Annotated in this window: 56 protein-coding genes (2 of these 56 cut by a window edge); 32 read left to right on the plus strand and 24 right to left on the minus strand. The window is 69.7% G+C overall.

Annotation, left to right across the window (positions count from 1 at the left end):
• The 5 genes from VFX14_09460 to VFX14_09480 all read right to left on the minus strand — a co-directional run.
• Positions 1-327 carry the beginning of a DUF169 domain-containing protein gene (locus tag VFX14_09460; GenBank protein HEU5189902.1) on the minus strand. 462 nt of this gene lie to the left of the window's left edge, so the window shows 327 of its 789 coding nt (coding positions 1-327); its start codon is at positions 325-327; its stop codon lies beyond the left edge, outside the window.
• 21 nt (positions 328-348) lie between these two features.
• The gene (locus VFX14_09465; protein ID HEU5189903.1) at positions 349-1,107 is read right to left on the minus strand and encodes an ABC transporter ATP-binding protein; all 759 of its coding nucleotides are present in this window, start codon (positions 1,105-1,107) and stop codon (positions 349-351) included.
• Positions 1,104-3,011 (minus strand): ABC transporter permease, encoded by a 1,908-nt coding sequence (locus tag VFX14_09470; GenBank protein ID HEU5189904.1) that lies wholly within the window; start codon positions 3,009-3,011, stop codon positions 1,104-1,106. Before VFX14_09470 ends, VFX14_09465 begins: the two co-directional genes overlap by 4 nt.
• A 62-nt stretch (positions 3,012-3,073) precedes the next feature.
• Positions 3,074-4,291, minus strand: a complete 1,218-nt coding sequence (locus VFX14_09475; protein HEU5189905.1) for an ABC transporter substrate-binding protein — start codon at positions 4,289-4,291, stop codon at positions 3,074-3,076.
• Between the two features lie 108 nt (positions 4,292-4,399).
• Positions 4,400-6,760 (minus strand): GAF domain-containing protein, encoded by a 2,361-nt coding sequence (locus VFX14_09480; protein HEU5189906.1) that lies wholly within the window; start codon positions 6,758-6,760, stop codon positions 4,400-4,402.
• Between the two features lie 148 nt (positions 6,761-6,908).
• On the opposite strand from VFX14_09480, the gene kdsB reads away from it, so the two are divergent.
• The 5 genes from kdsB to VFX14_09505 all read left to right on the plus strand — a co-directional run bounded on the left by kdsB (position 6,909) and on the right by VFX14_09505 (position 12,310).
• Positions 6,909-7,652, plus strand: coding sequence for a 3-deoxy-manno-octulosonate cytidylyltransferase (gene kdsB / locus VFX14_09485; protein HEU5189907.1), 744 nt, complete (start codon positions 6,909-6,911; stop codon positions 7,650-7,652).
• Between the two features lie 19 nt (positions 7,653-7,671).
• Positions 7,672-8,886, plus strand: a complete 1,215-nt coding sequence (locus tag VFX14_09490; protein HEU5189908.1) for an MFS transporter — start codon at positions 7,672-7,674, stop codon at positions 8,884-8,886.
• Between the two features lie 117 nt (positions 8,887-9,003).
• Entirely contained in the window at positions 9,004-10,353 is a 1,350-nt protein-coding gene (locus VFX14_09495; GenBank protein ID HEU5189909.1) for an extracellular solute-binding protein, read from the plus strand.
• A 20-nt stretch (positions 10,354-10,373) separates the two neighbouring features.
• Positions 10,374-11,342 carry a sugar ABC transporter permease gene (locus tag VFX14_09500; GenBank protein ID HEU5189910.1) on the plus strand — a complete coding sequence of 323 codons (969 nt, stop codon included), beginning with the start codon at positions 10,374-10,376 and terminating at the stop codon, positions 11,340-11,342.
• 116 nt (positions 11,343-11,458) lie between these two features.
• Positions 11,459-12,310, plus strand: coding sequence for a carbohydrate ABC transporter permease (locus VFX14_09505; protein HEU5189911.1), 852 nt, complete (start codon positions 11,459-11,461; stop codon positions 12,308-12,310).
• Between the two features lie 93 nt (positions 12,311-12,403).
• Here VFX14_09505 and VFX14_09510 read toward each other — a convergent pair whose 3' ends face one another.
• The 3 genes from VFX14_09510 to VFX14_09520 are packed head-to-tail and all read right to left on the minus strand — an operon-like array spanning position 12,404 to position 15,525.
• Complete coding sequence (locus VFX14_09510; protein HEU5189912.1) at positions 12,404-13,699, minus strand: extracellular solute-binding protein; 1,296 nt, start codon at positions 13,697-13,699, stop codon at positions 12,404-12,406.
• Between the two features lie 28 nt (positions 13,700-13,727).
• Entirely contained in the window at positions 13,728-14,579 is an 852-nt protein-coding gene (locus VFX14_09515; protein ID HEU5189913.1) for a carbohydrate ABC transporter permease, read from the minus strand.
• Positions 14,580-14,583: 4 nt separating this feature from the next.
• Positions 14,584-15,525, minus strand: coding sequence for a sugar ABC transporter permease (locus VFX14_09520; GenBank protein HEU5189914.1), 942 nt, complete (start codon positions 15,523-15,525; stop codon positions 14,584-14,586).
• A gap of 263 nt (positions 15,526-15,788) precedes the next feature.
• On the opposite strand from VFX14_09520, the gene ugpC reads away from it, so the two are divergent.
• The 4 genes from ugpC to VFX14_09540 all read left to right on the plus strand — a co-directional run bounded on the left by ugpC (position 15,789) and on the right by VFX14_09540 (position 20,114).
• Positions 15,789-16,883 (plus strand): sn-glycerol-3-phosphate ABC transporter ATP-binding protein UgpC, encoded by a 1,095-nt coding sequence (ugpC, locus tag VFX14_09525; protein ID HEU5189915.1) that lies wholly within the window; start codon positions 15,789-15,791, stop codon positions 16,881-16,883.
• 115 nt (positions 16,884-16,998) lie between these two features.
• A complete protein-coding gene (locus VFX14_09530; GenBank protein ID HEU5189916.1) occupies positions 16,999-18,315 on the plus strand; it encodes an extracellular solute-binding protein in 1,317 nt (438 codons plus the stop codon).
• Positions 18,316-19,254 (plus strand): sugar ABC transporter permease, encoded by a 939-nt coding sequence (locus VFX14_09535; GenBank protein ID HEU5189917.1) that lies wholly within the window; start codon positions 18,316-18,318, stop codon positions 19,252-19,254.
• Positions 19,255-19,256: 2 nt separating this feature from the next.
• Positions 19,257-20,114 carry a carbohydrate ABC transporter permease gene (locus VFX14_09540; protein ID HEU5189918.1) on the plus strand — a complete coding sequence of 286 codons (858 nt, stop codon included), beginning with the start codon at positions 19,257-19,259 and terminating at the stop codon, positions 20,112-20,114.
• Here the strand turns inward: VFX14_09540 and sixA are convergent.
• A complete protein-coding gene (gene sixA, locus VFX14_09545; GenBank protein ID HEU5189919.1) occupies positions 20,111-20,620 on the minus strand; it encodes a phosphohistidine phosphatase SixA in 510 nt (169 codons plus the stop codon). The genes VFX14_09540 and sixA overlap by 4 nt on opposite strands.
• A gap of 83 nt (positions 20,621-20,703) precedes the next feature.
• On the opposite strand from sixA, the gene VFX14_09550 reads away from it, so the two are divergent.
• Positions 20,704-21,081 carry a cytochrome c gene (locus VFX14_09550; protein ID HEU5189920.1) on the plus strand — a complete coding sequence of 126 codons (378 nt, stop codon included), beginning with the start codon at positions 20,704-20,706 and terminating at the stop codon, positions 21,079-21,081.
• Positions 21,082-21,085: 4 nt separating this feature from the next.
• On the opposite strand, the gene VFX14_09555 is transcribed toward VFX14_09550, so the two are convergent.
• Positions 21,086-21,421 (minus strand): hypothetical protein, encoded by a 336-nt coding sequence (locus tag VFX14_09555; protein ID HEU5189921.1) that lies wholly within the window; start codon positions 21,419-21,421, stop codon positions 21,086-21,088.
• A gap of 126 nt (positions 21,422-21,547) precedes the next feature.
• A complete protein-coding gene (locus VFX14_09560; protein ID HEU5189922.1) occupies positions 21,548-21,946 on the minus strand; it encodes a hypothetical protein in 399 nt (132 codons plus the stop codon).
• Between the two features lie 204 nt (positions 21,947-22,150).
• On the opposite strand from VFX14_09560, the gene VFX14_09565 reads away from it, so the two are divergent.
• The 5 genes from VFX14_09565 to VFX14_09585 all read left to right on the plus strand — a co-directional run bounded on the left by VFX14_09565 (position 22,151) and on the right by VFX14_09585 (position 28,071).
• On the plus strand, positions 22,151-23,080 hold the full coding sequence (locus VFX14_09565) for a fumarylacetoacetate hydrolase family protein (protein ID HEU5189923.1): 930 nt from the start codon (positions 22,151-22,153) through the stop codon (positions 23,078-23,080).
• A gap of 10 nt (positions 23,081-23,090) precedes the next feature.
• Positions 23,091-24,005 carry a VOC family protein gene (locus VFX14_09570; protein ID HEU5189924.1) on the plus strand — a complete coding sequence of 305 codons (915 nt, stop codon included), beginning with the start codon at positions 23,091-23,093 and terminating at the stop codon, positions 24,003-24,005.
• Entirely contained in the window at positions 24,002-25,210 is a 1,209-nt protein-coding gene (locus tag VFX14_09575; protein HEU5189925.1) for a 2,3-bisphosphoglycerate-independent phosphoglycerate mutase, read from the plus strand. Before VFX14_09570 ends, VFX14_09575 begins: the two co-directional genes overlap by 4 nt.
• Before the next feature lie 69 nt (positions 25,211-25,279).
• Positions 25,280-26,746 carry an ATP-binding protein gene (locus VFX14_09580; protein HEU5189926.1) on the plus strand — a complete coding sequence of 489 codons (1,467 nt, stop codon included), beginning with the start codon at positions 25,280-25,282 and terminating at the stop codon, positions 26,744-26,746.
• Entirely contained in the window at positions 26,743-28,071 is a 1,329-nt protein-coding gene (locus VFX14_09585; protein ID HEU5189927.1) for a sigma-54 dependent transcriptional regulator, read from the plus strand. The genes VFX14_09580 and VFX14_09585 overlap by 4 nt, the downstream gene beginning before the upstream one ends.
• A gap of 11 nt (positions 28,072-28,082) precedes the next feature.
• Here VFX14_09585 and VFX14_09590 read toward each other — a convergent pair whose 3' ends face one another.
• Together VFX14_09590 and VFX14_09595 are read right to left on the minus strand one after the other, a co-directional pair.
• Positions 28,083-29,291, minus strand: coding sequence for an acetylornithine transaminase (locus tag VFX14_09590; protein ID HEU5189928.1), 1,209 nt, complete (start codon positions 29,289-29,291; stop codon positions 28,083-28,085).
• Entirely contained in the window at positions 29,288-29,785 is a 498-nt protein-coding gene (locus VFX14_09595) for an arginine repressor (GenBank protein ID HEU5189929.1), read from the minus strand. The genes VFX14_09590 and VFX14_09595 overlap by 4 nt, the downstream gene beginning before the upstream one ends.
• 111 nt (positions 29,786-29,896) lie before the next feature.
• Here VFX14_09595 and VFX14_09600 point away from each other — a divergent pair, with 111 nt between their 5' ends.
• The 11 genes from VFX14_09600 to VFX14_09650 all read left to right on the plus strand — a co-directional run bounded on the left by VFX14_09600 (position 29,897) and on the right by VFX14_09650 (position 40,912).
• Entirely contained in the window at positions 29,897-31,129 is a 1,233-nt protein-coding gene (locus tag VFX14_09600) for a M23 family metallopeptidase (GenBank protein ID HEU5189930.1), read from the plus strand.
• 174 nt (positions 31,130-31,303) lie between these two features.
• Positions 31,304-31,993 carry a DUF5752 family protein gene (locus tag VFX14_09605; GenBank protein HEU5189931.1) on the plus strand — a complete coding sequence of 230 codons (690 nt, stop codon included), beginning with the start codon at positions 31,304-31,306 and terminating at the stop codon, positions 31,991-31,993.
• Positions 31,990-33,198 (plus strand): glycosyltransferase, encoded by a 1,209-nt coding sequence (locus VFX14_09610; GenBank protein ID HEU5189932.1) that lies wholly within the window; start codon positions 31,990-31,992, stop codon positions 33,196-33,198. The genes VFX14_09605 and VFX14_09610 overlap by 4 nt, the downstream gene beginning before the upstream one ends.
• An 11-nt stretch (positions 33,199-33,209) precedes the next feature.
• Positions 33,210-33,629: a response regulator gene (locus VFX14_09615; GenBank protein ID HEU5189933.1), complete on the plus strand. Its 420-nt coding sequence runs from the start codon at positions 33,210-33,212 to the stop codon at positions 33,627-33,629.
• The gene (locus tag VFX14_09620; GenBank protein ID HEU5189934.1) at positions 33,622-35,169 is read left to right on the plus strand and encodes a trehalose-6-phosphate synthase; all 1,548 of its coding nucleotides are present in this window, start codon (positions 33,622-33,624) and stop codon (positions 35,167-35,169) included. The genes VFX14_09615 and VFX14_09620 overlap by 8 nt, the downstream gene beginning before the upstream one ends.
• Complete coding sequence (otsB, locus tag VFX14_09625; protein HEU5189935.1) at positions 35,166-36,026, plus strand: trehalose-phosphatase; 861 nt, start codon at positions 35,166-35,168, stop codon at positions 36,024-36,026. The genes VFX14_09620 and otsB overlap by 4 nt, the downstream gene beginning before the upstream one ends.
• Positions 36,019-37,230 (plus strand): glycosyl transferase, encoded by a 1,212-nt coding sequence (locus VFX14_09630; protein HEU5189936.1) that lies wholly within the window; start codon positions 36,019-36,021, stop codon positions 37,228-37,230. The genes otsB and VFX14_09630 overlap by 8 nt, the downstream gene beginning before the upstream one ends.
• Positions 37,227-38,057: an HAD-IIB family hydrolase gene (locus VFX14_09635; GenBank protein HEU5189937.1), complete on the plus strand. Its 831-nt coding sequence runs from the start codon at positions 37,227-37,229 to the stop codon at positions 38,055-38,057. The genes VFX14_09630 and VFX14_09635 overlap by 4 nt, the downstream gene beginning before the upstream one ends.
• Positions 38,057-39,340, plus strand: coding sequence for a glycosyl transferase family 2 (locus VFX14_09640; GenBank protein ID HEU5189938.1), 1,284 nt, complete (start codon positions 38,057-38,059; stop codon positions 39,338-39,340). Before VFX14_09635 ends, VFX14_09640 begins: the two co-directional genes overlap by 1 nt.
• Positions 39,337-40,047, plus strand: coding sequence for a hypothetical protein (locus VFX14_09645; GenBank protein ID HEU5189939.1), 711 nt, complete (start codon positions 39,337-39,339; stop codon positions 40,045-40,047). Before VFX14_09640 ends, VFX14_09645 begins: the two co-directional genes overlap by 4 nt.
• 31 nt (positions 40,048-40,078) lie before the next feature.
• Positions 40,079-40,912 carry a rhomboid family intramembrane serine protease gene (locus tag VFX14_09650; GenBank protein HEU5189940.1) on the plus strand — a complete coding sequence of 278 codons (834 nt, stop codon included), beginning with the start codon at positions 40,079-40,081 and terminating at the stop codon, positions 40,910-40,912.
• 7 nt (positions 40,913-40,919) lie between these two features.
• On the opposite strand, the gene VFX14_09655 is transcribed toward VFX14_09650, so the two are convergent.
• On the minus strand, positions 40,920-42,875 hold the full coding sequence (locus VFX14_09655; GenBank protein HEU5189941.1) for a cation:proton antiporter: 1,956 nt from the start codon (positions 42,873-42,875) through the stop codon (positions 40,920-40,922).
• Between the two features lie 122 nt (positions 42,876-42,997).
• Between VFX14_09655 and VFX14_09660 the strand changes: the two genes are divergently transcribed.
• The 6 genes from VFX14_09660 to VFX14_09685 all read left to right on the plus strand — a co-directional run bounded on the left by VFX14_09660 (position 42,998) and on the right by VFX14_09685 (position 48,182).
• Complete coding sequence (locus tag VFX14_09660; GenBank protein HEU5189942.1) at positions 42,998-43,345, plus strand: hypothetical protein; 348 nt, start codon at positions 42,998-43,000, stop codon at positions 43,343-43,345.
• Between the two features lie 39 nt (positions 43,346-43,384).
• On the plus strand, positions 43,385-44,758 hold the full coding sequence (locus VFX14_09665) for a DHH family phosphoesterase (protein HEU5189943.1): 1,374 nt from the start codon (positions 43,385-43,387) through the stop codon (positions 44,756-44,758).
• 9 nt (positions 44,759-44,767) lie between these two features.
• On the plus strand, positions 44,768-45,070 hold the full coding sequence (locus tag VFX14_09670; GenBank protein HEU5189944.1) for a LapA family protein: 303 nt from the start codon (positions 44,768-44,770) through the stop codon (positions 45,068-45,070).
• A complete protein-coding gene (mgtE, locus tag VFX14_09675) occupies positions 45,067-46,413 on the plus strand; it encodes a magnesium transporter (protein ID HEU5189945.1) in 1,347 nt (448 codons plus the stop codon). Before VFX14_09670 ends, mgtE begins: the two co-directional genes overlap by 4 nt.
• A 106-nt stretch (positions 46,414-46,519) precedes the next feature.
• Complete coding sequence (locus tag VFX14_09680) at positions 46,520-47,149, plus strand: class I SAM-dependent methyltransferase (GenBank protein HEU5189946.1); 630 nt, start codon at positions 46,520-46,522, stop codon at positions 47,147-47,149.
• Positions 47,150-47,231: 82 nt separating this feature from the next.
• Positions 47,232-48,182: a prolyl oligopeptidase family serine peptidase gene (locus tag VFX14_09685; protein HEU5189947.1), complete on the plus strand. Its 951-nt coding sequence runs from the start codon at positions 47,232-47,234 to the stop codon at positions 48,180-48,182.
• Here the strand turns inward: VFX14_09685 and VFX14_09690 are convergent.
• From VFX14_09690 to VFX14_09735, 10 genes are all read right to left on the minus strand, one after another.
• Entirely contained in the window at positions 48,151-49,029 is an 879-nt protein-coding gene (locus VFX14_09690) for a phosphate/phosphite/phosphonate ABC transporter substrate-binding protein (protein ID HEU5189948.1), read from the minus strand. The two genes, VFX14_09685 and VFX14_09690, sit on opposite strands and share 32 nt — an antisense overlap.
• On the minus strand, positions 49,026-50,462 hold the full coding sequence (locus VFX14_09695; GenBank protein HEU5189949.1) for a sigma-54 dependent transcriptional regulator: 1,437 nt from the start codon (positions 50,460-50,462) through the stop codon (positions 49,026-49,028). Before VFX14_09695 ends, VFX14_09690 begins: the two co-directional genes overlap by 4 nt.
• A gap of 5 nt (positions 50,463-50,467) precedes the next feature.
• Positions 50,468-51,943, minus strand: coding sequence for a DegQ family serine endoprotease (locus VFX14_09700; protein ID HEU5189950.1), 1,476 nt, complete (start codon positions 51,941-51,943; stop codon positions 50,468-50,470).
• Positions 51,944-51,965: 22 nt separating this feature from the next.
• Complete coding sequence (gene tilS / locus VFX14_09705) at positions 51,966-53,372, minus strand: tRNA lysidine(34) synthetase TilS (protein ID HEU5189951.1); 1,407 nt, start codon at positions 53,370-53,372, stop codon at positions 51,966-51,968.
• Complete coding sequence (locus VFX14_09710) at positions 53,356-54,051, minus strand: molybdenum cofactor biosynthesis protein MoaE (protein ID HEU5189952.1); 696 nt, start codon at positions 54,049-54,051, stop codon at positions 53,356-53,358. The genes tilS and VFX14_09710 overlap by 17 nt, the downstream gene beginning before the upstream one ends.
• A 19-nt stretch (positions 54,052-54,070) precedes the next feature.
• On the minus strand, positions 54,071-54,397 hold the full coding sequence (locus tag VFX14_09715; protein ID HEU5189953.1) for an iron-sulfur cluster assembly accessory protein: 327 nt from the start codon (positions 54,395-54,397) through the stop codon (positions 54,071-54,073).
• 132 nt (positions 54,398-54,529) lie between these two features.
• Positions 54,530-55,255 (minus strand): SDR family oxidoreductase, encoded by a 726-nt coding sequence (locus VFX14_09720; GenBank protein HEU5189954.1) that lies wholly within the window; start codon positions 55,253-55,255, stop codon positions 54,530-54,532.
• Positions 55,252-55,827, minus strand: coding sequence for a GTP cyclohydrolase I FolE (gene folE / locus VFX14_09725; protein ID HEU5189955.1), 576 nt, complete (start codon positions 55,825-55,827; stop codon positions 55,252-55,254). Before folE ends, VFX14_09720 begins: the two co-directional genes overlap by 4 nt.
• A gap of 23 nt (positions 55,828-55,850) precedes the next feature.
• Entirely contained in the window at positions 55,851-56,255 is a 405-nt protein-coding gene (locus VFX14_09730) for a 6-carboxytetrahydropterin synthase (GenBank protein HEU5189956.1), read from the minus strand.
• A protein-coding gene (locus VFX14_09735; GenBank protein HEU5189957.1) for a 6-carboxytetrahydropterin synthase crosses the window boundary here: on the minus strand, positions 56,252-56,426 show its end. The gene runs 236 nt beyond the window's last position; 175 of the gene's 411 nt are visible here — the last part of the coding sequence; its start codon lies beyond the right edge, outside the window — the gene reads right to left on this strand; its stop codon occupies positions 56,252-56,254. The genes VFX14_09730 and VFX14_09735 overlap by 4 nt, the downstream gene beginning before the upstream one ends.

Raw genomic sequence — 56,426 nt, forward strand, 5'->3', positions numbered from 1 at the left:
GTCGTCTTGCGTTTTGAACCACACGCCCGCCATGCGCCTGCCCGACAGCCACTCGTCGTCCTGGGGCGAGAGCCCGATCACCGCGCCGCACTGCGCGCCGACCAGGTCGGCCATCGTGATCCCCACCGTGAAGCCGAGCTGCCGCGCCTGGGCCACGATCTGATCGGTGGTGTGCTTCACGCGCGGCCGGCGGATCTTCGGGATCGCCTCCATCTCGTCGACGGTCTCGAAGAGCTTCATCCCGATGGGGATGGAGCGGAGGCGTAGGTGCTGGTTCAGCCCGCCCACGATGGCGTCCCAGTCGTAGCTCGTCGTCGTCTCGCTCATGTCGATCTCCTTTCTATCCGCTCAGCTTTCGCCGAGATACACGCGCTGCACGTCCCGGTCGGCGCGGACTTCCGCGGGCTTGCCCTCCGCGATCAACCGCCCCTGGTGCAGGACCATGATGCGGTCGGCCACCGCGAACACGACGTCCATGTCGTGCTCCGTGAAGAGTACGGTGAGACCGCGCTTTCGCGCCAGCCGCTCGACGAGGGCCATGAGGGCGCCCCGCTCGGCGGGCGCCATGCCCGCGGTGGGCTCGTCGAGGAGCAGCAGCTCGGGGTCGTTCGCCAGGGCCACCGCCAGCTCGAGCCGCTTGAGATCACCGTAGGCCAGCACGGCGGCCGGCCGCGCGGCCTGCTCCTCGAGCCCCACCTGGGCGAGCCGCGCGCGCGCCTGGTCCACCTCGAGGCGCGCGGCCGAGGCCAAGAGCGCGTAGGTGCGCCGGCGATGGGAGAGCCGCGCGACCTGGACGTTTTCGAGCGCGGTCAGGGAGCTGAAGGCGGCGGTGATCTGGAACGTGCGGCTGACGCCCCGGCGCCAGACCTCGTAGGGCGCCAGCCCCGAGAGGCGCTGCCCCTTGAACCGCACCTCGCCGCCATCGGGGACGAGCTGACCAGCCAGCATGTTGAAGCACGTCGTCTTCCCTGCCCCGTTCGGCCCGATGAGCGCGCGTATCTCGCCCCGGGGCAGCGCCAGGTTGACGCCGTCCACCGCGATGACGCCCCCGAAGCGCTTGGTGAGGCCGAGGGTCTCCAACACGGGTTGAGTGGATTGGAGGGTCATGTGGTCGACACGTGGCGGGAATCCGCGTTCGAAGCGGTGGGGGGGTCTGGGGGAGGAGCGACGCTCGCTCCCCCCCAGCCCAAAAACCTGAAATCGAGGATACCCACCAATCCGCGAGGAAATATCAGGACGAGGGCGATCAGGATCAGGCCGAGCACGGCTTGCCAGTACTCGGTGTAGCGCGTGATGACGGTGTCGAGCAGCTTGTAGACCACGGCGCCGAGCGGCGGTCCCACCGGGGAGCCGACGCCGCCGAGCAGCACCATGACCAGCGGCTGCACCGACATGGGCGCGTCCACGTAGTTCGGGAACACGCTGCCCTTGAGGTACACGAAGATCGCGCCGCCCAGCCCGGCCACCAGCGCGGCCACCACGAACGCCACGTGCTGGTGCGCGCGAATGTTGAGCCCCACCGCCTCCGCGCGCCGCGGATGGTCGCGCGCCGCGCGCAGGGCGAGCCCGAACGGCGACCCGGCCAGGCGCAGGAGCAGGGCCAGCGCGAGGGCGGTGGCGACGAGCGCCACGAAGTAGTAGCGCAGCGGCGAGGCGAGCCAGGGCGACGGCCACACACTGAGGAGCCCGTTGTCGCCGCCGGTGACCTCGTCCCACTGATGCACGATCGCGTAGACGATCTGAGCGAAGGCCAGCGTGAGCATGGCGAAGTAGATGCTCGTCAGCCGCACGCAGAAGTAGCCGAACACCACGCCACCTAGCGCAGCGAGCAGCGGCGCGCCGAGGAACGCCAGGGGCATGGGGAGCCCCGCCTGTTTCATGAGGATGGCGGCGCCGTAGGCGCCGAGGCCGAAGTAGGCGGCGTGGCCGAACGACACGAGCCCACCCCCGCCCATCAGCAAATACAGGCTCGAGGCAAAGAGCGTGAAGGCGAGCATCTCGACGAGCAGCCACACGTGAAAGGTCGGCAGGAACGGCGGGACGGCGATCAGCAGCAGCGCGCCCGCGGCCAGCCACCCGCGGTGCAGGCGTGGGCGGCGCGGCGCGGCGTCACCGGCTGCGCCTGCCGGCCGCAGCGCCGCCTCCGGCCGGCCGAGCAGGCCCCATGGACGCACGATCAGCACCACCGCCATCACCACGAAGATCAGCACGATGGAGACGCGCGGCAGCAGCAGGATTCCGTAGGCGCCCAGGACGCCGATCAAGATCGAGGCGAGGAGAGCGCCCCACACCGATCCCATGCCCCCGATCACCACCACCACGAACGCCTCCACGATGACGGTGGTGTCCATCACCGTCGTAATCGCCACGCGCGGCACCTGGAGGGCGCCGGCGAGCCCGGCGAGGAAGCTCCCGAGGACGAAGACGCCCGTGAAGAGCCGCGACTGGTCGACGCCGAGGGCAGCCACCATCTCGCGGTCCTGGGTCGCGGCGCGGATCAGGATGCCCATGCGCGTGCGGTAGAAGAGGGCCCAGAGCCCCAGCGCCACCAGCGGACCGAACACGATCATGGCGAGGTCGTAGGTGGGGAACAGCTGGCCGGCCAGGCGTACCGACCCCGCGAGCCCCGGTGCGCTGGGCCCGGTCTTGTTGTCGGCGCCCCAGAGGTATTTCACCCCGTCGGCGACCACCAGCACGAGGGCGAACGTGAGGAGGAGCTGATAGAGCTCAGGCGCCCGGTACACCCGGCGGAGGAGACCGATCTCCACTAGGCCGCCGAAGACGGCCACGAGCAGCGCGGCGAGCAGGGCCGCGACGTAGAACGACGCGCCGCCCAGCGGGAGCGCGTGCACGAGGGTGAATGTGAGGTACGCCGCGAGCATGTAGAAGGAGCCGTGGGCGAAGTTGACGACGCGGGTGACGCCGAAGATGAGCGTCAGGCCGGACGCGACGAGGAACAGGAACATGGCGTTGGCCAGCCCGCTGAGGAGCTGGATGAAGAGGAAGGACATGCGACGCTCCCCTCAGCCCACCCTCGTCCCCGGTTGGGAGAGGGTGAAACGAGGCGAGGCGACTACTGACCCGAGCGTAGCTTCTTGACCTCGTCGTCCGACGGCAGCACCTTGTCGCCGGGGATGTACTCGTGGCCCACCATCACGCCCACGCCGCGCTTGGGGTCGATCTTGGTCGTGCCGACCCAGGCGCCCATGGTGGACTGCCCGTCGGAGGCGCGGAACGTGATGGGCCCCACCGGCGTCTCGACCTTGAGGCCCTTGAAGGTGGTCACGAGCTTGTCGGTGTCGGTGCCGCCCGCTTTGCGAATCGCCTCGAAGATCGAGAGGTAGGTCACGTAGCCGACCAGGGCGCCCAGCGTGGGCGCCTTCTCGGGGGCGCGCTTCTGGTAGCGCGCGACGAAGTCCTTGTGCGCGGGCGCCGCGATGTCGTACCAGGGATAACCGGTGACGAGCATCCCCTCGGGCGCCTCGGTGCCGAGCGGATCGATGTATTCGGGCTCGCCGAGGAGGATCCCCACCACGTACATTTTCTGGAACAGCCCCCGCTTCTGGGCTTCGCGCACGAACGCCAGCCAGTCCGAGCCGAACAGCGAGACGTAGAGCGCATCCGGATTCTGGTTGAGGATGGCGGTGACCATCGGTCCGGGCTCGATCTTTCCGAGGGTCGGCCAGTGCTCGCCGACGATCTGGACGTCAGGCTTGAGCTCCTTCAGCCGGTCGCGGAAGGTCTCCCACGCGCGCTTGCCGTACTCGTAGTTGGGCCCGATGGTGGCCCACTTCACGTACTTCATCCGGCCCGCCTTGTCGGCGAGCATCCGGCCCTGCTCATAGGTGTTGGGTCGCACCCGCACCACGTGGTCGTGCCCCTTGGCCCAGGTGAGGGCTTCGGTGAGCGCCTCCGCCACCACGAACATGGTCTTGTTCTGCTTGGCCCAGTCGGACACCGCGAGCCCGACGTTGGAGAGGAATGTGCCCGCGATGAGCGCGACCTTCTCGGAGGCCACGAGCTCCTGCGCGTGCTTCACCGCCTCCGCGGGCTGGCCTTTGTCGTCCCGGAACAGTACTTCGACCTTTCGCCCGTTGATCCCGCCCTTGGCGCTGATCTCCTCGACCGCCATCTCCACCCCGATCTTGTAGGGGCCCGTGAACGGCGCGCCGATGCCGCTGAACGAGTTGATGTCGCCGATGCGAATGGGCGCTTGGGCGTGGGCGGGAGCAACGAGGGCGCCGAGGACGAGCGGCACCACGGTCAGCCATGCCAGGAAGCGGGAGATCATGCGTGAACCTCCTCCTCGTGAGGGGGGCGTGGGAATCGAGCATCTGAGTAGCGCATCCCGAGGGAGCCTGTCAAGACGACCGCGCCCGCCGGGCGGCGCGGCGGACGACTACCGTGCGACGCGGGCAGCCGAGGCGGCGGCGATGAGCGAGACGCCGGGCTCGATCCGCGCGTTGGTCAGATCCACGGTGACCCGGAGCGCGCGGAGCCCTGTCACGCCCTGAAGCTCGTCCAGCTCGAGGTATTCCACCTCGGGGGTCAGGAAGCGGAGGGACTGAAGGTAGGCGATGTACTCCTTGTACTCGGCGGCCTCGGAGGGCTGCGAGTACACCAGCGCGATCTTGCCCGGCTGGGTGAGCCGCTCCGTCGTCCCGCGCACCACCGCCTTGTCGATCCGCTTCTTCATGATCTCGTAGCGGACGTTGTAGGCGCCGTCGACATCGAAGCGCTTCTCGTCGAACCGGAAGCGGATGGCCAGGGGGGCGTGCTGGATCAGGATCAGATTGGTGATGTCCAGCGGCTGCGGTAGGCGCGGCTTGAGCGCTTCGACCTGCGCGGCGATGCCACACGCCACCATGAGCTGCCAGAGCCGCAGGTTGCGGAGGTGGAGCGGGGTGAAGCCGTCCGTCTCGAGCAGGGAGGCGCCCGCGTAGATGCTGTAGTCCACGCCGTCGGTGCGCTGCATCTCGAAGAAGTGGCGGCACGCCGCCTGGGCGGCATCCTCCTCGGCGTCCAGGAACGAGAGGATCGCGTCGTTGATGAGGGTCACGCTCGTCTCGAAATCCCGCCGCCGGGATGCCACCGCGCCCTGCTGGGGATCGAGGGCGGCTCGGTAGGCCTCGATGCGCGCCCGGACCTCGGGCCCGTAGGTCTCGAGGTGATCGAACAGCGTCTCCACCTCGGCCCGCAGGAAGGCGATGAGCGTCGCCTCGTCGCCGGCGCGGAGGTTCAACTCCACCGCCTCGGCATGACGCTCCACCCGGTGCCGCAGATGATCGAGGATGTGCATGGGCCGGGCGCGGTGCGCGGCCTCCAGTACGTCCCGGGCGAGGCCGAGCTGGGCAGAGAGGTCGGACTGGATGGCCCACGCGCGATGCGTGGAGGAGCCCCGGATGTCCGCGAGCGCGTAGAGTGGATACACGTCGCGGAAGACGATGGTCTCCATCTCGGTGGGCCGGCCGTCGTCTTCGGCCTCGGCCTTCTCGAAGCTCGCGAGCGCGGCCTGGCGGAAGCGCCACTCCACGGTGGGGTGGATGGCCGTGCACTTCTCCTTGATGAGGGCCTGGACGCGGCTCTCCAGCTCATCCATGCTGCGCTTCACCGCCACCGCGAAGAGGGGCAGCACCTGGAGCAGCGACGGAGTATGGGTCACGTTGAGCGCACCGGGCTCGGTGGAGATCAGCTCGAAGCTCCCGATGAGGGCGTCCTCGTAGAAGAGGGGCGCCGCCACCAGGCTGCGATAGCCGGCGGCAAGCAGCTCGTCCTCCACGCGGGTGCGATTGGGATGCGTCTGGAGGTCCTCGACGATGAGGGGCCGCCGCTCGAGCGCGGCGCGCTCGTAGACGGAGCCCGCGAAATCGGAGAGGCGAAGGTGCGTCGAGTCCGCGAAGATGCACGAGTTCTCGAACTGGGACCCATGGTTGAGCGCGAGCACCCGGTCGCCGTCGATGGCGGCCAGCCCGAGCTCCACCTCCGGGCGGCGCAGCAGCACGCGCAGCTTGTCGCGCAGGCCCAGGAAGCGGCCGGTCGAGACGATCGACTCCTTCTCGATGAGGTCGCGCTCGATCGCGGAGATCACCTCCGGACCGGTGACCTCCACCGCCTGGAACACCCCGAAGCCGCGGATGACGAAGCGGTCGCCGGGGAGCAGCTCGGTGAACGCCTTGGGATCCGCCACGTGCGCGCGGATCCGACGCACCGCCTCGTCCGACAGGGGCGGCACCTCGCCAATCACGTCCACCTCGAGGAATCGCCGGCTGGCGATCAGCTTGAAATAGCGGTCGAGCTTGGTGTCGGGGTCGTTGACGATGACGACCCACGGGTACTCGACGCCGAGATCGATGCCATACACCCGCTCGAGGATCAGCGAGTAGGCGGACACGATCCGGACATTTAGGATCAGCGACACGTCCACGTCCATCCGGAACTGCAGCGCGCCGTCGGCATCGGTGAGCAGGCGCCCGAACCCCGGCGTGGAGAAGAAGCTTCGGAGCGCGAACGGGTACGTGGCGGCCCCGAGGTTGTCCTCCTGGAACGTGGGCGAGAACACCGCCAGCATCAGTGCGGAGAGAAGCTCAGGATGCTCCCGCAGGGCCTCGGGGTCGGCCACGCGTCCCGAGAAGCCGGGGTTCTGCCGCACCTTCTCCAGGAGCGCGCGGGTCGCGGTCGCGAAGGGCTTGTCCCCCTGGGCCAGCTCGCGCTCCCAGTACTTGATCAGGGGCTCGAGACTGAACTCGGTCCGGACAGGCATACCCCAGAGCGCAGAGACTGCGGGCGGCTTGGGACCCGGGCGCACAGCCACGTCACTCATGGGGTGTCCAGTGTAGCACCCTGGCCCTCATGCTACGATGGGGCGCCATGCCCGCCACATCCGTAAGTGCCCGAGAGTACAAGCACTCGTGAGGGTCCTGGGGGTCATTCCCGCGCGCCTCGCCTCGACTCGCCTGCCCCGAAAAGTCCTGCGTGACCTCGTGGGCCTCCCGCTCGTCGTCCACGTGTACCGGGCGGCGCGCCGGTCTCCCCACCTCGACGATCTGCTGGTGGCGACCGACTCGGAGGAGGTCATGGCCGCCTGTCGAGCCCACGGGGCGCCCTCCCTGATGACATCGCCCGACCATCCCACCGGCACGGACCGCCTCTGGGAAGTGTCCCGCGGGCATGCGGCCGACGTCTACGTGAACATCCAGGGAGACGAGCCGCTCGTCACGACCGGCCACATCGAGCGCCTGGTCCGCCCGTTACTCGACGATCGGGCCGTCGAGGTGACCACGCTCAAGATCCTCGCGAAGCCGGAGGAGGTCCCCACGCGCACCGCCAACAAGGTCGTCACCAACACTCACGGCGACGCGCTCTACTTTTCCCGCCTCGCCATTCCCTGCGACCGCGACGGCCGCGGCGACGTCGTGTACTGGAAACATATAGGCATGTACGCCTATCGCCGCGCCGTGCTCGAGCGGTTCCACGCCCTGCCCCCCTCGCCGCTCGAGCGCGCCGAGCAGCTCGAGCAGCTGCGCCTGCTCGAGCACGGTATCTCGATCCGGGTCGTCGAGACCGACGAGCCCACGGTGGGTGTGGACACCGAGGACGACTTGCGCGCTGTCGAGGCCATCCTCGCGCGCCGCGCCTCCGCTCCCGCCTCCTGAGCGCGCGCCCCGAGCATCCGTGACCAATCCCTGGGCCATCCTGGTCCTCATCATGGTCGCGCAGACCATGGCCAACGTCGGGCCGCTGGGGATCCCCGCCATCGCGCCGCTGATCCGCGACAGCCTGGGACTCTCCACCGTACAGGCGGGGTCGTTCCTGTCGGCGTACTACATCGGTCCCTCGTTGATGTCGCTCCCCGCCGGGCGCATGGCCGACGTCTGGGGCGCGGCCCGCACCATGGTGCTGGGGCAGCTCGTGATCGCGGTGGGCCTCTTCGCGGTGGCGGGGTCGTGGTCCTTCGCGCTCCTGAGCGTGCTGATGGTGCTGGCGGGCATGGGCTACGGGATGCTGAACCCGACCACCGCGAAGGCCGTGCTGATCTGGTTCCCCCGCAAGCATCGCGCGACGGTGGTGGGCCTCAAGCAGGTCGGGCTGCCCTTCGGCGGCGCCATGGGCGCCCTCGTCATGCCGCCGCTGGCCCTCTGGATCGGCTGGCGCGGGGCCGTGGCCCTCTCCGCATCGGTCATCGCGGGCCTGGGTCTGCTCACGTGGCTGCTCTACCGGGATCCGCCGGGGGTGGAGGCAGCCGCAGATCGCGCCGCCGCCGGCGGCAGCCTGGCCGCCGTCCTCCGCAATCGGGAGCTCTGGCTGGTCTCGATCGCCACGCTGGGATTCGCGGGCATGCAGACGGTGTGGATGGCCTATCTCGTCCTCTACCTGCGCGACGTGGTGGGCATGCCCCTGGTGACGGCCGCGCGCTTTCTCGTGCTCGCCCAGCTGGCGGGCGCGACGGGGCGCGTGGCGTTCGGCGTGCTCTCCGACCGCTACTTCGGGGGCCGGCGCCGCATCGTGCTCGTGCTGGCTGGAGTCGGCTCGACCGCGTGCTCCTTGCTCATCGCAGGGACCGGGCCCGGCACCAGCCCCTGGTTCTTCGCGGCCCTCGCGCTCGTGTTCGGCTTCGTGGGCATCGGATGGAACGGGGTGCAGTACACCCTGATGGCGGAGCTCGTGGATCGGCGCTCGGTCGGCACCGCGGTGGGGCTGGGGCTGGCGGTGTCGTCCTTCGGGGTCACCATCTGCCCGCCCCTGTTCGGCGTCCTCGTCGAGCGCGCGGGCGGCTGGACCGTGCCGTGGATCGTTCTCGCGGCCGCGATGGCGGCGGCCCTCTGCCTCCTCATCCCCGTGCGCGAGGGACGCATGGACTGGGGCGCACCGGGGGGCAAAAGTCATTGACAGAATGGCGCTTTCGGGCCAAAATTTCCCCCGCTTGACGCCGATGATCCCGTCAATCCCGAACCTCGCTGGACACGGTCACCCCGTCGTCTCCCACTTTCGAGGAGGATCCCGTTGATGGACACGAGCAAGGACGCTTCCGTGACGCCGGGCATGAATCGCCGGCGCTTCCTTCAGACGGCCGGTGGCACGGCGGTCGTGGCCGGCGGGATCGAGGGGATCCTCGCCGCGCGCCGCGCGCCCGCATTCGCCCAAGGCTCCAAGCTGCACTGGGTGCGGTGGGTGGACTTCATCCCCGAGTCCGACGTCGAGCTGAAGCGGCAGATGCCCGAGGCCTCCAAGGCGCTCGGCGCCGAGGTCACCTTCGAGACCATCAACGCCAACGATCTCCAGCCGCGCATCACCGCGGCCATCCAGTCGGGGTCGGGCGCGGACATCTTCAACTTCCAGTACAACTGGGCGCACCTCTACCAGAATGCCGTCGTCGACGTCTCGGACGTGGCGAACGCGCTCGGCAAGGCGGAGGGCGGTCTCTATGACGTGTGGGCGCCGTCCTGCCAGGTGGGCGGCAAGTGGCTCAGCGTGCCGCACTCGATCGTCGGCAACGCCGTGGCCTACCGGAAGTCCTGGCTGAAGGAAGCCGGCGCCACCCAGTATCCCAAGACGTGGGACGAGGCCCGCAAGCTCTTCGCCGGGCTCAAGAAGAAGGGCAAGCCCTACGGCCAGACCCTCGGCCACACGTTCGGCGACGCCCCGGTCTTCACCTACACGATGACGTGGGCCTTCGGCGGCGCCGAGACGGACGGCTCCGGCAAGAAGGTGGTGCTGAACTCCAAGGGCACCATCGAGGCGGTGAAGTTCATGCAGGCGTTCTGGAAGGAGTGCTGCGACGAGGGCGGGCTTGCGTGGGACGACACGAACAACAACCGCGCCTTCCACGCCGGCGAGATCTCGGCGACCCTCAACGGCGCCTCCATCTACATCGTGGCCAAGCGGCAGAAGGAGAAGATCAAGGACGACAAGGGCGAGCCCCTCTTCCAGGACATCGACCACGCGCCGCTCCCCGCCGGCCCCGCGGGTGCCTATCTCCTTTTCCTGAACCAGTCGCACGCGATCATGAAGTACAGCAAGAATCAGAAGCTCGCGAAGGATTTCCTCACCTGGCTGCACAAGCCCGAGAACTACGGGAAGTGGTTCACCTCTCAGGAGGGCTACTCGGTCGGCGCCACCAAGAAGTGGGAGAACGATCCCATGTGGGGCAAGCTCGACGAGCCTCTCAAGATGTTCCGCACCGCCGCGCGTAACACGCGGCTGTTCGGGTACGCCGGACCTTCGACGGCCAAGGCCACCGAGGGCTTCACCAAGTACGTCATCACCGACATGTATGCCAAGGCGGTCCAGGGCATGAAGGCGGAGGACGCGGTACACTGGGCCGAGGGCGAGCTCAAGAAGATCTACGAGGCCTAGCCGGCCGCGAGGGAATGTCGGTGAAGAAGCCGATTGCGGGAGGTTCGGGGGGCGCGGCCGCCAGCTCGGTGGCGCTTCCTCGTTCCCGCGCGGGTCAGCCCGCGGCGTGGACGCGGATGCTGGAGAACGAGCGGCTCCTCGCCGCGCTTCTCCTGTCCCCCACCGTCCTCCTGCTCGGGGTGTTCATCGCCTACCCGTTCGTCATGGGCGTGTGGCTGTCCCTGTCCGACACGAGCGTGGGAAACCCCGGCCACTTCGTGGGCATCAAGAACTTCGTCAAGGCCTGGAACGACTCGATCTTCCAGACCGCCTTCAGGAACACGTTCTTCTACACGTTCTGGGCTACGCTCTTCAAGCTCGCGCTGGGCATGTGGCTGGCCCTGCTGCTCAATCGCAGCTTCCGAGGCAAGCGCATCGTTCGCGCCTCCATGCTGCTGCCGTTCATCATCCCCACCGTGCTGTCCACGTTCGCGTGGCGCTGGATGTTCGACCCGACCTTCAGCGTGCTGAACTGGCTCCTGTACCAGAGCGGGTTGATCGTGACCAAGATCCCCTTCCTCTCCGACGGCGTCTACGCCATGTGGTGCGCCATCGTGGTGAACACCTGGCGCGGCATGCCGTTCTTCGCGATCACGCTCCTCGCGGGGCTGCAGACCATCAACCCCGACCTCCAGGAGGCGGCATCGCTCGACGGGGCGAACGGCTGGAAGCGCTTCTGGAACGTCACCTGGCCGCTCCTCAAGCCGGTCACGATCGTGGTCGTGGTGTTCTCGATCATCCAGACCTTCTCCGACTTCCAGCTCATCTACGTCCTCACCGGCGGCGGCCCTGCCAACTCCACCCACCTGATCGCGACCTACGCCTATCAGGTCGGGGTGGCCACGGGCCTGCTCGGCGAGGGCGCGGCCATCTCCCTCTTCATGCTCCCCGTCCTCTTCTTCGTCGTCTGGGCCCAGCTGAGATACCTGAGAAGGCTCGAGGGCGCATGACCGATTTCGAGGTGGTGGGAGGGCGCGGGGGACGAGCGGCAGCCGGCGCTCCCCATGTCAAGCTGGTGGGGGGGCTTGGGGGAGGAGCGGCAGCCGGCGCTCCCCCCCAAAGATAGATGGTCGTCGAGCGGAAGTGGAAGAAGTGGGTGTTCTTCTACATCCCGCTCACGGTCTTCGTGATCGGCACCCTCTTCCCCTTCTACTGGATGCTCATCACCTCCATCCGGCCCGACGCCGAGCTATACCGCTCTTGGCGCGCCGTGAACAACGCGCCGTTCTGGACGCTCAATCCGACCCTCGAGCACTTCCGCGACCTCATGGCGAAGACGACCTTCCCGATCTGGCTGTGGAACACGTTCTTCATCGCCGTGATCTCCACGATCATCTCGCTGTTCTGCGGGCTCCTCGGCGGGTATGCGCTGGCCCGTCTACGGTTCCCGATGGCGGGCCTTCTGGGTACGTCGATCTTCGTGACGTACCTGGTGCCGCCCACCCTCCTCTTCATCCCGCTCGCCGACATCATCCGGAACTTCCAGCTCGGCAACACGCCGTGGGCGCTCATTCTCACCTACCCGACGTTCCTCATTCCGTTCTGCACGTGGCTCCTGATGGGCTACTTCAAGACCATTCCCAAGGAACTGGAGGAGTGCGCCCGCATCGACGGGGCCACGCGATTCGGGGCAATGGCCCGCATCATCTTCCCCATCGCGGTGCCCGGCATCCTGTCGGCGGGGATCTTCGCGTTCACGCTGTCGTGGAACGAGTTCATCTACGCCCTGATCTTCCTGTCCTCGCCGGAGCGGAAGACCGTGCCGGTGGGGGTCGTCTCCGAGTTGATCCGAGGAGACATCTACTTCTGGGGTCAGCTCATGGCGGGGGCGCTGCTCGGCTCGGTGCCGGTCGCGCTCGTATACTCGTTCTTCGTCGAGTACTACGTCACCGGGCTCACCGGCTCGGTGAAGGGCTAGCCCGCCTCGACCCGGCGCGCCGGGCCCCGGACGCACCACGGGGCCGGCGGCGTGCGCCGCCGGCCCCGCGTTCCCTACCCTGCGTCGGCGCGCTTACGCGAACTTCGCGTAGATCGCCTTGATCTTCTCGTCCGCCCACTTCACGGTCTGCTCGAGATCCATCTTGTCAGTGCAGAACTGGGCGAGCGCGTCCACCATCACGAACTGCTGATACACCTCGTCCGCCGCCGGGGTCAGCGGACCCGGGTAGCCGGTGGTGAAGTGATAGTCGGCATCCTGCTCCAGCGGCTTGAGCTTGGGGTCCTCGCTGATGATCGGGAACGGCGGCTTCGCGTAGTTGTTGAGGAACGGCATGTTGTAGCCGGTGCTCGCCTTGGCGGCGTCCCGGTAGACGTCGGCGAGGGCCTCGAGGAACGCCTTGGCCCCGTCCGCATTCTTGCTGAACTTGGTCACGCCATAGGCGCGGCAGTTGGCGAACGAGCGCCGGATCGCCGGCCCCTTGGGCGAGAGCGACACGAAGATCTTGTCCGCGAGCTCCTTGTTGGAGCCTTCGATGGTCCGGTAGGCGCTGATCGGGTTGTGGATCCAGGAGCCGCGGCCCGACGCGAGGAAGCGGTTGTTGGACGCGTCGTCCCAGGCGAGGACCTCGGGGGTCATGCAGTCCTTGTAGAGGGCCTTGTTGAACTTCAGCGCCTCGCGAACCTCCTTGGAGTTGTACTGGATGGTCTTGCCGTCCTTGGCCACCTCGGAACCGCCGAACGACCACATGATCGCGCGCCAGGAGGCGCGAGAGTCGTCATGGTGCGCCAGCCCGATCCCGATCGGGAAACCCTTCGCCTTCAGCTTGGCGCCGCCCTTGTGGAGGTCCTCCCAGGTGTCGGGCCCGTTGGGCATGCCGATCTCGGTCCAGAGGTCCTTCCGGTAGAGGCCGGGGAAGTCGATGAAGAAATCGGGAATGGCGTGGAACTTCCCGTCCGTGCGCACCTTGCAGTAGTTGTCGGCGAGCGGCGTCCACCCGCCGTACTTCTTGCCGATCCGGTCGGCGGCGTCCTGCACGTCGATGAGGGCGGAGGCCCACTTCTCGGTGCCCGTCCCTACGAGCTGGACGATGTCGTGGCCGGACTGGGTCGCGACCTCCGCCGCGATCTTGGCGGGGATCTGCAGATGCGGGATGTGGTCGATGATGACCTTGACGCCGCTCTTCGTGCTCCACTGGTCGGCGAAAGCGTCGAACCACTTGTCGTAGGCGGGGACGAAGTGCGTCCAGGCGAGCACCCGCACTTCCTTCGTCTGGGCCCACGCCGGGCGGATCCACACGTGCGGAAACGCCGACACGCCCGCCGCGCCGGCGGCCGTACCCAGGAATTGCCGTCGTGACAGTTTGCTCATTGCATTCTCCCTCCTTGGAGAGTTGTGTTCACTTCAGAGCGCCTGCGGTCAGCCCGTGAATGAAGTGGTCGAGGCTGAACGCGTAGACTACCGCGACCGGGATGGCGCCGATGAGGGCGCCCGCCATGAGCGATCCCCAGTAGAACACGTCACCGCGGACGAGGTCGCTGGTCACCCCGTACGAGATCGTCTTGTTGGCGGACCCGGAGATGAAGGTCAGGGCGTAGATGAACTCCTGGTACGTGAGCGTGAAGGCGAAGATGCCGGCGGTGATGATGCCGGGCACGATGACCGGGATGATGATCATCCGGAAGGCCTGGAAGCGGGTACAGCCGTCGATCTGGGCGCTCTCCTCGATCTCCTTCGGCACCGTGCGCACGAAGCCCATGAGGAGCCAGGTACAGAAGGGCAGCGTGAACGAGGGATACACGATCACCAGGGCCCACACCGAGTCGATGAACCCCAGCCCGCGCACCACCTGGGACAGCGGGATGAACAGCAGGGTGGACGGGATGAGGTAGGACAGGAACATGGCGGTCGAGAGCGGCTGGGCGCCCGGGAACCGCATGCGGGCGAGGGCGTAGGCGGCGGGCAGGGCAAGCACGAGGGTGATCACCACGACCAGCGCGCCGATCATGAGACTGTTCGCCATCCAGATCGGGAACAGGGTGCCTTGGAGGAGCAGCCGGATGTGGTCCAGCGTCGGCGGCTCCTTGAACCAGAACGGCGCGGTCTCGAGATTGTAAAGGTCCCGGTCGCGCTTGAAGGCGGTGATGACCATCCAGTAGAACGGAAACATGACGACGAAGAGGTACGGGGACAGTGGGAGATAGGGTCCGTAGTCTCGCTTGATACGTCGCCAGAGCTTCCGGCCTTCCATGGCCCTAGTCCCTCTGCAGGAACCGTAGCATGAGGATCACGATGACGGCGAGCACGGGGAAGATGAACAGCGTGATGGCCGCGCCCATCCCCAGGTCGCCGGCATTGATGCCGATATTGTACGCATAGGTCCCGAACACGTGGGTGGTGTTGTACGGCCCGCCCTGGGTCAAGAGCCACACCGCCGAGAAGTCGGTGAACGAGAACACGACCGAGTAGAGCAGGCCCACGAGCAGGATCGGACGCACGATCGGCACCACCACGTAGTGGAAGCGCCGCAGCGGCCCCGCCCCGTCGATCTTGGCCGCCTCGATGACCTCCTGCGGCACCGCGGTCAGCCCGGCGAGCAGGATGACCGCCGAGAACGGGAAGCCCCGCCAGACGTTCATGATGATGACTGACCACATCGCCAGGCCGGGCTCGCCCAGCCACTGCCACGGGTACTCGATGATGTGGGCCCGCATCAGCATCCAGTTGATGACGCTGTAGAGCGAATCGAACATCCACTTCCAGGCGAGGGACGAGAGCGCGATCGGGATGACGAACGGGATCAGGATGATGCCCTGGACGAGGCGCTTGCCCTTGAAGCTCCGGTTGAGAGCGAAGGCCAGGGGTAGTCCGATCACCAGGCGGATGGCTTCGGAGCCGAAGGTGAAGACGAAGGAATTCCGGACCGTCTGCCAGAACACCGGGTCCTCGAAGAGCCGGCGGTAGTTGAGCAGGCCCACGAAATGGGTGTCGGGCGAGCCGACCCGGGCGCTCGACAGGGACAGGTAGATCGACATCAGGAACGGGTAGGCGATGAAGAAGGCCAGGTACACGAAGGCCGGGGCTACCCAGATAAGCCCTTGAATCGATTCACGCCGGCTCCAGCCCGCCAGGGTCTTGGCCTGGGAGGCAGGGACGGGTACTGCGGGGATCTCGGTTAGCTCCCGGCCGTTGGGCAAGCCTCGACGCTCCCGGGGTAGCGGACGGAACGGGGGTTACTGTCGCCACACATGCGTGCTGGGTCTCACGAGTCCTAAGGATGCTTGAAATACGAGCGGGTGTCGTCTTATAACACCCTCTCCGCGGTGTGTCAATGAACCGTGTTGCCAAAACGCGACGTCGTGTATTTATGGTACTATCCGGCGCGCCGGGGGTGCTCGGCCCCCCACCGCCAGCCCGGACACGAACGTGACCAAATCCTGAGGGACAGCGAGGTCGCCCAATGGCACAGGTAGTTCTGAAGAACCTCAACAAGAAGTACGACGAGGTCCACGCCGTCAAGGACGTGAACCTCACGATCCGGGACAAGGAATTCATGGTCCTGGTCGGCCCCTCCGGCTGCGGGAAGACCACGACACTGCGCATGGTCGCGGGACTCGAAGAGATCACCGGCGGCGAGATTCAGATCGGCGAGCGCGTGGTCAACGACCTGCCGCCGAAGGACCGCGATATTGCCATGGTCTTCCAGAACTATGCGCTGTATCCGCACATGAGCGTCTACGACAACATGGCGTTCGGGCTCAAGATGCGTAAGTTCCCCAAGGCCGAGATCGCCAAGCGCGTGAAGGAAGCGGCGGAGATCCTCGGCATTCAGGAACTCCTCAAGCGGAAGCCGCGGCAGCTGTCCGGCGGCCAGCGGCAGCGGGTGGCGGTCGGCCGCGCCATCGTGCGGCATCCGCAGGTGTTCCTCTTCGACGAGCCGCTCTCGAACCTCGACGCCAAGCTGCGCGTGCAGATGCGCGTGGAGCTCAAGCGCCTCCACGAGCGCCTCGAGACGACCGCGATCTACGTGACCCACGACCAGGTCGAGGCCATGACCCTCGGCAGCCGCGTCGTCGTCATGAAGGACGGCTGGGTGCAGCAGGTGGGCGAGCCCATGGAGATCTACAGCCGCCCGCAGAACAAGTTCGTGGCCGGCTTCATCGGCTCCCCCGCCATGAACTTCATCCCGGTGACCATCTCCGACGCCGGGGGCGCGCTCCTCGCGCAGGCCAACGGCCTCAAGGTCAAAGTGCCGGCGGACCGCCAGGCCAAGCTGGGCGCCTACAAGGGTCAGCCGGTGACGCTCGGGGTGCGGCCTGAAGATCTCCGCGTCGGCTCGCCCAGCGACTCCGGCGATCTGTCGTTCGACGCGGTGGTCGAGGTCGTGGAGCCGCTGGGCGCCGAGATCCTCCTCGACGTCACGGCAGCCGGACAGTCGGTGGTGGCGCGGGTCGAGCCGACGGTGCGGGCCAAGGCCCACGAGAAGATCCGCCTCACCTTCGTGCCGGAGCGCATCCACTTCTTCGACTCGAAGACGGAGGCCGTGATCAGCTAGGCTGTGATCAGCTAAGCGGCGACCCGCGCGGGTCGCGCTTCGCCACAGGGGGTGGGACGAGCGCCAAGGTTCTCCTGATGGCCCGAGACCTCCCGACGAGTCACGGAGGCCCTCCATGGACCAGTCCGCTCCCCGCAGTCTCGACCGTCGTCGCTTCCTTCGCACCGCCGCCGGGGCCTCGGCCGGTATGGCCTCCTGGCTCGCCCTCCGCACGCCGCCCGCCGTCGCGCAGAAGCGCGAGCTGACCTTCCTCTCCTGGAATCACTTCGTCCCCGCCGCGGACGACGAGCTACGGCGCCAGGCGGAAGTGTTCAGCAAGGCCAACAACTGCACGGTCCGCGTCGATACGGTGGCGCATCTGCAGCTGCCCGCCAAGATCGCGGCGGAGGCGCAGTCCCAATCCGGGCACGACATGTACCGCTCCGCCGGCGCCGATCCCTTCCTCTACGAGAACCTTCACGCCAACGTGGACGACCTCGTGGACAAGCTCGGCAAGCAGTACGGCGGCTGGTATCCCTTCTGCGCCCAGATGGCGCAGACCGGCTCGGGCTGGAAAGCCGTGCCGTGGTTCTGGGTCTCCTTCCCCGCGACCTACAACATGGCGCACTTCCGGAAGGCCGGCTTCGGCGACAGCTACCCCAAGACCTGGGCAGAGCTGCTCTCGATGGGCAAGGTGCTCAAGAAGCAGGGCAACCCGGTGGGCATTCCCATCAGCCACTGCTCCGACGCCCACAGCACGTACTGGTCGGTCTCGTGGTCGTACGGCGCCAAGGTGCTCGAGGCGGACGGCAAGACCCCCGGCATCAACTCCGACAAGACCGCCCAGGTCATCGAGTGGTACAAGGAGCTCTTCAAGGACGCGATGGAGCCCGAGGTCCTGTCCTGGGACGACGCTGGCAACAACCGCTTCATCCTCTCAGGCAAGGGGTCGTGGATCCACAATCCGATCAGCCCGTACAACGCGGCGCTGAAGGAGAAGATGCCGATCGCTGACGACCTCAACCACCACAACAGTCCCGCGGGGCCGGCCGGCGCGCACACGGCCCCGCCCGCGCTCAGCATGGCGATCTGGAAGTTCTCCAAGAATCAGGAGCTGGCCAAGGAGTTCATCCAGTATCTCTTCAAGAAGGAGAACTACGACGCCTGGATCGTGGCGTCGAACGCGTTCAATCACCCGCCGCTCCGACACCTCTCCGATCACCCGATCTGGGCGAAGAACCCGAAGTTCGCGATGCTGCCCAAGGAGGCGGAGTTCGCCCATCCGCGCGGCTGGCCGGCCAAGCCCTCCGACGCCGTGCAGCGGATCGATGACAACTACGTCCTCGCCGACATGGTGGCGAAGGCGGTCAACGGTATGCCGACCAAGCGGACCATGGAGTGGGCGCAGGAGCAGGTGGTCCGCGCCGTGAAGGGGCAGCTGAAAGTCAGCTAGATGGCTGTCGGGCCGCAGGTCCTCGAGGCGGCCGGGCCGGCGCGCGCCGGCCGCCTCAACCGGCTCCGGGAGTGGTGGGAGCGTGAAGAGGTGTTCGGCTACGGCCTGATCCTCCCCGCTCTCGCCCTGCTCGTCGCCCTGGTCGCCTTCCCGTTCGGGATGGCCATCTACTTCAGCCTGTCCGACTACTGGGTGGGCTCGCCGGGCCCCTTCGTGGGGCTGGCCAACTACCGGGAGATCCTCGGCAACGAGACCTTCCGACAGACCGTGCAGAACTCGTTCGTGTTCACCGGCGCCGCCCTGTCCCTCAAGATCGTGCTGGGGGTGTGGCTCGCCGTGCTCCTCGCCCGCCCGCTGCGCTTCAAACGGCTCATCCGCGGCGCGGTGCTGTTGCCCTTCGTCATCCCCACCGCGCTCTCGACGCTGGGCTGGTGGTGGATGTTCGACTCGCTCTACAGCGTGGTGAACTGGACGGCGATCCGGCTCGGCCTCATGACCCCGCCCGGCCCCAACTGGCTCGGGCAGGCCACCTACGCGATGATCGCGGTGATCGTCGTCAACGTGTGGCGAGGGCTCCCCTTCTTCGCCATCACCACCCTCGCCGGCCTCCTCGCGGTGCCCCGCGAGTATTACGAGGCAGCGGAGGTGGACGGGGCCGGCGCCCGCCAGCGTTTCTGGCTCATCACCCTGCCGCTGCTCAAGCCGGTCCTGGCGGTGGTGATCCTCTTCTCAACCATCTTCACGTTCTCGGACTTCAACATCGTCTACGTCCTCACTCGGGGCGGCCCCATGAACACCACGCACCTCTTCGCCACCCTGGCCTATCAGGTCGGCCTCAACGGCGGCAACCTCGGCCAGGGCGCGGCCATCGCGCTGTTCATCTTCCCCCTGCTCGGCGCAGTGGTGTTCTTCCAACTGCGCTACATCCGGAAGGACTGACGATGGCGAGCGCGCAGAGTCGGGGCGCCAAGCTGCGGGCGGCCGCCTTCACCTACGCCAACCTGGCGCCGTTCGTCTTCTTCGCGCTGTTCCCCTTCTATTTCATGTTCGTCACGTCGTTCAAGTCGAACGCCGAGCTCTACAACCTGAAGTCGGTGCCGTTCTGGATCCAGACCGGCGTCATCATGGACCACTACACGTTCCTCTTTCGCAAGACCGACTTCCTCGTCTGGGTGCGGAACAGCCTCATCATCAGCTTGGTCGCGACCGGCGTGTCCATCGTGCTCTCCATCTTCGCCGGCTACAGCCTCGCGCGCCTGCGCTTCCGCGGCGCCGGCTCCTTCGGCACCGCGGTGTTCATCACCTATCTCGTGCCGCCCACCCTCCTCTTCCTTCCCCTGTCCCAGGTGGTGAGCTGGCTCGGCCTGTCCGACTCCATCGTGGCCCTGATGGTCACCTACCCGACCTTCCTCGTCCCGTTCTGCACCTGGCTCCTCATGGGGTACTTCCGCACCATCCCGCGCGAGGTCGAGGAATGCGCGCTGGTGGACGGCGCTACCCGCATGCAGACGCTCGTGCGCATCGTGCTGCCGATGGCGGTGCCCGGCATCATCTGCGCGCTGCTGTTCTCGTTCACCCTCTGCTGGAACGAGTTCACCTACGCTCTGACCTTCATCTCCCAGTCGGCGAACAAGACGGCGGTGGTGGGCGTCACCGCGGACCTCATCCGCGGGGACATCTACTACTGGGGCTCGCTGATGGCGGGGGCGGTGCTGGCGAGCGTGCCGGTGGTGATCGTGTACGTCCTCTTCCTGGACTATTACGTCTCGGGGCTGACCGCGGGAGCGGTGAAGGGCTAGGCGCGGCCCGCGAGGGCGATCACCTCGCGCGGGCGGAGGTGGAAGAGCAGGGTCCCCCGACCTTTCTTCGGCCGCCCCTCGAACTCGAGCGCGGCCACGCCGCTCTTCCGCATCTCGAGGCGCGCGCCGCCGTCGGGCGAGACCAGCGCCGCCACCGCCTTCGACAGGAAGGGCTCGTGGCCGACGGCGACCACGGAGGCGCCCCGCGGCAGACGCCGCAGCGTCCGGAGCAAATCCTTCAGGCGCGCCTCGTCCCCCAGCGCGTCCGTCTCCTCGGGAACGATCCGCCGGCCATAGGCGCGCGCGGTGATCTCAGCGGTCTGACGCGCGCGCACGAGGGGGCTCGTGAGGAGCCGGTCGAAGCGCACGCCCATGCGCCGCAAGGTTCGCGCGACCAGCGCGTGCTCTCGGTGACCTCGCGCCGAGAGGGGACGCATCCGGTCGTCGGGCCAGCGCCGGCGATCCTCGTGACCGGCCTCGGCGTGGCGCATGAGATAGAGCGTCATCAACAACCTCGTGTTCGACGCTACGCTGCCCCCTCTACGCTGTCAAATCGGGACGCGCGAAAGGCGCGTGCTATCCTGCCGCGGTGAGGGCGAAGTGGCTGCTCATCATCGTGGGGCCCGCCCTGTTCATGCTGCTCGCGGGCGTGGTCGCGATGCTCGTCCTTCCCTATCCGGTGCCGAAGCGCGCCACGCCCGCGCAGCGGCTCTATCTCTCGAACTGCGCGACCTGCCACGGCGCGAGCGGCGCCGGCTCCTGGCGCGCCACCATCTTCCTCATGCACCCGAGCGATCTGTCCGATCGCCGTCTCGTCAATGGGCTCACGGACGAGTACCTCTACCTGCTGATCAAGAACGGGGGCGCGCCGCTGGGGAAACCGGGCATGCCTGCGTTCGGCTTCCACCTCGGGGACGACGAGATCCGCGAGCTGATCGCGTACCTGCGGGCCCTCCCGACCCGCTGAGCCGCTACTGGATCTTCTGGATGTCCACGAGGAGAAGGCGGTCACCCACGGGCCGAATGGTCAGCCGCACGCGATCGCCGCGCGTCAGCTGCACGCGGTCGAGGATGTCCTTCGACTCAGCCTGGAGCACCATCGCGTCCATCTGATCCATGAACCCCGGGAGCTTCTCGTGTCGGACGACCACCATGACGTCGGCGTAACGCGCCTCGTAGACGCCGCCCGCGCGGTAGAGGCCCTGGCCCGGAAAATTGGACCGGTACATGCCCCAGATCCCCGCGGCGAACGCGGCGAGCAGGACCGCAAAGAGGATGGGCGCGACCCAGCTACGGGAGCGCGCCATCTATCCGCGCGCCATCGAAACGGAGAGGGCGGAGGGTGGAACGACGGAAGGGGCGGGGTGTGCTCCCCGCCCCTTCATCATCCGCGGGAACGCCGGCACCGGCCGCGGGGCCGCGCCGGGAGGTCCCTAGTCGAGGTAGTCGTAGTTGGGCTTCGGGATGGCGCCGGAGACGTGCTCAGGCGTCAGCACCCAGTCCCCGTGGCAGCCTTCCTTGAAGATCTTGGTCGCGCCGGTGTACGCGCTGCCCAGGGTGACGACCAGCAGGCCGAACGACGCCACCGTCCCGAGGCCGCAGATGATGGCCTTGCCGGGCACGTACATCACGTTCAGGAAGCCCGCGCCCACCGCGTCCCCGGCCGTCGGCTCCACCGAGCCGCTCATGGGCTGGGTCAGAATGGAGTTCGCGGTGCCCATCGTCTCGTACGTCTGCGTCTGCGCCTGCGCCACCGACAGCCAGATCGCGTAGGGCGCGGCGAGCATCACGACGAAGGCGAGGACCACGCACTGCCAGCGGGAGACTCTCATGGATGTGTGACCTCCTGTGCTCGATGATAGCAACGCAAATGGCGAGATCCAAAGGCATCTTAGCTCCGCCCCACCCACACCATATAGAGGCGTGGCGCGGATGCCACACAGGATGCAGACACCCGGCCCCGGTGCTATCATGCCCGGCGCCGGGCCAGTGCCCCGGACGCCCGACCCCGAGGAGCCCTTGAGAGGAGACGCGTCATGAAGATCGTGCGTTTTTCCCAGAATGGTCACACCCCACGGCTGGGCTGCCTGGTCGGCAGCGACCGCGTGATGGACCTGGCGGCCAGCGCCGCCGCGCATCTCGCGAGCCGCGGCGTGGTCCGCGCTCAGGAGATCGCCGACGCCCTGTTCCCCCAGAGCACGCGGGGCTTTCTCGAGGGCGGCGTCGCCTCCCAGGAGATGCTCGCGACGCTCGTGGACGCCGCCAAGGCCGGCAAGGGCTCGCCGGTCACCGCGCCGCTGGCCTCCGTCCGGCTCCACGCCCCGATCCACGACCCGGGCAAGTTCATCTGCATTGGGCTCAACTACACCGACCACGCCGCCGAGACCAACAATCCGGCGCCGAAGCAGCCGCCGGTCTTTCCGAAGTGGGCGAACGCCATCGCGGATCCGGGCGAGCCGGTGCTGCGGCCGCGCGGCGAGAAGACCTTCGACTGGGAGGTGGAGCTGGGCGTGGTGATCGGGCGTACCGCGCGCTTCGTCCCCAAGGAGGGGGCGCTGGACTACGTCTACGGCTACACCATCATCAACGACGTGAGCGCCCGCGACTTCCAGTTCCACACCACGCAATGGGGCGCGGGCAAGGTGGGTGACACCTTGGCGCCGGTGGGCCCCTACATCGCGGATCGCGCGGACATCCCGGATCCCCACGTGCTGGAACTCAAGACCTGGGTGAACGGGACGCTCATGCAGAACGGCAACACCAAAAACTTCATCTTCGACATCCCTTACATCATCCAGTATCTCACCAACATCATGACGCTCTCGCCGGGCGACCTCATCGCCACCGGCACGCCCTCGGGCGTCGGCTTCTCGCGCAAGCCCCAGATCACGCTGCAGCCGGGCGACCGCGTGAAGCTCGAGATCACCGGGCTCGGCACGCTCGAGAATCCCGTCAAGGACGCCTGAGGAGACCGGCATGGCCGTCAAGTCGCTGCTCCACTACGCGCTCGAGGTGCCCGACCAGGCGGTCGGGCAGCGGTACTACCGTGACTTCGGCCTCGCCGACGCCACCGGCAGCGGCAACGCGGTCCGGCTCCGCGCGCCCCGGCAGTCGCGCGATAACGTGCTGCTCTACGAGGGGCCGCGCAAGCGGCTCCATCACCTCTGCTTCGGCGCGCCGGGGGAGACCTTCGAGGCCACGCGCGCGGCCATGCGGGCAGCTGGCGTGGCGGAGATCGACCCGCCGCGCGGCGCTCCCGAGGGCGGCGTGTGGCTGCGCGACCCCGACGGCAATCTCGTCAACGTGCGGGACGAGGCGGCGCCGCTCCAGCCCCAGGATCCTCCGCTCACCCTCAACGGCCCGGGCTACGCGACGCGCGTCGCGAAGCGCGGAGCGCCCGACCGCTCGGCCGCGATCGCGCCGCGCCGCCTGGGCCACGTGCTGCTGTTCACGCCCGACATGCCGCGCCAGATGGACTTCTATCAGCGCGCGCTCGGCCTGAAGCTCTCCGACCGCTCGGGCAACGTCATCTCGTTCCTGCGCTGCACCACCGACCACCACAACCTGGCCTTCCTCGCCTCCCACGCGCCGGGCTTCCACCACGGCTCGTTCCAGGTCGGCAGCATCGACGAGATCGGGATGGGCGCGTCGCGGATGGCGGACAAGGGCTGGCAGCCGGGCTGGGGCTTCGGCCGGCACGTGATCGGCTCGAACTTCTTCTACTACATCCGCGATCCGTGGGGCAGCTTCGCCGAGTACTTCTTCGACATCGACGTGATCCCCGAGGACTGCGCCTGGGAGCCGCGCGACTGGCCGGGCGAGGACTCGCTGTACATCTGGGGCCCGTCGGTGCCGGCGGACTTCGGCGAGAACAAGGAAACCGCCGCGTGAGCCTCGACCTCGAGGGCCTCCGCGCCCTCGCCGTCCCGAACACCACCAAGGTCGTGCTCTGCTCGCTCGACGGGCTCGGCGGTCTGCCGCGTCCCCAGACGGGCAAGAGCGAGCTCGAGTCCGCGCGCATCCCGAACCTCCACGCCCTCGCCGCGCGCTCGGCCTGCGGGCTCATCCGCCACGTCGGGCCCGGGGTCACGCCGGGCAGCGGGCCCGGCCATCTCGGGCTCTTCGGCTACGACCCGCTGCGCTACCCGGTCGGCCGCGGCGTGCTCGAGGCGCTCGGTATCGACTTCGAGCTGCGGCCGGGCGACGTGGCCGCGCGGGGCAACTTCTGCACGATGGACGCGGCCGGCAAGATCACCGACCGGCGGGCCGGACGCATCGCCACCGACATCTGCGTGGCCCTCTGCGAGCGGCTGCGCTCGATCACCCTCCCCGGCGTCGAGGTGCTCGTCGAGCCGGTGAAGGAGCACCGCTTCGTACTCGTGCTCCGCGGCAGCGGGCTCTCCGGCCGGCTCACCGAGACCGATCCCCAGACCACCGGCCAGCCGCCCCTGCCCGTCTCGGCGCTGGCGCCCGAGGCCGCGCGCACCGCCGAGCTCGTGAACCACTTCGTCGACGCGGCGCGGCCGCGGCTCGCCGACGCGCGCCCGGCCAACATGCTGCTGCTGCGCGGCTTCGACCAGCGGCCCGACATGCCGCGCTTCCCCGAGATCTTCGGCGTCAAGGCCGCCGCCATCGCGGCGTATCCGATGTACCGGGGGCTCGCGCGCCTTGTCGGCATGGAGGTGCTCAAGACCGGGTCCAGCTTCGCCGACGAGGTGGCGACGCTGCGGGAGCATTGGAGCGGCTACGATTTCTTCTTCCTCCACTACAAGGACACGGACAAGGCAGGCGAGGACGGGGACTTCGACGCCAAGGTCGCCGCGCTGGAGCGCTGGGATGCGCTCCTGCCCGATATCCTCGCCCTCAAGCCGGACGTCCTCGTCGTCTCGGGGGACCACGCCACGCCCGCCGTTCTCGCGGGGCACGGCTGGCAGCCGGTGCCGGCGCTGCTCGCCAGCGCCTACTGCGGCAGCGACCCGGTCGCGCGCTTCACCGAGCGCGACTGCCTGGCGGGCAGCCTCGGCCTGGCGCCCGCGCATCACCTGATGCCGCTCGCCATGGCCAACGCCCTCCGCTTCACCAAGTACGGCGCGTAGTCGCACGTCATCGGCGGCCCCGACGGGGTTGCCGGTGCCAGGGGTGCCCGGTATCATCGAGGCAACCGAATGGGCCTGCGGCTCCGTCTCTTCTTCGTGCTCATCGTCCCGCTGACCCTACTGGTGGGACTCTACGCGGTCGTGCGCATCCGCGAGGAGGAAGGGCAGCTCCTCGCCGCCGAGCAGCGCAATGCCGCGGTGACGGCGCGGGCCATCCAGATCGCCGTCGAGAACGCCGTGCGCGACCGCCAGGTCGGCGACATCCGCCGGCTCCTCTCGGAGCTGGTGAACCGTCAGGAGCAGATCGATCGGATCCGGGTCTACGACAAGTCCCTGGGGCCGACGCTCGAGTCGGAGCCGGGCGCGGTGGGCGGGCCGGTGGCGGCGGAGCGGCTGCAGCGCGTGATGACGGAGGGGCGCTCGGAGATCGTCGCCGAGGAGGCCGGAAACGCGGACACCTTCTCCCACGTCATGCCCCTCCGCGGACGGCGCGGCGAGATCATCGGCGCGCTGGAAGTACTGTTCACCTCGCCCGGCGCCCTCGAGAAGCGAGAGCGGGCCACGCGGGACGCGGTGATCCGGCTGAGCTTGCTCGCCCTGGGCTTGGTCACCGTGACCACCGTCGTGCTCTCCCGGCAGGTCTTGCGGCCCCTGTCCCGCCTCACCCGCTCCATCCGCGCCCTCGGCGAGGGGCAGCCGGGTCCCCCGCTCCCCGTGGAGCGGCAGGACGAGATGGGCCAGGTCGCGGAGGCCTTCAACCGGATGGCCGATCAACTCCAGGCCGCGCAGCAGCGCCTGCTCCTGGAGAGCGACCGCGCCGTCGATCTCGAGCAGCAGCTCCGGCGCGCCGAGACCCTCGCGGTGGCGGGCAAGCTCACGTCGGGGATCGCCCACGAGGTCGGCACGCCGCTGAACATCATCTCCGGCCGCGCGGAGATCCTCCTGCGCGGCCTGGCTCCCGACCATCCCGGCCGGCCCGATCTCGAGGTGATCGTGGCGCAGACCGACCGGATTTCCGCCATCATCCGGTCGCTCCTCGACACCGTGCGCCAGCAGAAGCCCGAGATCCAGCCGGTGGCCGTTCCCGTGCTGCTGGACCGCGTGGTGCCGCTCATGGAGCACATGGCGCGCCGGCGCGGCGTCAGCATGTCCGCCACCGCCGCCCCGCCGCTCCCCGATGTCGCCGCGGACCCCAATCAGGTGCAGCAGGTGCTGATCAACCTGATCGTGAACGCGCTCGAGGCCACGCCCCGGGGCGGGCGCATCGGAATCGAGACGTGGGCGTGTCCCAACGACGGGCGGCCCGGGGTCGCGCTGGCGGTGAGCGACACCGGCTCCGGCATCCCCGCCGAGGCGATCGGGCACGTGTTCGAGCCGTTCTTCACCACGAAGCCCCAGGGCCAGGGCACCGGGCTCGGCCTCTCGATCTGCCGCGACATCGTGCGCGAGCACGGCGGCACCCTTGCCGTGCAGAGCCGCGAGGGTCAGGGCACGACGTTCACCGCGTGGCTCCCCGTGCACGAGGCAGCGGTATGAGCGCGCCGCGCGTCCTCATCGTCGACAACGACCCGGAGATGCTCGCCATGCTCCGGCGCCACCTCGAGTTCGAGGGGCTCGCGGTGGCCGCGGCCACCGGCGGACGCGACGCGCTGGACGCCATCGCGGGCGCGCGGTACGACGTGATCCTCACCGACCTGATCATGGACGACACCGGCGGCCTCGAGGTGCTCGCCGCCGCCCAGGCGCGCGCCCCCGCGACACGCGTGCTGCTCATGACGGCGTTCGGCAGCCTGGAGACGGCCATCGAGGCGATGCGCCAGGGCGCGTACGACTACCTCACCAAGCCGTTCAAGCTCGCCGAGGTAACGCACGCGGTGCGCCGCGCCCTCGACGACCAGCGGCTGCGCGAGGAGAACGCCCGGCTGCGGGCCGAGGTCGAGCGCCAGTTCGGCTTCGAGCGAGTGATCGGCGAGTCCCGCCTCATGCGGGGGGTGCTGGAGCAGGTCCGCGCGGTGGCCGACAGCGACGCCTCCGTGCTCCTGCTCGGCGAGAGCGGCACCGGCAAGGAGCTGGTGGCCCGCGCGCTGCACTGGTCGAGCGGCCGGCGGGCCGGTCCCTTCGTCCCCGTCAACTGCGCCGCGGTGCCCGAGGGCCTTCTCGAGTCCGAGCTGTTCGGCCACGAGAAGGGCGCGTTCACCGGGGCCGACCGCAAGCGCGCCGGGCTCTTCGCGGCGGCCAACGGAGGTACGCTCTTCCTCGACGAGGTGGGCGACCTCGCCCTCACCACCCAGGTCAAGCTCCTGCGGGCCATCCAGGACAAGGCCGTACGGCCAGTGGGCGGCAGCGAGGACGTCCAGCTCGACCTCCGACTCGTCACCGCCACCAACCGCGAGCTTCTCGCGCTCGTCCAGGAGGGACGATTCCGGGAGGATCTCTACTACCGGCTCGCGGTGATCCCGATCCGGCTCCCCGCGCTCCGCGAACGCCCCGAAGACATTCCGCTGCTCGCCCAGCATTTCCTCCGGGAGGCGGCCACCCGGCTCGGCAAATCGCTCACCGGCTTCTCATCCGACGCGCTGGAGTGGCTGCGGGAGCATCGCTGGGCGGGTAACGTGCGCGAGCTGGAGAACGTGATCGAGCGCGCGGCGGTGCTCGCGGCCGACGCCACCGTGACCGTCGCCGACGTGCGCACCGAGCTCGCCGCCGCGCCCACCGCTCCCCCGCTCCGTCCCACCCTGGAGGAGCTGGAGCGCCAGTACATCCGGCGGGTGCTCGACGAGGTGCGCGGCGACAAGCAGGCCGCCGCCAAGATCCTCGGGGTGTCCGTCCGCACGCTCCAGCGGAAGGAGAAGGAGCTCTAAGTGCCCGCGGGCTAGCCCACAGCCTCGAGGGCGATCCGCACGCCGTCCAGCATCCGGTCGATCTCGGCCTCGGTGATGTCGAGAGCGGGCATGAAGCGGAGGAGATTCGGCCGGGGGGCGTTCAGCAGCAGGCCCTGCCCCTCCCACCCCTCGTGCTTCTCCAGGCTGTCCCGCGCGTAGGCGAGCACCGCGCCGGCCACGTCCTCCCCGAGATCCAGCGCGCGCAGCAGGCCCCAGCCCCGCTCGTGGGAGAGCCCACGCTCGGAAACGAGGTCCTGGAGGCCGGCGCTCAGGTAGTGGCCGCGGGCGGCGACGGCGTCGAGGAAGCCCGGGGCGAGAATGGCGTCGAGCACCGCCGAGCCCACCGCGGTCATGAGCGGGCTCCCGTTGAAGGTCCCCCCCTGCTCGCCGTGCTCGAACACCGACACCGCCTCGGTGGCGCAGAGGGCGGCGAGCGGGACGCCGCCGCCCAGCCCCTTGCCCAGGGTCATGATGTCGGGCGCCTCGTCGGCCCCGCGCGCGAAGTGCTGGTAGCCGAACAGGCGCCCCGTGCGCCCGATGCCAGTCTGCACCTCGTCGACGATCATGAGGCAGCGGTGGCGCCGCGTGAGTGCGCGCAGGTCGCGCAGGAACTCCACGGTGGCCGGCACCACCCCGCTCTCGCCCTGCACCGGCTCCAGCATGACCGCGACGGTGCGCGGGCCGATGAGCGCCTCCACCGAGGTCAGGTCGTTGAGCGTCGCCCGAGGGAAGCCGGGGACCTGAGGCGCGAACATCGTGTCCCAGCCCGGCTTGCCGCTCGCCGACATCGTGGCGAGCGTGCGGCCGTGAAACGCCCCGTCGAAGGTGATGATCTCGTAGGCGCCGTCCTTCTCGCGACGGCCCCATTTTCGGGCGAGCTTGATCGCGCCCTCGTTGGCCTCGGCCCCCGAGTTGGTGAAGAACACGCGCGGGAAGTCCGAGTGCGCGGCCAGGGTGGCGGCGAGGCGGAGCGCCGGCTCGTTGTAGAACGCCGGGCTCGGCGTGATCAGCGTGCGCGCCTGCGCGGCGAGGGCCTCCGCGATCACGGGAGGCGAGTGCCCCAGGGAGTTCACCGCCCACCCCTGCACGAAGTCGAGGTACCGCTTGCCGGTGTGATCGACGAGCCAGGACCCCGCCCCCCGCACGAACACGAGGGCGGGCCGCTCGGTGATGTCCATTAGGTGCCGGGTGTCGATCATGCTCCCTCCCCCAGGGCTCGGCGCATGAGCGCCGCGGTGAGCCGCCGCGCGAGCGCGCGCGCCGCCCGCTCGCCGCGCGTGGCGATGAAGATGGTGTCGTCGCCCGCAATGGCCCCCATGGCCTCGGGGAGTCCGGCCTCATCGAGGGCCCGCGCCAGCGGCGGCGCCGCCGCGGGCGGCGTCTTCACGACGACGAGGCTGCCCGCCGCCTGAGCGGACAGCGCGAAGCCGCGGAGGGCGCGACGCAGGCGCGCCTCGCCCCGGGCAGGGGCGCCGTAGCGCGCCGCCATACCCTCCGGCGTCACGTAGCCGCGCGGCGTCTTGGCCAGACCGAGATCCCGCAGGTCGCGCGAGAGGGTGGGCTGGGCGACCGCGAGGCCCCGGCGGCGGAGCAGTTGCTGGAGCTGGCCCTGCGAGCGCACGGCGCCCGTGCGCACGAGGGCGAGGATGGTCGCGTGTCGACGCAGCCCGCGTCGGTCTGTATGTTCATTCATAGTAAAGAATATTTATACAATCGCTCCGTGGTGTCAAGCCCGACACGCGGCCGGCGCGCACGGCAGAAAGCTTGGCGGAACCCGCCGCCGGAGGTATGGTGACGTGCGTCGATGAGATCTCTCGTCCGCCTCCTCGCGTGCGGCGGCCTCGGCCTCGTCATCGTGCTGGCCTGGGCGTCTCGCCCCATCGACCCGGCGCCGCCGCTCACCATCACCGCGCCCGCCGGCGAGGGGCCCGCGCCCACCATCTCGGCGGAGACCACCCTTCGGCACCGCGAGACTCTCGAGGCCGTCCTCGTGCGTAGCGGACTCGAGCGCGCCGACGCCACCGTGGTAGTCGGCCTGCTCCGGGGCGTTGTCGACATGCGCCGTCTCGCACCGGGGGAGCGCCTCCTCGTCACGCGCGATGCCGCCGACGCGGTCATGGGCATCACCTATTGGCGATCCCCGATCGAGCGCTATGAGCTGAGCCGCGCGGAGCGCGGGTGGGCGCTCCAGGCTGTGCGCGTGCCCGTCGAGACGCGGATCGCCCTGGTGAAGGGTCGGCTCGAGGACTCCCTGTTTGCGAGCATGGATCGCCTCGGCGAGGGCGCCGCCCTGACGGTCGCGTTCGTGAGCCTCTTCGAGTGGGACTTCGACTTCGCCGCGGACTCGCTGCCCGGCGATCGGTTCCGCCTCCTCGTGGAGAAGCGCTTCGGCGAGAACCAGTTCCTCGGTTACGGCGAGATCCTCGTGGCGCAGTACCGCTCCGCCGACCGCCCGCGGCTCACCACGGTGAGCTTCACGGACGCTCAGGGCCGCGGCGCCTACTACGACGCCAGCGGCCGCTCCGTGAAGAAGATGTTCCTGCGCGCGCCGCTCGACTTCACCCGCATCACCTCGGGCTTCTCGCACGCGCGGCTCCACCCCGTCCTGGGGGGCGTGCGGCCGCATCTCGCCATCGACTACGGGGCCCCCACCGGCACGCCGGTGCGCGCGGTCGCGGACGGCACGGTGATCGCCTCGGGCTGGAACGGCGGCAACGGCATCAGCGTGACCATCCGGCACACACGTGGCTACGAGACCATGTACAACCACCTGTCCGCGGCCACGGTGCGCGTGGGCGAGCGCGTGCGCCAGCGCGCGATCATCGGCCGGGTGGGTGCGACCGGGCTCGCCACCGGCCCGCACCTCGACTACCGTGTGAAGAAGGATGGCCAGTTCGTGAACCCGCTCGGCGAGCGCTTCTTCCCCGGGGAGCCCGTCTCGGCGCGACGCAAGGCGGCGTTCGATCGGCATCTCGAGGCCCTGCTCGAGCGGCTCGAGCGCGAGGACGCGCAGCCCGACTCGTCGCCAGGCTCCTGATAGGCGGGCCGACACCCGCGACAACTTGTCGCGCCGGCGACATCTTGTCCGGTCATTCCTTCATGGCGGGTGATTTCTTCCCATCTGCCGTTTCTCAAGTTGCTGTAAGTAAAAGTCAATTCGGCATTCCGGGCACGCCGGTCGCTGGCCCTGGCATTGCACTCCCCTTTGCGTATGGCCGAGCGAGCCGCGCCCGCGACCCGCCCCTTCCATTTCACCGGCTGCGTCGAGCTTCGCGAGATCACCGGTCGCCGCGCGCGGGACGAGCGCGAGCTGATGGAGGAGATCGAGGGCGCGCCGGCGGAGTCGATCTACTACCACACCGACACGGTCTTCCTACGCCGGCCGCTGGTCGCGGGGTCCTACCCCAACGATTTCGCGATCTGGGTGGCCGTACAGATCCGCGACCAGGTGCTCGCGGAGCGGCTCGGCATGGTGGACCCCTTCCAGTTCGAGAGCGTCGAGCGTACCCGCGAGGAGATCCTGTCCATCCTCGACGACCATCTCGAGCGACTGAACCCCGTGCCCCGGGTCGTGTTCGGCGATCCGTTCTTCTTCGTCCGCTCGCACCTGATCGAGGTTCCGACCGGCATCACCGCCCGCTCGCTGGCCGAGTTCCGCGCCGCTCTCGCCCAGGTGGACGTGAGCGCGATCTATCTCCATGCCCTCGACGCGCGCTCGCGTCGTGGCGTGCGTGGCGGACAGTTCGCGGAGTGGCTGGGGGAGGAGCTGGGGCTTGCCGAGCTGGCGGAGCGGGTGGGCCGCCTCAATCCCTACCTCGGCGGGCTCGAGCGGGTACGCCAGATGATGCTAGCCCTCGTCGACGCCCAGCTGGAGGGTGCGCTCCGAGGCGCCGCGCGATGAGCATCCCGGGACCCGGGATCGAAGACTATCGCGACGTCGCGCCGCGCGGTGCCGTGGACTTCCTCCTCCACCTCTCGGAGCGCGTGCGAGGCCGCCACTTCGTCCACGTCAATTCCACCCGGGTGGGCGGCGGAGTGGCCGAGATCCTGCGCCGCCTCGTCCCGCTCATGAACGACGTGGGCGTGAAGGCCGACTGGGAGATCATCGAGGGCGACCGTGATTTCTTCGCCGTCACCAAAGCCTTCCACAACGCGCTCCAGGGCGAGGAGCAGGTCTTCACCGAGGCCATGCTCGAGCACTACCTCGCGAGCAACCGCGCCAACGCCTCGCGCCTGAGCCTCAACGGGGACCTCGTGCTGATCCACGACCCGCAGCCGGCCGCCCTCGTGGAGTCGCGCCCGGCGGACGGGCAGTGGGTGTGGCGCTGTCACATCGATCTCGCCTCACCGCAGCGGCGTACCTGGTCCTTCCTGCGCCGCTTCGTGCTGCGCTACGACGCCGCCATCTTCTCGCTGCCCGCGTTCGCCCAGCAGCTCGCGATCCCGCAGTTCCTGGTGTACCCGTCGATCGATCCCCTCGCTGACAAGAACCGGGAGCTGGAGCCCAGTGAGATCGACGCGCTGCTCGCCCCGCTGGGCATTTCCCGTGAGCGCCCCGTCGTGCTCCAGGTCTCGCGCTTCGACCGGTTCAAGGATCCCATCGGGGTCATCAACGCCTACCGCATGGTGAAGCCGTACCACGACTGCGTGCTGGTGCTCGCGGGCGGCGGGGCCGACGACGATCCCGAGGGGGCGCGGGTCCTCGCGGCCGCGCGCGAAGCGGCGGCCCGCGACTCCGACATCCACGTGCTCGACCTGCCGCCCGATGCCCACCTCACCATCAACGCGCTCCAGCGCACGGCGACCATCATCCTCCAGAAGTCGACCAAGGAGGGCTTCGGCCTCACCGTGTCGGAGGCGATGTGGAAGGGCAAGCCGGTCATCGGCGGAGCGACCGGCGGCATCACCACCCAGATCCTCCCCGGGGTGACCGGGTACACCGTGTCGTCGGTGGAGGGATGTGCGTACTGGGTGCGGCATCTCCTCGCCCATCCCGAAGCGGCCGCCCGCATGGGGGTGGCGGGGCGCGAGCATGTCCGCCAGAACTTCCTCATCACCCGGCACCTCCGCGAGTACATCTCGCTGATGGCGCGGCTCGTCAGCTGATGGAGCGGGCAATGGGCGAGCGCCACGCGACGCACGACGGACGGGGCGGCACCATCATGGTGATCGATGACGATCCCGAGATGCGCGCGGTCCTCCGCGACGTCCTCACCCACGAGGGCTTCCGCGTGCACGAGGAGTCCGGGCCGGAGCAGGTGCCCGAGGTGGTGGACGTCCTCCATCCGGCCGCCGTCATCGTCGACAAGGAGATGCCCGGCAGCAACGGCCTCGACCTCGTCGCCACGCTCGGTCGCCGGTATCCGGAGCTGCCCGTCATCGTGATCACCGCGTTCGGCGGCGCCGCCATCCGCGCGGAGGCGCGGCGGCAGGGCGCCGCCGACTACCTCGAGAAGCCGTTCCGCATGGCCACCCTGCTCGACACCCTCCGCGCCCTCACGGTGGACCGCACGCCGCTGGAGACGCACGATGTTTGAGCGCGGGCTCGCCGCCGTAGGCGTGACCGACCCCCCTCGCGTGCCCGCGCCCGCCGAGATCTGGACGGCGGAGCGCGTGCGGGATCTCGTCGCCCGGCGGCTCGGCGACGGCCATCTCATCGTCGTGTCCAACCGCGAGCCCTACCTCCACGAGCTTCACGGGGGCGAGATCCGCTGGACGCGTCCGGCGAGCGGCCTCGTGACCGCGGTGGATCCGATCATGCGCGCGGTCGGAGGCACCTGGATCGCTCACGGCTCGGGCTCGGCCGACCGCAAGGTGGTGGACCCGGACGGGCGCGTCATGGTGCCGCCCGGCCAGCCGCGCTACGCGCTCCGGCGCGTGTGGCTGACCGAGGAGGAGGAGCGAGGTTACTACTACGGCTTCGCCAACGAGACCCTGTGGCCGCTGTGTCACGTGGTCTACGTCCGCCCTGCGTTCCGCCGCCGTGACTGGGAGCAGTACCAGGCCGTCAACGCACACTTCTGCCGCGCAGTCCTGGAAGAGGCGCCCGCGAAGGCTACAGTGTGGGTGCACGACTACCACCTGGCGCTCCTGCCCGGTATGCTCAAGGCGGCGCGTCCCGACCTCACCGTCGCGCACTTCTGGCATATCCCGTGGCCGTCGTCGGAGGTATTCCGTACCTGCCCGTGGCAGCGCGAGCTCCTCGAGGACCTGCTCGCCAACGACGTACTCGGCTTCCACATCCGCCTGCACTGCGACAATTTCCTGGACGCGGTGAGCCGCGAGCTCGAGGCCCACGTGGATCGGGAGCGCTCGGCGGTCACGTACCGCGGCCACACCACGTTCGTGCGCCCGTTCCCCATCAGCGTGGACACGGAGCAGATCGGCGTGGAGTGCCGCGGAGAGGATGTCGCGCGCGAGATGGTGCGGCTGCGCGAGCAGTACGGCCTCGTCCGCGAGAAGATCGTGATCGGCCTCGACCGCTTCGACTACACCAAGGGCATCCCGGAGCGGCTGCTCGCGGTGGACCGCTTCCTCACCCTGTATCCCGAATGGCACGGCCGCTTCGTCTTCGTGCAGGCGGGCGTGCCGAGCCGGTCCCGCATCCCGGCCTACCGCTCCGTGTGGCGCCGCATCGAGGGGCTGGTCCGGCGGATCAACCGGCGGCACGGCGTCCCCGGTTGGGCGCCGGTGGTGCTGCTCCCGGAGCAGCTCTCTCGCACGGCGATCCACGCCCTGTACCGCATCGCCGACTGTCTGATGGTCACCTCGCTCCACGACGGCATGAACCTGGTCGCCAAAGAATACGCCGCGGCGCGCACCGAGGGCGATGGGGCCCTCGTGCTGTCCCAGTTCACGGGAGCGGCCCGGGAATTCCCCGAGGCCTTCCTCGTCAACCCCTACAACCTGGATGGCATCGCCGAGCGCCTCGCCGCCGCGCTGGCGATGCCGGAGCCGCAGCGGCGGCAGCGCATGGCGCGCCTCCGTGAGCGGATCCTCGAATGGAACATCTATCGATGGGCGGGCGCCGCGCTGAATACCGCGCTGCGTCTGCCCGACCCGGAGGTGGTGTCATGAGAGCACCGTCTGCCCCTGCCACGCTGGCTGCCGAGGTTCGCGACGCCGCGCGCTCCCACGGCGCTCTGCTCATCCTGTCCGACTTCGACGGCACCCTCGCGCCCATCGCGCCCTCGCCCGCCGATGCCCGTCTCGCCCCGCCGGTGCGCAAGGTCCTCGCGCGGCTGGCCGGCGCGCCCTCGACCGGTCTCGCCGTCATCTCCGGGCGCGATCTCGCCGATCTCCGCGCCAGGTCCGAGCTCCCCAACGCGATCCTCGCCGGCTGCCATGGTCTCGTCATCGAGGGACCGGGCCTCGAGTTCGTCCATCTCCAGGCCGCGGAATGCCGGCAGATGCTGGCCGGCCTCGCGACCGAGCTCGTCGAGCGGCTCGGCGGGTTGCGCGGCGTCGAGGTCGAGCCCAAAGAGTACGGCGTGGCGGTGCACTACCGGCGCGCCTACCCGTCCGACCTCGCCGAGGTGTTCTTCCAGGTCGAGGAGGCACGGGAGAACTACGCGCCGCACCTCACCACCCGCCCCGGAAAGAAGGTGCTCGAGCTGGTGCCGAACGTCCCCTGGAACAAGGGGGAGTGCGCGCTGTGGATCCGTGACCGCTGGGCACGGCAGCACTCGCTCGATCCCACCGTCGTCTACATCGGAGACGATGAGACGGACGAGAGCGCGTTCCAGGCCCTCCGCGGCAAGGCCATCACCGTCCGCGTGGGCTCCGGCCACCGCGGCAGCCGTGCCGCGCGCTGGGTGACCGACGTGTCCGCGGTGCATCGCTTCCTCGGTGCGCTGGCTCCGCCGGAGGGCGCGGAGAGCGAGCCGCCCGCCGCGGCGAGCCCCAACCCCGCAGCCTCGAGTCGGCATGAGTGATTTTCACCAGGGCGGCGTCATCACGACGCTACACCGGCTGGGACCGAGCAATCTCGACGTCCTCGAGCGGGACCTCGAGAAGACCGCGGGCATCCGGCCGGTAGCCCTGGTCCTGCCTTGCCTGGGCTCGGAGTTCGACACCGAGTCGATCCCGCACATCATCGAGGAGCTGCAGCAGGTGCGGTACCTCGAGGAAGTGGTGATCGCGCTCGGCCGGGCCGATCAGGAGCGCTTCGTCACCGCGAAGCGGCTGTTCCGCCAGCTCCCCACCCGGACCACCGTGGTCTGGATCGAATCCACCCCGGTGCAGGGGCTGCTCCACGAGATGGAGCGGCGGGGGCTGGCGGTGAATCAGGATGGCAAGGGCCGCTCTGCGTGGATGGCCTACGGCTATCTGCTCGGGCGCGGCCGGTGCAACGTCATCGCGCTCCACGACAGCGACATCTTGACGTACCGCCGCGATCTCCTCGCGCGGCTCGTCTATCCCGTGTCCAACCCACGCCTCGGCTTCGACTTCTGCAAGGGCTATTACAGCCGGGTGACCGACAAGCTGCACGGCCGCGCCACCCGGCTCCTTGTCACGCCGCTCGTGCGGGCGCTGCGCCCCCTCGTGGGGCGCGACCTGCCCTTCCTTGCGTTCATGGACTCGTTCCGCTATCCCCTCGCGGGTGAGTTCGCGATGGCCGCCGATCTGGCCAGGGTCAATCGCATTCCGGGCGACTGGGGCCTGGAAGTCGGGACCCTGGCGGAGATCTACCGCAATGTGGCGCCCGGGCGCGTCTGTCAGGCCGACCTCGCGGACGCTTACGAGCACAAGCATCAGGCGCTGAGCGCCGAGGATCCCTCGCAGGGTCTCATGCGCATGGCGGTCGACGTCACGAGCTCGCTGCTCCGCACGCTCGCCGAGGAGGGGGTGCCGATCTCGGAGGCGCTCCTCACGAGCCTGCCCGTGACCTACACGGGTGTGGCCCACGAGACCATGGCGCGCTACGAGTGCGACGCCCAGATCAACAGTCTCGTCTTCGACGCCCACGAGGAAGGACAGGCGGTGGAGGCCTTCGCCCGCGCCATCCGCCTCGCCTCCGACGCTTATCTCGAGGACCCCGTGGGCCAGCCGCTCATTCCGAGCTGGAACCGGGTCCTCGCCGCGCTCCCCGACATCTTCGACCGCCTCGTCGCGGCGGTCGATCGAGACAACGCATGACGCCTCCTTTCATCGTCTTCTCCGATCTCGACGGCTGCCTGCTCGATCGCCGCACCTTTTCCGCCGAGGCCGCGCGTCCCGCGGTGGACGCCCTCGCGGACGCAGGCATCCCCCTCATCTTCTGCACCAGTCAGACGCGGGCGGAGGTGGAGCACCACCGTCGCATCCTCGACAACGACGATCCCTTCGTGATCGAGAACGGGGGCGCGCTCTTCATCCCCCGCGGCTACTTCCCGTTCCCGCATGCCCTCACCCGCACCGAGGGCGCCTACGCGGTGGTGGAGCTCGGCGTCCGCTACGAGCGGCTCGTGCGCTTGTTCCAGGACATCCGGCGCACCACCGGGCTCGACCTCCGCGGATTCTCCGACATGACCGCGGACGAGATCGCCTCGCTGACCGGCCTCGACCGGGTGTCGGCCGCCCGCGCGAAGGTGCGCGACTACGACGAGCCCTTCGCGGCCAGCCTCACGCCCATCGAGGAGGGTATCCTCATCGAGGAGGCGCGCTCCCGCGGCCTCACCGTGAGCCGCGCCGGGCGCTTCTTCCACCTGATGGGGGGCCACAGCAAAGGGCTGGCCGCGGAGCTGCTCATCCGGCTCTACCGAACGCGCTGGCGGCCGCTCCCGGTGGTGGCGCTGGGCGAGGGGGCGAACGATCTCTCCCTGCTCTTGCTCGCGGACCATCCCGTGGTGATCCCGCGTGACTGGGGTGTCGTGGATCCGGCCTACCGGCTCGGGGACTGGCACGTCGCGCCCGCCCCCGGCCCCTTCGGGTGGAAGCTCGAGGTCCTTCGCCTCCTCGGCCACGAGCTCCACGCGATCGCCTGATGCAGTCAACGCCGCTGCCGCCGGCGACGGAGGCCCAGGTCCGGGCCATCGGCACCGCGGACCTGGTCGTCGGGATCCCCTCGTACAACAATGCCTCGACGATCGGCCACGTCGCACGCGCGGCCGGCGCGGGACTCGCCAAGTACTTCCCCGGCGCCAAAGCGGTGATCGTCAACTCCGACGGGGGCTCCACCGACGGGACGCCCCGCGCGGTGCTCGAAGCGGAGCTACCCGATCTCCGCACCGTGCTGGTGGACCACGCGGCGGGCGCGGCGGCGCGGATCTCCACGCCGTATCACGGCATCCCCGGCAAGGGCAGCGCCTTCCGCACGATCTTTCAGATCGCCGACCTCCTGCACGCGCGGGCCTGCGCGGTCGTGGACTCGGATCTCCGCTCGATCACCCCGGCCTGGTTCGAGCTCCTGCTCCGTCCCATCGTGGACGGGGACTTCGACTACGTGGCGCCGCTGTACCATCGTCACAAGTTCGACGGCACCATCACCAACGGCATCGTGTATCCGCTCACCCGCGCCCTCTACGGCCGCCGGATCCGCCAGCCCATCGGCGGGGACTTCGGCTTCTCCGGCGAGCTTGCCCGCGTCTATCTCGCCAAGCCGGTGTGGGGCACGGACGTGGCGCGCTTCGGCATCGACATCTGGATGACCACCACCGCCGTGGCCGAGCGCTTCCGCATCTGCCAGGCCTACCTGGGGGCCAAGATCCATGACGCCAAGGACCCGGGCGCCGACCTCACGGCGATGATGACCCAGGTGGTGGGCTCCTGCTTCGACCTCGTCGAGACGTACGCCGGGGTGTGGCCGGAGGTACACGGCTCCGAGCCCGTCCCGCTGATAGGCTTCCCGCACGCGGTGGGCGTGGATCCGGTGGCGGTGAATCTCGAGCGGCTGCTCACGATCTACGCGCAGGGCGTGCACGAGCTCAGAGAGCTGTGGGGCCGGGTGCTCCCCGCGCGCCTCCTCGCCGCGCTCGCCGACGCCGTCACGACGGACGCGGCGCGCTTCCACCTGCCCGACCCCGTGTGGGCCGAGATCATCTACCGCTTCGCCCTTGCCCACGCGCGTCACGCGATCAACCGCGAGCATCTGCTCGGGTCACTGATCCCGCTCTACCTGGGCCGCACCGCATCGTTCGTGGTAGAGATGCAGAGCGCGGGGCCGGCCGAGGTGGAGGCGCGCATGGAGAGCCTGGCCCTCGTCTTCGAGCATCTCAAGCCGCTCCTCGTCGCGGAATGGCCCGTGAAGGAGAAGGAGACTGTGTCATGACCGACATGTGGGGCGATCTCGTATGGGGCGCGCTCGCCGATCTCAACGCGCGGCTCGCCGCCGCGCTGCCGTCGCTGCTCGCGCTCGCCACGCTGGTCCTCGGCGGACTCGTGCTCGCGTGGCTCGCCGGCAAGCTCCTCGTGCGGCTCGCCCGCGCGAGCGATCTCGACCGGCGGTCGGAGGGCTGGGGCCTCGCGAGCGCGCTGCGGCGCGCCGGGGTGATGCGTCCGCCGTCGGAGGTGCTCGGCCGCTGCGTGTTCTGGGGTATCTTCGCGCTGTTCGCGGTGATGGGCGTGGACGCGCTCCGCATCCCCGGGACCTGGCGCATCACCGATTTCCTTTTCCTCTGGATCCCGAACCTGGTGGGAGCGGCCGTCCTGATCCTCGTGGGCTGGCTGGCCGCGAACTTCCTCGCCCAGAGCGTGCTGATCGCCTCGGTCAACGCGGGCATCCGTGAGGCGCGGCCGCTCGCGCGGGCCGTCCGCTGGGGCGTGCTGCTGGTGGCGTGGGCGATGGCGATCACCCATCTCGGCATCGCAAAGGAGATGGTGCTGCTGGCCTTCGGGCTCACCTTCGGGGGGCTCGTGCTCGCGCTCTCGCTCGCGTTCGGCCTCGGCGGACGCGCGCTCGCGCGGGAGATCCTGGAGCGCCGGCTGCGCCAGGAACGCGGAGAGCCGCATCCCCGGGAGACCCTGACGCACCTGTGACCTCCCGCGGCCCGCATGCGATAATTTTCGCGTGCTGCGCCGGACCTCCGGATCGAGCCTCTGCTACCGCTGCGGGCGCCTGAACCGCGTCGACGCCGACCGCTGCTTCTACTGCGGGGCGCCCCGCCCCGGCCTGTGGGGCTGGGGCCATCTCCTGGGGCGGCTCGGCGCCGACGTCGACGTCGCGCGGGTCGTCATCGCGGTCGCGGTCATCGCCTACGTGGCCTCGCTCGGGCTCGACCCCGCTGGCCTCTTCCGCTCACGCGGCCTCTTCAACCTGCTCTCGCCCTCGCAGAGCGCGCTGGTCGCTCTCGGCATGACGGGGTCACTCCCGTGGGCGGCGGGATACTGGTGGACGCTGCTCACGGCCACGTATCTGCACGGGGGCCTTCTCCACATCCTGTTCAATCTCCTCTGGGTCCGGCAGCTCGGGCCCGCGGTGGAGGAGTTCTACGGGCGCCCGCGCACGTTCCTGATCTTCACAGCGGCGGGGGTGGCCGGCTTCGCCCTGTCGAACGCCCTCGGCATCGCCTTCACCGTGGGAGCCTCGGGGGCGGTGTTCGGGCTGCTCGGGGCCATGGTGCACTTCGGGCGCAGCCGAGGCGGGGTCTACGGGGTGGCCATACTCCGTCAATACTGGCAGTGGGCGCTGGTGCTGTTCGTGCTGGGCTTCCTCATGTCGGGCGTGAACAATGCGGCCCACGCGGGCGGCTTCCTGGGCGGCTATCTGGCCGCCGCCGCGCTCGGCCACGAAGCGACGCGGCCGGAGCGGCCCTGGCACACCCTCGCCGCCATCGCCGTCGCCGCGCTCACGCTCTTGGCCTTCGGCCTCGCCCTGTGGACGGCCTTCGGCGTTAGGCTCTGAGCCTCCCCTAGCCCGCCTCCGCCTCCTCGCGGAAGGCGTCGATCTGCTCGGGCAAGCCGAACGCGCGCACGTGGTCCCCCGCGCGCAGAATCGTCTCCGCCGAGGGATTCACCACGACCTGGCCGCCCGGCCGCGTCACCGCGACGACGGTGACCCCGAGACGCTCGCGGATCCGCGCCTCGCGCAGGGACTGGTCGGCGAGCGCGCCCGGTCCCAGCGTGATGTCGGCGATCTGCGGCAGATGGTCCCTCGCCGGCCCCGCGCTCTCCACCTCGAGCAGCATCGCGCGGTGGAACCGCTCCAGATAGGCGATGACCCGGTCCCTCGGCAGGGCGAGGCGCCGGAGCGCGTGCCGGATGAGCGTCGCGGCGGCTTCCACCTCCGGCTGGATCACCTCGGTCGCGCCGGCACGGGCGAGCGCGTCGATCGCGCTCGGGTCGTGCGCCCGCACGAGCACGGGCGACTCGCGATTGAACCGTCGGGCGCGCTGGACGACGAGCCCGGCGCGATCGATCTCCGGCAGCGCGACCACCACGAGCGCGGCGTGGGCCACTCCCGCGCGCTCGAGGATACGGCGCCGGGTCGCGTCCCCGAACACGCACGGCACGCCCCGCTCGCGCAGGCCGCGGATGATGTCGGCATCGGTCTCGATGACCACGTACTGAACCTGGAAGCTCTCGAGGGCCTCGCCGATGGCGCTGCCCACCCGACCGAACCCGCACACGACGACGTGGCGCGCGGGCGGTGCCGTCTCCGTCCGGGGCGCCGGGACCGACCTCGACCCCGCCCGCAGCCAGAGGCGCAGGCGCCCCAGCCAGCCCGGGCCCACGCGCACGAGGAGCGCATTGAGCAAGATGCTGAGGAGCGACGCGGCCAGGATCGCGCTGTAGATGTCGTCGCTGACGTGGCCCGCGTTGCGCGCCACCTGGACCAGCACGAAGGAGAACTCGCCGATCTGGGCCAGCCCGATGCCCACGAGGAGCGAGGTGGACGGCGGGTGCCGGAACATCCACACCACGCTGGTGCGGATCACCGTCTTGCCCACCACCACCAGCAGCACCAGTCCCACCAGCAGGGGCACGTGGCTCAGCACCGAGCGCAGGTCGATGAGGGCGCCGATCGTCACGAAGAAGAGGGCGCCGAAGGCGTCCCGCAGTGGCAGCATGCGGGCGAGGGTCTCGTGGGCGTAGTCCGACTCGCTGATGATGAGGCCGGCGAGGAACGCACCCAGCGCGAGGGACAGCCCCACCGCCTGGGTCAGGGCCGCGGTGCCCAGCGCGATGGCGAGCGCGACGAGCAGGAACAGCTCCGCGCTCCGCATCCGCGAGATGTGGGTCATGAGCGGCGGGATCACGCGCGAGACGAGATAGAGGAACGGGAACAGGATGAGCGCCGCCTTCCCGAGGGCGAGGGCGATGGCGAGGAACCGACCGGGGCCGAGCTCGCCCAGGGACGGTAGCAGCACCATCAGCGCCACCGCCACCAGATCCTCGACGATCGACATGCCCATCATGATGCGGCCGTGTCGCGAGTGGAGCTCGCCGCGGTCGAGGAGGAGGCGCGCGAGCACCATGGTGCTCGAGACCGAGATGACCATCCCGATGACGAGCCCGGTGAACGCGCCCCATCCCACCAGGCTGCCCGCCGCCACCCCCATCCCCACGCACAGCAGGACGCCCAGGGGCCCGCCCAGCAGGGCTACCCACTTCACGCGCAGGAGGTCGCGCACCGAGAACTCGACGCCGATCGAGAACATGAGGAGCACGACGCCGATCTCGGCGAAGAGATCGAAGGAATGCGGGTCGGTGACGGATGGGCCCGGCGTGAAGGGGCTGATGATGAGCCCGCCGACGACGTAGCCGAGGATGAGCGGCTGCCGAAGCGCCCACGCCGCCGAGCCACCGATCACCGCGGCGAGAAAGACGAACGCGAGGTCGGCGAACACGCCGGCATCGGAGACCATGAGGGGCAATCTAGCACGCGACGGTCCCACCCCCTCCAGGGTCTTGCCGCTCCGTGCCGATTGGGTTAGACCTGTGCGGAGATGGGGGAGAAGGGACGCAGGACGGCCAAGGGGAGGCAGGAATGACGGAACGACCGAAGCGCAAGCCGGCCGCGCCCGCGATGGGGCGGCGGATCAAGGAGCTGGAGCAGCGCCTCGCGCACCTCGAGACGATGCTCGCGGAGGTACGCGCCGAGGCGGGGCGCTCCAGCGGGGCCACCCGCGCGCGCCTCGAGCGCGTCGCCGAGGCGGTCTCGGAGCGCATCGCACGCGCCCGCGACGCGTTGGGGACGTCCCTCGACCGCCTGAGCGACGCGCTCACCATCTCGCGGGAGCGTGTGGAGCGCGAGGTGGGTCTGCTCACCCGTGGGTTCCAGGCGGGGATGCGCGCCGGACGCGCCGCGTATCGCGGTGGCAAGGGACAGTCGTAGATTTCGCTTGGCCCCCCTTGACCAGGGGCCGAAAATGACATGATGCGCTACGTACTCTTCTGCCCCGACGGCCTCCTCGAGGACGTGGCGGGCGCCACCACCCTGCCGGGGGACGCCCCCGTGTACGTGGTGGCGCGCCCCGCGCTGCGGGCGCGCCTCGGCCGCACCGGCCGCCCGATCATCGTCGGCGACGTCACCGACGCCGACGTGTACGCGAAGGCGGGCAAGACGCACCGGGGCCCCATCGTGGTGGGCATGCCGCGCACGCGCCTCGGCCGCGCGGTGGCGGCGGCGCGGGAGGCCTTCCCCGACGTGCCGCTCCTCGCCGTCACCGACGATGCGCGGGCGGTGCCGGGCGTCACCACGGTGCCGCTCTCCAGCCTGGGCGAGTCGCTGATCCGCCCCGCCCTCGACCGCGCCACCACCCGGGCGCGGGTGGAGCGGATCCGCGCCCGGTTCGAGGACGCCGAGCGCGTGCTCATCCTCATGCAGGACGATCCCGATCCGGACGCCATCGCCTCCGCCCTCGCCCTCAAGGTGCTGCTCGGCCGCACGCGCACCTCCGCGCCGCTCTGCACCTTCGGGACGATCACGCGCCCGGAGAACCTGGCGATGTGCAAGATCCTCGAGATCGACGTGGAGGAGATCGACGCGCGCGCCCTCGAGCAGTTCGACCGCGTCGCCATGGTGGACGTCCAGCCTACGTTCCTCGAGGAGCCCATCGGCGAGGTGGATCTCGTCATCGACCATCACCCGGTGGAGCGGCCCTTCAAGTCCCGGATGAAGGACGTCCGCCCGAGCTACGGCGCCACCTCCACCATCCTCGTCGAGTACCTCCGCGCCGCCGACGTGAAGATCAGCCAGCGCCTCGCTACCGCGCTGCTCTACGGGATCAAGTCGGACACGCTCGGCCTGGAGCGCGGCGGCACTCGGGCCGATCTCGACGCGTTCGCGTACCTCTACCTTCTCGCCAACCACAACGCCCTCCGCCGCATCGAGCGGCCCGAGCTCTCCGAGGCCGCCCTCGACGTGCTCGCCCGCGGGCTCGCGGATCGGCGCATCGTCCATGCCGTGTTCTTCTCCCACCTGGGCCGGGTCGCGGTCGTGGACCTCGTCCCCCAGTTCGCCGACTTCGGGCTCCAGGCGGAAGGCGTGGAGTGGTCGGTGGTCTCCGGCGTCGTCGGCGCCGACCTGCATGTCTCCATCCGGAACGTGGGCTACGTGCGGAGCGCGGGTGAAGTAGCCCACGAAGCGTTCGGGGACCTTGGCTCGGCGGGCGGGCACCGAACCATGGCCAAGGCGGTGATTCCGATGGCGCGACTCGGCGATGCCGACGCCGGGGCCGGGCCCGCCGTCGCGGAGCGAGTGAGCCAGCGCTTCCTGCGCGCCCTCGGTATCAACGGCAGGGGGTAGTCGGCGGTGGTGATCATCTACATCATCATGATCGTCGTGGGCGCCGCCGCCGCCGTCTTCGCCATCCAGAACATCGATCCGGTGGTGATCCGCTTCCTCGGCTGGCGCGTCGAGGGCATGCCGCTCGCGCTCGTCATCCTGCTGTCGGCGTTCGCCGGGCTCGTGGTCGCCACCATGATCGCGATGGTGCAGCAGCTCCGTCTCTACTCGCGGATCCGCGCCCTCGAGCGCGAGCGGCCGCCCGCCGCCCCGCCCTCGCCGCCAGCGTCCCCGCCGTCGACCACGCCCCCGCCCCCGGGGCCGCGCCCATGACCGACACCGCGCGCCTCGGCGAGACCGTGCGCGACCTCCTCGAGGGCGGCCGCCACGAGCGTCTTGCCCAGACCCTGGAGGCGTCGCACGCCGCTGACGTCGCCGCGACCCTCCGCGACCTGCCGGTGCCCGAGCAGCGCACGCTGTTCCGGCTGCTGAACCGCGACCAAGCAGGCAACGTCCTTGCCGAGCTAGATGATCAGACGCTGCTCGAGCTGGTGCGGGCGCTCGACGAGACGGAGATCTCCGGCATTCTCGACCGCATGCAGCCCGCCGATGCCGCGCAGGTCATCGAAGAGCTGCCGGAGGAGCAGGCGGAGAAGGTCCTCGACCTCATGAAGGAGCAGCAGTCCGAGGACGTGCAGGAGCTGCTCGAGTACGGCGAGAAGACGGCGGGCCGCATCATGTCGCCGGAGGTGCTCGCCATCCACGAGTACGCCACGGTGACGCAGGCCATCGAGCACGTGCGGAAGTCCCCGGCGGCCAAGTCGGCCCGCGACCTCTACCTCGTGGACGATCACGATCACCTCGTCGGCGTGCTGCCGCTCCTGCGTCTGCTCACCGCCGACCCCGCCACCCCGGTACGGCTCCTCGCCCGGGAAGATGTGATGACAGTGACACCCGACACCGACCAGGAGGAGGCGGCGAAGCTGGTAGCCAAGTACGACCTGGTCACGCTGCCCATCGTGGATCGCGACCACCGGCTCCTCGGGGTGATCGGGGTGGACGACGTCATCGACATCATCCGTGAGGAGGCGACCGAAGACATTCAGCGCCTGGCCGGCGCCGCCGGGGACGAGACGGTGTTCGACCCCGCCGGCTCGGTATTCCCCAAGCGGCTCCTGTGGCGGCTGATCAACCTCGGGACGGCGATCCTCGCCGCCTCCGTCATCGGCCTCTTCGAGTCATCCATCCGGAGCCTCGCCACCCTCGCCATCTTCATGCCCATCGTCGCGTCGATGGGCGGCATCGGCACCACCCAGACCGCGACGGTCATCGTCCGTGGCCTGGCGCTGGGCGACATGACTTCCGCGCACCTGTGGCGGGTGCTCAAGAAGGAGGCCTGGCTCGGTCTCACCACCGGGCTCGCCAACGCCGCGGTCATGGCGGCCATCGCGTACTTCTGGAAGGGCCAGATCCTCCTCGCGGTCATCATCGGAGCCGCGCTCGTGTTCAACATGCTCGTCGCCGCGGTGGTGGGCGTCACTATTCCGATCGCGCTCAAGACCTTCCGCATCGATCCCGCCATCGCCTCGAGCGTCATCATCACGACGTTCACCGACGTGTTCGGGTTCTTCTCCTTCCTCGGTCTGGCGACTGTGCTGATCCGGTTTCTGCTATAATTCCACACGGAAAGAAACCACTTGGCAATCGCTCGCTCCCTATGATAAATCTTCGGCGGCTGCTCTACGCCGCACGGTGGGCACTGACTCGAGGAGGGTACCAAACGTGGACGTAGCGCTGGAGAAGCGGCAGGTCAAGCGGGCCTACAAGCTGTACGCTCCCGCCTACGATCTGGTCTTCGACTGGATCTTCCATCCCGGTCGCGAAGCCGCCATCAGACTCTGTGACATCCGCGCCGATCATCATGTGCTCGAGGTCGGCATCGGCACCGGACTCAACCTTCCGCTCTTCCCGCGGCGCACGCGCATCACGGGCATCGATCTCTCCGAGGAGATGCTGCGCAAGGCCAAGGAGCGCGTGCTCGAGCTCGGACTCACCAACGTCACGCTGCGGGCGATGGATGCCACCGTGATGGACTTCCCGGACAACGAGTTCGACTCCGCCGTCGCCACCTACACGATCAGCGCGGTGCCCGATCCGGTCGGCGTGCTCCGAGAGATGCGGCGGGTGGTGAAGCCGGGCGGCAGCATCGTGCTGCTCAACCACTTCCGCAGTGAGCGGCGCGTGATGGGGCGCCTGGAGGACATGGTGGCGCCGGTGTGCACTCGTCTCGGCTGGAAGTCGAACCTGCCGCTGGAGCCGCTGCTCGCCCAGGTCGGCCTGCAGCCGGAGATCTCCACCAAGGTCAATCTCTTCAACGGCTGGCGCCTCATCAAGTGCCGGAATAGCAAGTAGCCGTCGCACGCTGCGCCGGGCCGCCTTCCTCCTTCTCGCCGCACTCGTCACGCTGCCCGTCCTGCCCGCGGCGACCCGCGCCGTGCGCGCGGGCCTCTTCGTCGCCGAGTTTCTCTCCGAGGGCCGCTGGCGTCCCCTGAGCGCGGTCACCGACGCGCCGCTCCGTCGCCCCCTCGCCGCCTCGGACGGCGCGCGAGCGATCGACGTGGATCTCTACGCGACCGCTTTCCCCTCGACGCGTCCCGGCCTGGTGTTGGTGCACGGCCTCGCCGCGGCCGGCAAGGACGATCCGCGAGTGCGCGAGGCCGCCGCGCTCCTCGCGCGCGCGGGCTGGACCGTCGCGGCGCCGTCGGTGGAGGGTCTCATGCGCTTGCGGCTGCGGCCCGAGGATGCGGGCGCGGTGCGCGCCGCCGCTCTCGCCCTCCGTGATCTGGGCAGCCGCCCGATCGCCCTGCTCGCGGTCAGCGTGGGGGCGGGGCCGGCACTCGCCGCCGCCGCGGAACCCGACCTCGCGCGCGAGATCTCCGCGGTGATGCTGCTGGGCGGCTACGCCTCCGCGCGGGACCTCCTCCGCTTCACCTTGACCGGCACGGACGGCCACGGCGCGGTGGGTCACCGGCCGGACGAGGCGGCCATCGCCGCCTTCATCGCCGCCAATCCCGAGCTGATGGACGACGCGGGGCGCCGGCTCGCGGCCACTCGCGATCCCGCCGCGGTGGACGCCCTCATCGCAGCGCTTCCGCCCGCCTCCCAGCGGCTGCTCGACGCGCTGTCGCCCCTCGGGCGGCTCGAGGCACTCCGCGCTCCCCTCTTCCTCGTGCACGGGCACGACGATCCCGCGGTACCGGCGACGGAGAGCGCGCGCCTCGCTGCGGCCGCGGCGCGCGCTGGAAAGACCGTTCACAACGTGGTCGTCGGCGCCGTCGGCCACGTCGAGCCGGGCACGGGCGCGCGGCTCGCCGACCGGGGTCGGCTGGCCGCGATCTTCTATGCGTTCGCCGTCACTTCGGCGGCGTCAACCCCATCAGGCTGACCGCGTCGCGCACCGGCTGGTAGTCGCGGTCCGCGGCCTCGACGAAGCCGTCGATGTTGTAGATGTCCTTGAGCACCGCGGCGTGCTCGGGCCCCTTCATCGCCAGCAAGGCCTTCTTCACGCGGTCGAGCGTCTCCGCGGGCAGGCCGGGCCGGGCGCAGATTCCCGCCTCGGGGATCGGCGGCGTCTCTCCCACGAAGCCGAGCCGCGCCACCTGCGCGGGGTCCTTGAGATAGAGCTCGGGGGCCTTGTCGAACGACGCCGCCGCGTCCACCCGCCCGTGGATCAGCGCATTGAGCGCGGCGTCATGGCCGCCCGCAAAGAGGGCTTCCCTGAAGAAGGTCTTGGGGTCGCGGTCGCGCACGAGCCCTCGCTTGACGAGGAGCACCATCGGATAGATGTAGCCGGAGCTCGACGCCGGATCCACGAAGGCGACCGTCTTGCCCCGCAGATCCTCCAGCCGCTGGATGCCGCTGTCCTTCCTCACGTAGAAGCGCGCGGTGTACTCCACGCGCCCCTGCCAGATGTCGCGGACGATGATCTGACAGCCCGCCTCGCGGTTGGCGAGGACATATCCCACTGGATGCACGAAGGCGAGGTCCACGTGGCGGTTGCGCAGGGCCTCCACCACCCCCGCATAGTCCGACGCGACCCGCGCCCGGATGGGCACGCCGGACAGGCCCGTGAGCGCGCGGGCGAACGCGTCGCCCGCTTCCTGGAGCGCGGTGGGATCGCGTGAGGGCGTGAGCGCGAGGGTGAGGGGCGCGTCGGCGGCAATGCCGCGCGCGGCCGCCGCCGCGAGCGCGGCGGCGGTGAGGAGCCCGGTGAGGAGGCGCCGGGGGATCACGGGGCGGCGGCGGTGCCGCGCGCTCCCGCCGCATCCTCGTCGCGGCGTATCCCCCACCCCGCGAGGCGCGCGAGGAGCGTGTTCCGGTGCACGCCGAGGCGCCGCGCGGCCCGGCTCTGGTTCCAGTTCTCGCGCTCGAGGGCGCGCAAGATGTAGACCTGCTCGAAGCGGTCGCGCGCTTCCTTGAGCGACAGCGGCGCGCTCCCGGCCCCGCGGGTCGGCTCGTCGCGGAGCGCGAGGTCGAGCGGCAAGTCATCCAGGCGGATCACGGGGCGCGTAGCCAGCGCCACGCTTCGCTCGACGACGTTCTCGAGCTCGCGCACGTTGCCCGGCCAGTCGTAGGCGCCCAGCGACGGGAGCGCCCCGCGCGAGATCCCGCGCACGTCCTTCTTGAACTCCCGCGCGTACTTGCGGATAAAGTGCTCGACGAGGAGTGGGATGTCCTCCTTGCGCTCCCGGAGCGGGGGGATGGTGAGGGCGGCGACGTTGATCCGGTAGAAGAGGTCCTCGCGGAAGGCGCGCGCCCGCACGAGCTGGCGCAAGTCTTCGTTGGTGGCCGCGATCACGCGTACGTCCACCGGGATCGTCCGGGTGCCGCCGAGGCGCTCCACCTCGCGCTCCTGCAGCGCCCGCAGGAGCTTGGCCTGAAGGTCCACCCGCAGGCTTCCGACCTCGTCGAGGAAGAGAGTGCCGCCGTGGGCCAGCTCGAACTTGCCCAGCTTGCGCGCGTGCGCGCCGGTGAACGCCCCCTTCTCGTGGCCGAACAGCTCGGACTCGAACAGCCCCTCGGGCACCGCGGCGAGATTGACCGCGACGAACGGCTGATCGCGGCGCGGGCTCTGACGGTGGATGGCGCGCGCGACCAGCTCCTTGCCGGTCCCGCTCTCGCCGCTCACCAGCACGGTGGCGTGGGTCTGGGCCACCTGCGCGATCTGCTCGTAGAGCCGGACCATCGCGGGATGGCGTCCCACGAGCGCGTCGAAGCCGTGGGCGCGGTCGAGCTCGGCGCGGAGGTAGCAGACCTCGCGCTCGAGCACGCGCTGCTGGGCGGCCTGCTTCACGAGCAGCAGCAGCTCGTCCACGTCGAAGGGCTTCACGATGTAGTCGTAGGCGCCCGCCTTGATCGTGTCCACCGCGGTGCGGACGTCCGGCACCGCGGTCATGAGGATCACCGCGATCGAGTCATCGAGGGCGAGGAGCCGCGGCAGCACCACCGGGCCGCGCTCGCCGGGCAGGCGCACGTCGAGCAGCGCCACGTCCACCCGCCGGGAGCGCACGAGCGCGAGGGCGGCGGCGCCGTCCTCCGCCTCGAGCACCTCGAAATCGCGCTTGAAGATCTCGCGCAGCGACTCGCGCACCCCGGGCTCGTCGTCGATGACGAGCACGACGGGAAGCGGACGATAGACGTGGGAGGGATCGGGCTCGGCGGACACGGAGGTCAGGGTTTGCCCGGCTCGGCCGCCTTGAGGACGACGTACTCGTTGTTGCCGCCCCCGCCGCGCTGGAGGTAGACGGGGACGATCTCGCCCGGCTTCATGGTCGCGGTGAGGGTCATGAAGGTCTCGACGCTGGTGACGGGGCGGCGATTCACCTCGAGGATGGCATCGCCGACCCGGATCCCCGACTCCGCGCCCGCGCTGCCCGGCTTCACCCCGGTCACGACCACGCCGCTCCGCGCGGTGAGGCCGAAGCGCTCGGCCGCGTCCTGGGTGAGCGGCTCCACGGTGAGCCCGAGCCGCTCCTCGCGGGGAACGGCCGCCACCTGCACCTCCTCGTTCGGCTGCTCCCCGATCTTCACCGTGAGCGGGGTCGGCTTGCGGTCACGGATGACGGTCAGGCCGGCGGGCTTGCCCGGCTCCACCGCGGCGACCCGCCGCTGGAGGTCGATGACCTCCTTGATCGGCGCCCCCGTGAACTCGACGATGACGTCGCCCGGCCGCATCCCCGCCACCTCGGCGGGGCTGTCCTTCATCACATCCGAGATGAGGACACCACCCGTGGTGTTGATCCCGAAGCCGGCGGCGAGGTCGGGCGTGAGGTCCTGGATCACGATACCGAGCCAGCCCCGAATCACCCGGCCCTTGGCGATGAGCTGTCCCATCACTTCGCGGGCCATGTTGATGGGAATGGAGAAGCCAATGCCCTGCCCCGACGCCACGATCGCGGTGTTAATGCCGATCACCTTGCCCTGGAGATTGAGGAGCGGCCCGCCCGAGTTGCCGGGGTTGATGGACGCGTCGGTCTGGATGAACGCCTCGTAGGTCGCGACACCGACCCGGGTGCGCCCGGTCGCCGAGATGATGCCCGCGGTCACCGTGCGGTCGAGCCCGAAGGGATTGCCGATGGCGATCGCCCACTGCCCCACGCGGAGGCGGTCGGAGTCGCCGAGCTCCGCCACCGGGAACGAGCCGGAAGGCGCCTCGATCCGGAGCACCGCGAGATCCGTCTTGGGATCGCGCCCCACCAGGGTCGCCTTGAATTTGCGGTCGTCGGAGAGACCGACTTCGATCTCGGCGGCGTTCTCCACGACGTGGGCGTTGGTGAGGATCAAGCCCTGCTTGTCGACGATCACCCCGGAGCCGGAGGCGCGGCCATCGTCGCGCGGCGACCGCTTGCGGAAGAAGCGGTCGAAGAACTCCTGTCCGAAGAACTCCTTGAAGCGCTCCTCCATCTCCGGTCCGCCCGGCAACTCGGCGCCCCCGGGCCCTCGCTTGGATTTCACGGTGACGTTCACGACCGCGGGCATCACGCGGTCGGCCACCGAGACGAAGGCGCTCTCGAGCGCCTCGAGCACCCGCACCGAATCCGGGGTGGACGCGGACGGTGTCTGGGCGCGGCTCGCGGGCGGCGCGCCCAGCGCGACCATGGGCACGAGAGCGAGCACGACGAGCGCGCGACGGCACGGCCTGATCATGGATCGACCTCCGCGGGCCATCTTACTCTCGCGCCGCAGACACCGCCAGAGGCGAGACGAGTGTCACCTCGAGGATACGCCGGGTGGCGTCGGTGACGGGAGCCGCGCGGCCCCGGCGGATCCCCGCGATCCAGATGATGTCGCCGCCGGCCTCGACGAGCGGCACGCCGGCGCGCCGCCAGCGCGGCACGCCGGCGTCGATGAGGAAGGTCTTGAGCCGCCGCTCACCCGGCGCGCCCCACGGCAGGAAGCGATCGCCGACCCGCCGCGCGCGCACGGTGAGCCGGTCGGGCAGACGGTCGGCGTCGAACGCCGCGCGGCGCACGTCGGCCGCGGGCTTCCAGTCGGCGGGGCGGTCCACGCGGCGCGCGTCGAGCGAGGCGTCGATCTCGGGCAGGCCCAGCGCGCCGGGCACCCCCCACTCGCGCGTGACGAGGACGCGGCCGGCCGGGGGCCCCACCCGCACCCAGCGTCCGCTGCGCTCGCAGACGAGCGCGCCGAGTCGCGCCGCGCGCGGGCGCACCGGGTCCAGCACGCGGCGTAGCGCCCGCTCGCCGGGGGCGCGGCGCGCGCCGCCCGCCCCGAGCGTCTCCGCGGCCGCGCGCAGCACCTCGGCCCCCAGCTCCCCGGGCAGGGCGCCGAGCGCGCGGACGGGCAGCACGACGCCGTCGGCCTCGCGCGTCCCGAGCCGCGCCAGCACCGCGCGCGCCTCATCCTCGAGCTCCGCGACCAGCGCCCGGGCCGCGGCCGCGCCGTCCGCGAGCCGCGTGGCGATGGCGGGGTCGAGGCGCGCGGCGAGGAAGGGCAGCACGTCCGCGCGCACCCGATTGCGAAGGAAGCGCGGGTCGCGATTGGAGCCGTCCTCCACCCAGTCGATCCCCCGCGCGCGGAGATGGGCCTCGATGGCAGCGCGGGGAACTTCGAGGAGGGGGCGCATGTAAACGCCGCGCACGGGCGCGATGCCGCCGAGCCCGCGGGGGCCCGCTCCCTCGAGCAGGCGCATGATCACGGTTTCCGCCTGATCGTCCGCGGTATGGCCGGTGGCGATGCGGTGCGCGCCCACCACCGCCGCCGCGCGCCGCAGGGCGGCGTGGCGCGCCTGGCGGGCCGCCGCCTCCAGGCCCTCCCACGCCGCGCCCGGCGCGCGCTCGATTTCCACCCGCTGCACCTGGAGGGGAATGTCCCAGCGACGGCAGAGATCGGCCACGAAAGCCTCGTCTGCGCCCGACTCGGGCCGCAGGCCGTGATTCACGTGCGCGGCGTGGAGTCGGAGGTCGAGGCCGGGCGTGAGGGCACGGAGCACGTCGAGCAGCGCCACCGAGTCGGCGCCGCCGGAGACGGCCACCAAGACGACGTCGCCGCCTCGGAGCATCGCGTGGCGGCGGATGGAAGCGAGCGCGCGGTCAGGCAGGCTACTGGCGATGGTCACATTGCAGCCCGACCCACACCTCGCCGTCCTCGAAGTACTCCTTCTTCCAGATCGGCACCGTCTCCTTGAGCGTGTCGATGGCGAAGCGACAGGCCTCGAAGGCCTCCCCGCGATGGGCGGTGGACACCGCGATGAGCACGCTCGACTCACCGATCTCGAGGCGGCCGATGCGGTGGACGAGGGCGAGCTTACGGATGCCCGGAAACCGTGTGCGGGCCGCGGCGGCGATCTCGCGCATCTTCGCCACCGCCATCGGCGCGTGCGCTTCGTACTCGAGGAACTTCACGCGGCGCCCGCCCGTCTGATCGCGCACCACGCCGGAGAAGAGGACGATCGCCCCCGCGCCGCCATCCTCCACCGCGGCCATGAGAGCCGGCTCGGAGAGGCGCGCCTCGGTGAGCTCCACGAGGTCGGGGGTGTCGGCAGGCCCGGCGCTGCCGCCGCTGACCGGTGGGAACAGGCAAAGCTCCTCGCCGGGACGGAGCGCGCGGTCGCTCTCCACGTAATCCTGATCGACGGCGAACAACGTGAAAGGGCGGTATGCCGAGAGCGCGGGGAAGCGGCTGGACACCGCCTCCCACGCCGTCTCGACCGTACCGCCCTCGGGAAGCTCGACCTCGACACGGTCGCGCCCGGCCGCTTCGCGGTACCGCGCGAACAACCGCACCTGCACCTTCATGCGCGGGACTCGCGCGTGCTTAGAACTGGTGAGACGAGCCGCAGCCGCAGGACGACTTCACGTTGGGGTTCTTGATCGCGAAGCCGGCCCCCAGCATGTTGTTGTCCACGTAGTCGATCTCGCTGCCATCGAGATAGGGCAGGCTGCGGGAATCGACGAACACCTTCACGCCGTGGGACTCCACGATGTTATCGTCCGCGGCGGCCGTGTCGTCCCAGCCCAGCTCGTAGGACATCCCGGAGCAGCCGCCGCCAACGAGGCGGATCCGCAGCCCCCACTCGGGCTTGCCCTCTTCGAGCCTGAGCTCGGAGATCTTCTTCGCGGCCGTTTCGGTCAGCGTCACCATGCCTGCCTCCTTGAAAAGTTCATGATTCGTCGGGCGTTCCACGCTCCCGCACGCTCAGTATACATCAGAGGTTCGGCTCTCGTCCCGGGAGCCCATGGGTGAGGCGCCGCGCGCGGCGAGAACGCGCCAGCCTCAGAGCACCCCCCGGGAGGGCATGAGCGTCAACTCCTCCAGCGCGGCATTCGGCTCCAAGGTGGCCATCAGGAGCGCGGCCGCCGCGACCTGCGCCGGCCGCACCATGAGCTTCCGGTCCGGCGCCCCTGGGATCGCGTCCCAGAGAGGCGTGTCCACCGCCCCCGACGAGAGCACCCCCACCCGCACGCCCGTGCCACGGAGCTCCTCGGTGAGCACGCGGGCGAGACCCAATAGACCGTACTTGGACGCCGTGTAGGCCGCGCTGCCCGGCAGGGTGCGGCTCGTCACCATGGAGCCGACCAGGATGATGGTCCCGCGGCGCTGGGCCAGCATGGGCGGCAGCGCGGCCCGGCACGAGAGATAGGCGCCCCGGAGATTCACCGCCATGATCTCATCCCAGTCGGCGGGGCGCGAGTCCGCCAGCGGCCCGAACGTGGCCACACCCGCGGCGGCGACGAGGAGGTCCAGGCGGCCCAGCTCGGCGACGGTGCGCTTCACGCACGCGGCGATGGCCGGCTCCTGGCGGACGTCGGTGGGCACGGCGAGCGCGCGCCCACCCGAGGCGTGGATCGCCTCGGAGACCTGGCCGAGCTCGCGGGCGGATCGGGCGGCGAGGGCGACCGCCGCGCCCTCGGCCGCGAAGGCCTCGGCCACCGCGCGGCCAATGCCCCGCCCCGCGCCGGTCACCAGGGCGACCTGGCCGGCCAGCCGCGCGTCGCTCACAGCATCGAGCCGCGCGACTTGATCAGCTCCATGAACTCCGCCCGCGTCTCCGGCCGGTCCCGGAACGCGCCGAGCATGGCGGACGTCACCGCCTTGGAGTTCTGCTTCTCCACCCCGCGCATCAGCATGCAGAGGTGCAGGCCCTCGACGACCACCGCGACCCCCCGCGGCTGGAGCACTTCGTCGATGGTGTGGGCGATCTGGGTGGTGAGGCGCTCCTGCACCTGCAGGCGCCGGCTGAACATCTCCACCAGCCGGGGGATCTTCGACAGGCCCACGATCTTCCGGGACGGCATGTACGCGATGTGGGCGCGCCCGAAGAATGGGAGGAGATGATGCTCACAGAGGGAGAAGTAATCGATGTCCTTCACCACCACCATCTCGTCGTATTCCTCAGTGAAGAGGGCGTCGTTGAGCACGTCCTCCACGCGCTGCTGGTAGCCGGACGTCAGGTACTCGTAGGCCTTGGCCACGCGGGCGGGAGTCCTCTCGAGTCCCTCGCGGGTCGGGTCCTCGCCAAGCTCCTTCAGGAAGTCGTAGATCAGCCGCTCGATGGTCGAGGCGTTGTTCACGGGCGCTCCTTCGGCCACAGGACTCAGCCGCAGTACTCGAAGGTGTTGTTGGCGGTCTCCACCACCGCGACGCGGACGAGCCGACCGGCGGGCAGCGCGGCAGCCAGCCAGCCCCAGAAGGTCCGCGCGAGGTTCTCGCCGGTGGTGATCACGCCGTCGAGGGCGGGCACCGCGCTCGAGAGATCGTAGTGATCTACGCGGTCGAGGAGCACGCGCGCCACCGTCGCGTCGAGCTCGCCGAGATCGCCCGCCATCCCGGTGGTGGGATCGAGGGTGCCGGTGAGCGTGACCTCCACGGTGTAGTTGTGCCCGTGAGGCCGGAAGCACTGACCGTAGAGGCGCGCGTTGTCGTCGTCGGAGAGGGCCGCGCTGGCGAGGCGGTGGCCCGCGCTGAAGTGGAACGACCGGGTCAGGCGGTACTCGCTCACGGACCGAGGAACTCCACGTAGAAGGTGGGGTCCTCCCAGAGGCGCAGCCGGTACAGCCGCTCGCCCAGCTTGGGCGCGAGGAGATCCCAGCACGACCGCACGAGGTTCTCGGTGGTGGGAATGCGGCCCTGGACGAAGAAGGGATCGGCGTTGAGGTCGGCGTGATCGAAG

This window comes from Candidatus Methylomirabilota bacterium (genome assembly GCA_035764725.1).
Taxonomy (GTDB): Bacteria; Methylomirabilota; Methylomirabilia; order Rokubacteriales; family CSP1-6; genus DASRWT01.

Bases quoted from the DNA above. Each gene is read 5' to 3' on its own strand.
- VFX14_09465 (HEU5189903.1), bottom strand. From the start codon at position 1,107: ATGACCCTCCAATCCACTCAACCCGTGTTGGAGACCCTCGGCCTCACC.
- VFX14_09470 (HEU5189904.1), bottom strand. From the start codon at position 3,011: ATGTCCTTCCTCTTCATCCAGCTCCTCAGCGGGCTGGCCAACGCCATG.
- VFX14_09475 (HEU5189905.1), bottom strand. From the start codon at position 4,291: ATGATCTCCCGCTTCCTGGCATGGCTGACCGTGGTGCCGCTCGTCCTC.
- VFX14_09480 (HEU5189906.1), bottom strand. From the start codon at position 6,760: ATGCCTGTCCGGACCGAGTTCAGTCTCGAGCCCCTGATCAAGTACTGG.
- VFX14_09495 (HEU5189909.1), top strand. From the start codon at position 9,004: ATGGACACGAGCAAGGACGCTTCCGTGACGCCGGGCATGAATCGCCGG.
- VFX14_09505 (HEU5189911.1), top strand. From the start codon at position 11,459: ATGGTCGTCGAGCGGAAGTGGAAGAAGTGGGTGTTCTTCTACATCCCG.
- VFX14_09510 (HEU5189912.1), bottom strand. From the start codon at position 13,699: ATGAGCAAACTGTCACGACGGCAATTCCTGGGTACGGCCGCCGGCGCG.
- VFX14_09515 (HEU5189913.1), bottom strand. From the start codon at position 14,579: ATGGAAGGCCGGAAGCTCTGGCGACGTATCAAGCGAGACTACGGACCC.
- ugpC (HEU5189915.1), top strand. From the start codon at position 15,789: ATGGCACAGGTAGTTCTGAAGAACCTCAACAAGAAGTACGACGAGGTC.
- VFX14_09530 (HEU5189916.1), top strand. From the start codon at position 16,999: ATGGACCAGTCCGCTCCCCGCAGTCTCGACCGTCGTCGCTTCCTTCGC.
- VFX14_09535 (HEU5189917.1), top strand. From the start codon at position 18,316: ATGGCTGTCGGGCCGCAGGTCCTCGAGGCGGCCGGGCCGGCGCGCGCC.
- VFX14_09540 (HEU5189918.1), top strand. From the start codon at position 19,257: ATGGCGAGCGCGCAGAGTCGGGGCGCCAAGCTGCGGGCGGCCGCCTTC.
- sixA (HEU5189919.1), bottom strand. From the start codon at position 20,620: ATGACGCTCTATCTCATGCGCCACGCCGAGGCCGGTCACGAGGATCGC.
- VFX14_09555 (HEU5189921.1), bottom strand. From the start codon at position 21,421: ATGGCGCGCTCCCGTAGCTGGGTCGCGCCCATCCTCTTTGCGGTCCTG.
- VFX14_09560 (HEU5189922.1), bottom strand. From the start codon at position 21,946: ATGAGAGTCTCCCGCTGGCAGTGCGTGGTCCTCGCCTTCGTCGTGATG.
- VFX14_09565 (HEU5189923.1), top strand. From the start codon at position 22,151: ATGAAGATCGTGCGTTTTTCCCAGAATGGTCACACCCCACGGCTGGGC.
- VFX14_09570 (HEU5189924.1), top strand. From the start codon at position 23,091: ATGGCCGTCAAGTCGCTGCTCCACTACGCGCTCGAGGTGCCCGACCAG.
- VFX14_09580 (HEU5189926.1), top strand. From the start codon at position 25,280: ATGGGCCTGCGGCTCCGTCTCTTCTTCGTGCTCATCGTCCCGCTGACC.
- VFX14_09585 (HEU5189927.1), top strand. From the start codon at position 26,743: ATGAGCGCGCCGCGCGTCCTCATCGTCGACAACGACCCGGAGATGCTC.
- VFX14_09590 (HEU5189928.1), bottom strand. From the start codon at position 29,291: ATGATCGACACCCGGCACCTAATGGACATCACCGAGCGGCCCGCCCTC.
- VFX14_09595 (HEU5189929.1), bottom strand. From the start codon at position 29,785: ATGAATGAACATACAGACCGACGCGGGCTGCGTCGACACGCGACCATC.
- VFX14_09600 (HEU5189930.1), top strand. From the start codon at position 29,897: ATGAGATCTCTCGTCCGCCTCCTCGCGTGCGGCGGCCTCGGCCTCGTC.
- VFX14_09605 (HEU5189931.1), top strand. From the start codon at position 31,304: ATGGCCGAGCGAGCCGCGCCCGCGACCCGCCCCTTCCATTTCACCGGC.
- VFX14_09610 (HEU5189932.1), top strand. From the start codon at position 31,990: ATGAGCATCCCGGGACCCGGGATCGAAGACTATCGCGACGTCGCGCCG.
- VFX14_09615 (HEU5189933.1), top strand. From the start codon at position 33,210: ATGGGCGAGCGCCACGCGACGCACGACGGACGGGGCGGCACCATCATG.
- VFX14_09620 (HEU5189934.1), top strand. From the start codon at position 33,622: ATGTTTGAGCGCGGGCTCGCCGCCGTAGGCGTGACCGACCCCCCTCGC.
- otsB (HEU5189935.1), top strand. From the start codon at position 35,166: ATGAGAGCACCGTCTGCCCCTGCCACGCTGGCTGCCGAGGTTCGCGAC.
- VFX14_09630 (HEU5189936.1), top strand. From the start codon at position 36,019: ATGAGTGATTTTCACCAGGGCGGCGTCATCACGACGCTACACCGGCTG.
- VFX14_09635 (HEU5189937.1), top strand. From the start codon at position 37,227: ATGACGCCTCCTTTCATCGTCTTCTCCGATCTCGACGGCTGCCTGCTC.
- VFX14_09640 (HEU5189938.1), top strand. From the start codon at position 38,057: ATGCAGTCAACGCCGCTGCCGCCGGCGACGGAGGCCCAGGTCCGGGCC.
- VFX14_09645 (HEU5189939.1), top strand. From the start codon at position 39,337: ATGACCGACATGTGGGGCGATCTCGTATGGGGCGCGCTCGCCGATCTC.
- VFX14_09655 (HEU5189941.1), bottom strand. From the start codon at position 42,875: ATGGTCTCCGATGCCGGCGTGTTCGCCGACCTCGCGTTCGTCTTTCTC.
- VFX14_09660 (HEU5189942.1), top strand. From the start codon at position 42,998: ATGACGGAACGACCGAAGCGCAAGCCGGCCGCGCCCGCGATGGGGCGG.
- VFX14_09665 (HEU5189943.1), top strand. From the start codon at position 43,385: ATGATGCGCTACGTACTCTTCTGCCCCGACGGCCTCCTCGAGGACGTG.
- mgtE (HEU5189945.1), top strand. From the start codon at position 45,067: ATGACCGACACCGCGCGCCTCGGCGAGACCGTGCGCGACCTCCTCGAG.
- VFX14_09700 (HEU5189950.1), bottom strand. From the start codon at position 51,943: ATGATCAGGCCGTGCCGTCGCGCGCTCGTCGTGCTCGCTCTCGTGCCC.
- VFX14_09710 (HEU5189952.1), bottom strand. From the start codon at position 54,051: ATGAAGGTGCAGGTGCGGTTGTTCGCGCGGTACCGCGAAGCGGCCGGG.
- VFX14_09715 (HEU5189953.1), bottom strand. From the start codon at position 54,397: ATGGTGACGCTGACCGAAACGGCCGCGAAGAAGATCTCCGAGCTCAGG.